35 protein-coding genes and 6 pseudogenes are annotated in these 40414 nt (G+C 42.6%); 19 read left to right on the plus strand and 22 right to left on the minus strand.

Annotated features, from left to right (window positions below; translation table 11 throughout):
* Positions 1-344, plus strand: a 344-nt coding sequence (locus tag V7K49_RS27470) for a HEAT repeat domain-containing protein (protein WP_335208457.1), incomplete at its 5' end; no start/stop codon positions are given.
* 307 nt (positions 345-651) lie between these two features.
* On the opposite strand, the pseudogene V7K49_RS27475 reads toward V7K49_RS27470, so the two are convergent.
* From V7K49_RS27475 to V7K49_RS27500, 6 genes and pseudogenes are all read right to left on the minus strand, one after another.
* Positions 652-963 (minus strand): annotated as a pseudogene (locus V7K49_RS27475) (serine/threonine protein kinase); the annotation flags it as partial.
* 54 nt (positions 964-1017) lie between these two features.
* Entirely contained in the window at positions 1018-1170 is a 153-nt protein-coding gene (locus V7K49_RS27480; RefSeq protein WP_335208459.1) for a hypothetical protein, read from the minus strand.
* Positions 1171-1394: 224 nt separating this feature from the next.
* A complete protein-coding gene (gene glgB / locus V7K49_RS27485; RefSeq protein WP_335208460.1) occupies positions 1395-3686 on the minus strand; it encodes a 1,4-alpha-glucan branching enzyme in 2292 nt (763 codons plus the stop codon).
* 188 nt (positions 3687-3874) lie between these two features.
* Entirely contained in the window at positions 3875-4126 is a 252-nt protein-coding gene (locus V7K49_RS27490) for a hypothetical protein (protein ID WP_335208461.1), read from the minus strand.
* A gap of 54 nt (positions 4127-4180) precedes the next feature.
* Entirely contained in the window at positions 4181-4513 is a 333-nt protein-coding gene (locus V7K49_RS27495; RefSeq protein ID WP_334867797.1) for a hypothetical protein, read from the minus strand.
* Positions 4514-5277: 764 nt separating this feature from the next.
* Positions 5278-5529 carry a hypothetical protein gene (locus tag V7K49_RS27500; RefSeq protein WP_335208463.1) on the minus strand — a complete coding sequence of 84 codons (252 nt, stop codon included), beginning with the start codon at positions 5527-5529 and terminating at the stop codon, positions 5278-5280.
* 495 nt (positions 5530-6024) lie between these two features.
* On the opposite strand from V7K49_RS27500, the gene V7K49_RS27505 reads away from it, so the two are divergent.
* The 4 genes from V7K49_RS27505 to V7K49_RS27520 all read left to right on the plus strand — a co-directional run bounded on the left by V7K49_RS27505 (position 6025) and on the right by V7K49_RS27520 (position 11358).
* Positions 6025-6723 (plus strand): hypothetical protein, encoded by a 699-nt coding sequence (locus V7K49_RS27505; RefSeq protein WP_334867801.1) that lies wholly within the window; start codon positions 6025-6027, stop codon positions 6721-6723.
* Between the two features lie 174 nt (positions 6724-6897).
* The gene (locus V7K49_RS27510; RefSeq protein ID WP_335208464.1) at positions 6898-8736 is read left to right on the plus strand and encodes a peptidoglycan D,D-transpeptidase FtsI family protein; all 1839 of its coding nucleotides are present in this window, start codon (positions 6898-6900) and stop codon (positions 8734-8736) included.
* Positions 8737-9334: 598 nt separating this feature from the next.
* Complete coding sequence (locus tag V7K49_RS27515) at positions 9335-10441, plus strand: iron-containing redox enzyme family protein (RefSeq protein ID WP_335208490.1); 1107 nt, start codon at positions 9335-9337, stop codon at positions 10439-10441.
* A 221-nt stretch (positions 10442-10662) separates the two neighbouring features.
* Entirely contained in the window at positions 10663-11358 is a 696-nt protein-coding gene (locus tag V7K49_RS27520) for an SAM-dependent methyltransferase (protein WP_335208466.1), read from the plus strand.
* Positions 11359-11685: 327 nt separating this feature from the next.
* On the opposite strand, the gene V7K49_RS27525 is transcribed toward V7K49_RS27520, so the two are convergent.
* Entirely contained in the window at positions 11686-12753 is a 1068-nt protein-coding gene (locus tag V7K49_RS27525; RefSeq protein ID WP_335208467.1) for a glycerophosphodiester phosphodiesterase, read from the minus strand.
* A 59-nt stretch (positions 12754-12812) separates the two neighbouring features.
* Here V7K49_RS27525 and V7K49_RS27530 point away from each other — a divergent pair, with 59 nt between their 5' ends.
* From V7K49_RS27530 to V7K49_RS27545, 4 genes are all read left to right on the plus strand, one after another.
* Positions 12813-13877: a vWA domain-containing protein gene (locus V7K49_RS27530; RefSeq protein WP_334867811.1), complete on the plus strand. Its 1065-nt coding sequence runs from the start codon at positions 12813-12815 to the stop codon at positions 13875-13877.
* Between the two features lie 128 nt (positions 13878-14005).
* On the plus strand, positions 14006-16042 hold the full coding sequence (gene ligA, locus V7K49_RS27535) for an NAD-dependent DNA ligase LigA (RefSeq protein WP_335208468.1): 2037 nt from the start codon (positions 14006-14008) through the stop codon (positions 16040-16042).
* A gap of 469 nt (positions 16043-16511) precedes the next feature.
* Positions 16512-16742, plus strand: coding sequence for a DUF6737 family protein (locus V7K49_RS27540; protein ID WP_334867815.1), 231 nt, complete (start codon positions 16512-16514; stop codon positions 16740-16742).
* An 807-nt stretch (positions 16743-17549) separates the two neighbouring features.
* Entirely contained in the window at positions 17550-18671 is a 1122-nt protein-coding gene (locus V7K49_RS27545; protein WP_335208469.1) for a sensor domain-containing diguanylate cyclase, read from the plus strand.
* On the opposite strand, the gene V7K49_RS27550 is transcribed toward V7K49_RS27545, so the two are convergent.
* Both V7K49_RS27550 and V7K49_RS27555 read right to left on the minus strand, forming a co-directional pair.
* Positions 18638-18850 carry a hypothetical protein gene (locus V7K49_RS27550; RefSeq protein WP_335208470.1) on the minus strand — a complete coding sequence of 71 codons (213 nt, stop codon included), beginning with the start codon at positions 18848-18850 and terminating at the stop codon, positions 18638-18640. The two genes, V7K49_RS27545 and V7K49_RS27550, sit on opposite strands and share 34 nt — an antisense overlap.
* A 185-nt stretch (positions 18851-19035) precedes the next feature.
* Positions 19036-19626 carry a thioredoxin family protein gene (locus V7K49_RS27555; protein WP_334867821.1) on the minus strand — a complete coding sequence of 197 codons (591 nt, stop codon included), beginning with the start codon at positions 19624-19626 and terminating at the stop codon, positions 19036-19038.
* A gap of 161 nt (positions 19627-19787) precedes the next feature.
* Between V7K49_RS27555 and V7K49_RS27560 the strand changes: the two genes are divergently transcribed.
* Positions 19788-20315, plus strand: a complete 528-nt coding sequence (locus V7K49_RS27560) for a hypothetical protein (protein WP_335208471.1) — start codon at positions 19788-19790, stop codon at positions 20313-20315.
* Between the two features lie 23 nt (positions 20316-20338).
* Here the strand turns inward: V7K49_RS27560 and V7K49_RS27565 are convergent, their stop codons facing one another.
* Positions 20339-20833 carry a hypothetical protein gene (locus V7K49_RS27565; protein WP_335208472.1) on the minus strand — a complete coding sequence of 165 codons (495 nt, stop codon included), beginning with the start codon at positions 20831-20833 and terminating at the stop codon, positions 20339-20341.
* 94 nt (positions 20834-20927) lie between these two features.
* Positions 20928-21533 (minus strand): DedA family protein, encoded by a 606-nt coding sequence (locus tag V7K49_RS27570; RefSeq protein ID WP_334867827.1) that lies wholly within the window; start codon positions 21531-21533, stop codon positions 20928-20930.
* Between the two features lie 149 nt (positions 21534-21682).
* Between V7K49_RS27570 and V7K49_RS27575 the strand changes: the two genes are divergently transcribed.
* The 3 genes from V7K49_RS27575 to V7K49_RS27585 all read left to right on the plus strand — a co-directional run bounded on the left by V7K49_RS27575 (position 21683) and on the right by V7K49_RS27585 (position 24591).
* A complete protein-coding gene (locus tag V7K49_RS27575) occupies positions 21683-22465 on the plus strand; it encodes an ABC transporter permease (protein WP_335208474.1) in 783 nt (260 codons plus the stop codon).
* A 63-nt stretch (positions 22466-22528) separates the two neighbouring features.
* Positions 22529-23842, plus strand: coding sequence for a cytochrome P450 (locus V7K49_RS27580; RefSeq protein ID WP_335208476.1), 1314 nt, complete (start codon positions 22529-22531; stop codon positions 23840-23842).
* Positions 23843-23850: 8 nt separating this feature from the next.
* A complete protein-coding gene (locus V7K49_RS27585) occupies positions 23851-24591 on the plus strand; it encodes a hypothetical protein (protein WP_335208478.1) in 741 nt (246 codons plus the stop codon).
* Here the strand turns inward: V7K49_RS27585 and urtE are convergent.
* The 8 genes and pseudogenes from urtE to V7K49_RS27625 form a co-directional block, all read right to left on the minus strand.
* Positions 24554-25252 (minus strand): urea ABC transporter ATP-binding subunit UrtE, encoded by a 699-nt coding sequence (urtE, locus tag V7K49_RS27590; RefSeq protein ID WP_335208480.1) that lies wholly within the window; start codon positions 25250-25252, stop codon positions 24554-24556. The genes V7K49_RS27585 and urtE overlap by 38 nt on opposite strands.
* Positions 25253-25276: 24 nt before the next feature.
* Complete coding sequence (locus V7K49_RS27595; protein ID WP_335208481.1) at positions 25277-25846, minus strand: carbohydrate binding domain-containing protein; 570 nt, start codon at positions 25844-25846, stop codon at positions 25277-25279.
* A gap of 247 nt (positions 25847-26093) precedes the next feature.
* Positions 26094-26842: pseudogene (gene urtD / locus V7K49_RS27600) on the minus strand (urea ABC transporter ATP-binding protein UrtD).
* Positions 26826-27935, minus strand: a pseudogene (gene urtC, locus V7K49_RS27605) (urea ABC transporter permease subunit UrtC); the annotation flags it as partial. The pseudogenes urtD and urtC, both read right to left, overlap by 17 nt.
* A gap of 31 nt (positions 27936-27966) precedes the next feature.
* On the minus strand, positions 27967-29127 hold the full coding sequence (locus tag V7K49_RS27610; protein ID WP_335208482.1) for an ABC transporter permease subunit: 1161 nt from the start codon (positions 29125-29127) through the stop codon (positions 27967-27969).
* Between the two features lie 167 nt (positions 29128-29294).
* Positions 29295-30611 (minus strand): annotated as a pseudogene (gene urtA, locus V7K49_RS27615) (urea ABC transporter substrate-binding protein).
* A 282-nt stretch (positions 30612-30893) separates the two neighbouring features.
* Entirely contained in the window at positions 30894-32039 is a 1146-nt protein-coding gene (locus V7K49_RS27620; RefSeq protein ID WP_335208484.1) for an NAD(P)/FAD-dependent oxidoreductase, read from the minus strand.
* Entirely contained in the window at positions 32040-32924 is an 885-nt protein-coding gene (locus V7K49_RS27625) for an isopenicillin N synthase family dioxygenase (protein ID WP_335208486.1), read from the minus strand.
* 70 nt (positions 32925-32994) lie between these two features.
* Between V7K49_RS27625 and V7K49_RS27630 the strand changes: the two genes are divergently transcribed.
* Both V7K49_RS27630 and V7K49_RS27635 read left to right on the plus strand, forming a co-directional pair.
* The gene (locus tag V7K49_RS27630) at positions 32995-33579 is read left to right on the plus strand and encodes an Npun_F5749 family FMN-dependent PPOX-type flavoprotein (protein ID WP_334867849.1); all 585 of its coding nucleotides are present in this window, start codon (positions 32995-32997) and stop codon (positions 33577-33579) included.
* 26 nt (positions 33580-33605) lie between these two features.
* A pseudogene (locus V7K49_RS27635) lies at positions 33606-33783 on the plus strand (IS4 family transposase); the annotation flags it as partial.
* Positions 33784-33845: 62 nt separating this feature from the next.
* Here V7K49_RS27635 and cysE read toward each other — a convergent pair.
* The 3 genes from cysE to V7K49_RS27650 all read right to left on the minus strand — a co-directional run bounded on the left by cysE (position 33846) and on the right by V7K49_RS27650 (position 37192).
* Positions 33846-34610 (minus strand): serine O-acetyltransferase, encoded by a 765-nt coding sequence (cysE, locus tag V7K49_RS27640; protein WP_334867851.1) that lies wholly within the window; start codon positions 34608-34610, stop codon positions 33846-33848.
* Positions 34611-34821: 211 nt separating this feature from the next.
* Entirely contained in the window at positions 34822-35313 is a 492-nt protein-coding gene (locus V7K49_RS27645) for a hypothetical protein (RefSeq protein WP_334867853.1), read from the minus strand.
* A gap of 217 nt (positions 35314-35530) precedes the next feature.
* On the minus strand, positions 35531-37192 hold the full coding sequence (locus V7K49_RS27650) for a DUF3352 domain-containing protein (protein ID WP_335208488.1): 1662 nt from the start codon (positions 37190-37192) through the stop codon (positions 35531-35533).
* 157 nt (positions 37193-37349) lie between these two features.
* On the opposite strand from V7K49_RS27650, the gene V7K49_RS27655 reads away from it, so the two are divergent.
* The 4 genes and pseudogenes from V7K49_RS27655 to V7K49_RS27670 all read left to right on the plus strand — a co-directional run.
* Positions 37350-37682 carry a rhodanese-like domain-containing protein gene (locus tag V7K49_RS27655; RefSeq protein ID WP_273768970.1) on the plus strand — a complete coding sequence of 111 codons (333 nt, stop codon included), beginning with the start codon at positions 37350-37352 and terminating at the stop codon, positions 37680-37682.
* Between the two features lie 436 nt (positions 37683-38118).
* The gene (gene hrcA / locus V7K49_RS27660; protein WP_334867858.1) at positions 38119-39228 is read left to right on the plus strand and encodes a heat-inducible transcriptional repressor HrcA; all 1110 of its coding nucleotides are present in this window, start codon (positions 38119-38121) and stop codon (positions 39226-39228) included.
* Positions 39229-39341: 113 nt separating this feature from the next.
* Positions 39342-40013: a DUF2834 domain-containing protein gene (locus V7K49_RS27665; RefSeq protein WP_335208489.1), complete on the plus strand. Its 672-nt coding sequence runs from the start codon at positions 39342-39344 to the stop codon at positions 40011-40013.
* A gap of 222 nt (positions 40014-40235) precedes the next feature.
* Positions 40236-40414: pseudogene (locus tag V7K49_RS27670) on the plus strand (photosystem II q(b) protein); the annotation flags it as partial.

Genomic DNA, 40414 nt, shown 5'->3' on the forward strand with positions numbered 1-40414 from the left:
TTCTCAAAGACCGCGCCACTGCTGATAATTCTGGGAATGTGCGAGGTGCAGCCATCGAAGCATTAGCCAGCAATTTCCAAGAAGACCCGGACACCCGCTCGTTTCTCAAAGACCGCGCCACTGCTGATAATCAATCGGATGTGCGATATGCAGCCATCGAAGCATTAGCCAGCAATTTCCAAGAAGACCCGGACACCCGCTCGATTCTCAAAGACCGCGCCACTGCTGATAATCAATCGGATGTGCGATATGCAGCCATCGAAGCATTAGCCAGCAATTTCCAAGAAGACCCGGACGACTCCAGGCTTAAAAACTGTAGCAGAACTGTTGAGCGATCGCTTTAAGGCTATTAGTAAAGGCAGAGCTGCAAAAACTTCCGGCTTTTGATAAATTAATACTCGTGAATGAGTCTTTTAGCTGCGTTCATCCACCTTTGATACTCGTGAACGAGTCTTTTAGCTGCGTTCATCCACCTTTGATACTCATTAACGAGTCTTTTAGCTGCGTTCATCCACCTTTGATACTCATTAACGAGTCTTTTAACTCCGTTCATCCACCTTTGATACTCGTGAATGAGTCTTTGAGCTAGATTCATCCACCTTTGATACTCGCGTTACCCTTCCCCAACCCTCCTCTTGACAAGTCGAATTACGCAAACAGCGTCGGAATTTGGGGATGTTCTCCTAACTGTTGCAGTCGCCTTGCTTCTTGCTGAAATAATTCTGTCGCCTTATGGAGTGCGCCAGTTCCCTGTACCTGCGGTGCAAATTGTTTGATGACGCATATTTCATTGAACTTTTCAACGTCTTCAGCCAAATAAGTTTTACCAAATCCCCCGCTACCCAATACTTGGATAGGGCGATAGTGTCGCAATATTATCAGGGGAATTCCACAGTTGGCGCAAAACTTTGTCTCTTCAGAACAGGGGGGATTGTGGCAAGAGGAGTTGAGGCAACATATCATACAGAGTGCATCTATCTACAGATGGATTCATTATTACCTAGCAAACAGCTACTGTCAGCTTTCAGTAGTGCGGTTCTGGTGAGTACTAGGTATAATTCCATTGGTAAATGTAGAGCGATCGCTAGTTGAGAAATAGAGACTGCGCGATCGACTATCGTACTTTGATTCAGTAATAGACTCGCGGGGTAGGGGCACAGCAATGCTCATTGGTGTCAACTTAAGCTACAACCCCTTTAAAACCTCGTTTTCAACCTCTGGCTAGAAATGTTCTTTCATTGCGGCTCTGCCGCTAGTCTTGAGGCGGAGCCTCCCATTATGCATTCCCAGTCGGAGACTGGGAACGAGACAACCCACGGAGGTGGGTAAAGCCTTGTGTAGTTGCGGTTTCTAACTGCCCTTTTAACTGGGTGGGCGATGCCCACCCCAAATTGTTATCCAATTACCTCAGCAGTCTTCTTCTTATCCAACTTGAGAATCAACACTCCCAAAGGTGGCAAACACAAATCTAGCGAATAGGGACGACTGTGCAAAGACCAATTATCCGTCCACTTACCACCTAAGTTGCCCATATTGCTGCCGCCATACTGACGTGCATCACTATTGAACAACTCGGTATAAAATCCCTTTTGCGGTACACCGATGCGGTAATGAGAATGGGGTTGCGGTGTAAAATTGCAAACCACGATCGCAAAATCATCAGAATCCTTGTCACGACGCATGAAGGAAACTACACTATGGCGATTATCACTACAGTCAATCCACTCAAACCCCGGTTCAGCAAAATCCTGCGTGTACAAAACTGGTTCAGAACGGTAGAGATGGTTCAATTCCTGGAAAAACGTTTTTAACTGTTGGTGGGCTTCATCCTCCAATAAATACCATTGCAAATCTGTCCAATCATTCCACTCACTCCACTGCCCAAACTCCATGCTCATAAACATGGTTTTCTTGCCTGGGTGAGCAAACATATAGCTAAATAAACAACGCACATTTGCTAACTTCTGCCATGTATCCCCCGGCATTTTACCGATAATATTGCTCTTACCATGCACTACTTCATCGTGAGACAGGGCCAGCATGAAGTTCTCGGTGTGGTTGTACCACATACTAAAGGTGATATTGTTTTGGTGAAACTGACGGAACCAAGGGTCCATGCTGAAGTAATCCAGCATATCGTGCATCCAGCCCATATCCCACTTCAAGTTAAAGCCGAGTCCGCCTGTGTAGGTGGGCCAAGATACCATTGGCCAGGAAGTCGATTCTTCAGCAATTGAGAGAGCACCAGGGAAATAGCTAAAGATCATGTGATTTACCTGACGCAGAAAATCTGCTGCTTCTAGGTTTTCTCTGCCGCCATACTGGTTAGGCAGCCATTCTCCTGGTTCGCGGCAATAGTCGTTATAGAGCATCGAGGCCACAGCATCGACACGAACCCCGTCAATGTGGTACTTGTCAAACCAGAAGAGAGCATTTGCTGCTAGGAAATTACAAACTTCATGGCGACCGTAATTGAACACCAAAGTACCCCATCCTTTATGTTCGCCTTTGCGGGGGTCAGCGTGTTCGTATAGGTGGCTACCATCAAAGAAAGCTAAACCATGTCCATCTTTGGGGAAGTGACCAGGAACCCAATCTACAATTACCCCCATATCATTTTCATGACATTTGTCAATAAAATACATGAAATCTTCGGGGCTGCCAAAACGGGAGGTGGGGGCATAGTACCCAGTTACTTGATAACCCCAAGAACCATCAAAGGGATGCTCCGCAATGGGTAGCAATTCTATATGGGTGTATCCCAAGTCTTTGGCATAGGGAATGAGTTTTTCTGCCAGTTCCCGGTAGGTAAGGAAGCGTGCGCCCGGCTTCAGTCCAGAAACGACAACTACAGGTTCGGTTTCACCATTTGGCAGTTTAGCAGGTTCGGCACTCGAAGCGTGTAACCAAGAGCCTAAATGCACTTCGTAGACTGAAATTGGCTGGGTAAGGGGGTCAGTACGACGCCGTTTTACCATCCAGTCTTCGTCATTCCAACTATAAGCATTTAAATCAGTGACAATGGATGCAGTTTTCGGGCGGAGTTCCTGTCGGAAACCGTAGGGATCGGATTTTTCGTAAATGTGCCCTTCAAAATTTTTGATTTCATATTTGTAATGCTCTCCCACACCGATTTCAGGAATAAACAATTCCCAAATTCCCGTGGGGCCTTTACGCATCTGATTTTTGCGCCCATCCCAGAGGTTGAAATCTCCCAGCAATGAAACATTACGGGCATTGGGTGCCCAAACAGCAAAATAAACGCCCTTAACGCCGCCTATTTCCGTGGGGTGCGCTCCCAGTTTCTCGTAAATCCGGTGATGGTTGCCTTCACTAAATAAATGCAAGTCAAAGTCTGTCAAGTTGGGAGAACGGAAAGCATAAGGGTCATAGGTGACACGCTCATTTTCCCCTTCTTTAATGCGTAACTGGTAGTTTGCCAGTTCTGGAGTGTCAATCGTGCATTCAAAAAAATGGGGATGATGCACTGTTTGCATTGGGTATTCCTTCCGTTGTTCCGGAAGAACAACCCATGCTGCACTTGCATTTGGTAGGTAGGCCCGCACAGCCCAGACAGTTTTGCCATCTTGTTCTATGGGATGAGAACCTAGTATTTCAAAGGGATCGTTATGCTGATTCCAAACGATACGGTTAACCTGTTCAGAGGCGATCGTGGTCATGGACATGAGGCTACCTAAATGAAATAACGTGATAGACTAAATCTACTTTTTTAACATCTATATATATATTTATATATTCTTTACATTTATTTGCAATTTTGTCGCCACCGTTATCGTACCTCAGAATGAGTCATCAATCTTTTTAGGGTATGGGGCATGGGGCACTTGTACTGAGCTTGTCCTGAGCGTAGTCGTTAGCGCAGCCTCTCCAAGAGTTGGGCGGCTTGCCTTGAGCGACTTGTGCCGATTTTAGCCTGAGCATCTCGGCTTGCTTCTCTTCGAGAGGCTGCGCCAACGGCTGCGCTCAGTACAAGTCCGCTCGATGGAGCCGGCGTCGTTGGCGTTCGCGGAGCGTGTCGCAGACAAGCCTCTCCAAGAGTTGGGCGAAGCCAAGGTAAGCCGAAAGGATCCGTTGGCGCAGCCTCTCCAAGAGTTGTATTGGGCATTGGCCAAACAGGGCATGGGGGAAAGCTCTTGACTTTTGACCCTTGAGTAATTTATCAAAAATTTAAAAATGGGAAAAACTGCAATAATGTTTTACGTAGGCGAAGCAAGAAAATCTGTTCCCGAATTTTGGGGTCTAGTTTTGGTGGCGGGGCTTCTTGCAGCTGCGCTTGCAATTGGACGTATTCGGCAGCTGTTAGGAATTTCCCATCAATAGGCGATCGCGCTTCTATAATAATCTTTGTCCGTAATATTTCTTCTGGTGTATCCTCTGGTGGCGGTAATGCTATTACCGCTGATCCCCAATGGCTACTTAATCCAACCAACATTGCACTAATTACAATTACACTTAGTAATTTTATCGCCTTTCTGGTTTTAACTCTCCCCATCTCCTAGACTGCGTTCACAACGCAGGATGAAAATCTGTTTAGCCAATGCCTAAAGTTACAAATTTTTACAATAAAAATCTGGCAATATCAAGTGACATCACCAGGTCTCTCCTGATACGGAATAGACTACAGTGAATGCTCTTGAGCAATTGCCAGCGATTGCAATGAATTGTTTTGTCCTCTCAAAACTCAGGATTCTAAGCCATTCCAAACACCAAATGAGGCAAGTACCTTGCCCACAAGATCGCTTAGATTTACAGAACTCAACTTCCTTGGACTCGGAACAAGGTTCGGTCAGACGAGAATTTTAGACGGACACTTGGTTGAGGAGGTAACCTCATCAACAGTATCCTTTACTGGCTGCCCTACTTAGCTGAATATTTGGGCAAACTCTAGGCTCTGATACACCAATAGAAAACATCCAGGTTTTTACGTGAACCTAATTAATTCAAGCTATGTGGTGACAAGCGTTATTACTAAGCTGTTTTGGGCATGATTTAAACTAGACAGGACTTACGCAAAAATTGCTAAAAAGCTTAATTTATTGGACCGCCTTCTCTACGAGATGCTAGGGGAACGTGTAGCCTCTCCAAGAGTTGACGCCTTCGCGGAGCGTCTCGTAGAGAAGAGCGCCTTGTCTACGAAAGGCTTGTCTGCGACACGCTCCGCGAACGTCAACGCGGAGCGTCTCGTTGGCACAGCCTCTCCAAAAGTTGAGAAGAATTCGTAGAGTGTGCGTAAGTCCGACTAAAGCTTAGGGTGCCTTATTTAGGACTAGCAGTGGGTTTAGCACTGGGAGTAGCTCCAGGAGCTACTCCAGGAGTAGCTCCTGGAGTAGCTCCTGGAGTAGTTAGGGGAGTAACGCTAGGGCTAGACCCAGCAGCAGGTGCATCAGTTGGTTCACCTGTAGCGGCTGGAGTAGTAGTAGTACCAGCACCATCACCACCGCCTTCACAGGCTCCGAGAATTGTCGCCAGACTTAACATTACTGCCAAACCAAAGATTTTTGTTTTCATAACTCCTCTTTCACCAATTGTGGCTAGAACAATTTTTCACCTGTTGAATACGATACCGTATTTATTGCTTTTTTTTAAATGCTGTGAGATTACGTACTTAAAAAACAATCTTTTGGGGTATTTTTTTCAGATTAGGTATCATACAGCCATCTGATTAGTTTCTTTTAACTCAGGAGCAAAACGGAAATTCCCAAATTTTCTAGCAAACCGAGCTAACATAGCAAAAAATTTTATTTTTTTTCACGGAGTATTGCATTTTGCTGCCCTGCGTTGCCATACTTTAGGTGCGATATTTAAAGGGCAAGCTGTCCAGTTGCTAATCGCTGATTGCAAACATTGCAATATCTAGAGGATGCAAACATTGGTACAGCTACCTATCAGAACAGTTAAAAGGGTGTAGTGTGTTATGTGTGCTTGTTGCACAGAAGGCGATTTTAACCTCAGCAAAAACAGACAATCAATCTAAAGTACAATATTTCCCATCTAAAAAAATTTATGGTAGTTGCTCGTAAATCTGCTGTTTCTACAAGAGGTACTTGGTTCCGGCGAGATTCTATCCTTTCTTTAGGGAGGCGACGTTCTTTGCGTCTGGAGTCAGCAGCACGGAGCGCTTCTACACCCGCTGCCCAAACTGCACCAGTCTTTTCTCAAAGACAACAGCGTTCCTCGAAAAGTTTTGCGGTTTCTCCCACAAATGAGGCAGTTTTGCCCAAATCGGTGAAAGAGTTGGGTAAACAACAACTGCCAAATCTCAATCAGCAGTCGAGTGCGAACCAGAAGACTCCGAGGGTAGGTTTTCTTCGCCTTCCCATAATGCCTAATTCTGGAGCGGCACCGTTATGGTTGCTGCGCTTGTACACCTTTGATCGTTATTCGTCAGCTTTGGCGTTGTTGTTAGTAGCATCGACACTTGCTGTTTATGGCTGGACGGTATATTCTCAAGAGCTTTGGAGTCAGTCATATCGCAGACTGCAAAACCTCCAACGTCATGAGCGGCTGCTAACGACTACTAACGCGACGCTGACAAATAAAATGGCTGATGAAGCAGAACAACCAGCAGCCGGACTGGTATCGCCGACTCCTCAAGGGATGATTTTCTTGCCTCCAGCATCTCATAGTCCGAAGCCAGCATCGTCTAACACAACGCCAAATTCTGAAACACAACAGCAAACACTCTCGCCACTGGGGTATTAAGGTTAGGAGTCATTCAATTTTAGATTTTAGATTTTAGATTTTAAATTTTTCTTTCAATCCAAAAATTCAAAATCTAAAATTGCCACTTTTAGGAGTCAAAGCTCAAAGTTGAGAGTAACTAACTTTGACCCTTGACTCTTGATTCCGAAAAGCAATTTGCTACTGAGTAGGGCAATGCAAAAATCACCAAGCAAAATAAAATTCAGAAAGTTTCGGAATCTAGCATTCACAAGGCGACAGAAGGGTTCTAAACGAGGATTGTTGGGGACACTTGCCTCTAATATCCAAGACCAAACATCCAATACGAAGTCTCGACTGTTTATAGTCTGGGGCGCATTAATGGCAGCAGGGTTGGGGTTGGGTGTCAACTTGTATAACCTGCAAATTGTTCGAGGACCAAAGTTAACAGAACAGGCGCGAAACCAGCAAATGGTGAATTTGCGACCTTTTATGCCCCGTCGCCCGGTAGTCGATCGCAATAGTAATTTGTTGGCGATTGACCGTCCTGTATATACTTTATACGCTCATCCCAAGCTGTTTGATAAATCTAATGAAGAGATGGCAGAGCGACTTGCCCCAATATTGGCAAAGGATACTGCTGAATTAGTGAAAACTTTTCAAAGCAAAAGAAGCGGAATTATACTTGCTCCAGACTTACCGGAAGAAATGATCGATCGCGTCATCTCTTTGCGCTTAAATGGCTTGGAGTGGATTCAAAAATACTCCCGATATTACCCGCCAGATGATTTGGTTGCTGATGTAGTGGGCTATGTGAATCTTGACCGTCGTGGTCAAGCAGGTGTGGAATACTCTCAAGAGAAGTTGCTAGAACGTCCTGTGCAAACGGTGCGGCTCAGTCGGTCGGGTAATGGGGACTTGATGCCGGATCATGCGCCCGAAGGTTTTCTACATTTTGATGATTTGCAACTGCAACTCACTATCGATAGCCGTTTACAACGAATTGCTCGCGTTGCGCTCAAACAACAGATGGAGAAGTTTAACGCCAAACGGGGAGCGGTAATTGTGATGGATGCGTTGGATGGTTCCTTACTGGCCCTGGTTTCTCAGCCTAACTATAACCCTAATGAATACTCTAAAGCTAATATCTCCCTATTTAAAAACTGGACGGTGGCGGATCTTTATGAACCGGGATCGACTTTCAAGCCTTTGAATGTGGCGATCGCTCTGGAAAATGGTGTCATCAAACCAGATGATATGTTTAATGACTCCGGTTCGATTCGAGTCGCTAATTACACCATCAAAAATGCGATGAGTAATGCTAATGGGCGAATCAGCATCGCTCAGATTTTGCAATATTCCAGCAACATTGGCATGGTGCAAATTATCCAACGCTTAAAGCCTTCAATCTACTACAACTGGCTAGAACGCTTGGGACTAGGACAAAAAGTTGATACAGATTTACCTTTTGAAGTTGGCGGTCGGCTCAAAAGTCAAGAAGAATTTATCGCTTCGCCAATTGAGGCAGCTACTACTTCCTTTGGACAAGGCTTTTCCATGACACCGTTACAGCTAGTGCAAATGCACGGTGCTTTAGCCAATGGCGGTAAATTGGTCACACCCCATGTAGTTCGGGGGCTGATTGATAGCAAAGGGCAGATGCATGATTCACCCCCTCGCACCATCCCCCGCCAAATTTTCTCAGCTGCAACAACCCAAAAGGTTGTGCAAATGATGGAAACTGTTGTTACTGACGGCAGTGGGAAAGCGGCACAAATTCCGGGATATCGGATTGCTGGTAAAACTGGTACAGCCCAAAAAGCTAGTCCTAATGGCGGCTACATCAAGGGTGCTAGAATGACCAGCTTCGTGGCTATTTTGCCAGTGGAATCTCCTCGCTATGTAGTGTTTGCAGTGGTGGATGAGCCAAAAGGAGAAAGTGCCTATGGTTCTACTGTCGCCGCCCCAATTGTGAAGTCGGTGATCGAAGCGCTGATTCCTCTTGAAGAGATTCCGCCAAGTAAGCAGATTGAGCAACAGACGAAAGCGCCGTAAATAGGGGGGAGTGGGGGCAGAGGAGCAGAGGAGTGGAGTTCAAAGACTCGTCGGCGAGTATCAAAGACTCATTCACGGAGTTCAAAGACTCGTCGGCGAGTATCAAAGACTTATTAACGGAGTTCAAAGACTCGTCGGCGAGTATCAAAGACTCATTCACGGAGTTCAAAGACTCATCGGCGAGTATTAAAGACTCATTAACGGAGTTCAAAGACTCGTCGGCGAGTATTAAAGACTCATTAACGGAGTTCAAAGACTCGTCGGCGAGTATCAAAGACTTATTAACGGAGTTCAAAGACTCGTCGGCGAGTATTAAAGACTTATTAACGGAGTTCAAAGACTCGTCAGCGAGTATTAAAGACTTCATTCCCCATGCCCAATGCCCAATACAACTCTTGGAGAGGCTGCGCCAACGGCTTCTCTACGAGACGCTCTTGCGTTCGCTCAGTACAAGTGCCCGATGCCCAATGCCCTGTATTCTTCTAAACTTAATCTTTCTTTATAACCAGGGAAAGAGGTACAGAAAGCTACTTATGTGAAAACCTAAGTGTTAGAGGTGAAATTAATTTCTCACTTTTACAAAGCTACCGAAGATTCCATGCAAAGCAATTTAGTTATATTTCCTAACGCTGGGGCTGCAAAAAATAGCACGCAAACAGAAGAAAGGACAATTACCAAGTACCAACGTGCTGAGGAGCAATTTATAGAACTGCTAGCAATGGAGGATTTGGACAATCAACTGGATCTAAAACCTGCAAGAGCCAGTGAGTTTGAACAGATGCTCTCTATAGCAATTCACGCCGCCTATAAAAACGATCGCTCTGATGAACAGGCTCACCGTTTTGTTCAGCGGATACTTTATCGAATTAATCGGCTAAAACTGTTTTGGTACGACGATTTGCGGCACTATACCAATGAGCGATCGCTTTACTTGTACTCATGTCGTGACCAAATTGAAGCTGCTTGGCAAAAGTGGGAACTTGCACAAATCGATGTGGCTGCACTGCAACAATTGGATGTAAAACAAGCTTTAATTGAGCGTGCATCTGCCGATTTAGACCCGCCTTTGTCACAGAGTAGTCGCTACATCCGTGAGGAAATGACACAAGTTGGCTATTGTCACTTGCTAGCGATCGGCTCCTTTGATGGCTTGGTTGAAGGTAGTCGTCTTTGCTACGTATTGGGTGGTGCTGCTAATGAAATGCAATGTACGCTGGTGCGAGTCCTGCTAGAAGAATACGGCAATGGTCGTTTATCTCGCAAGCACTCGACATTTTTTGCTCAAATGCTGGCTGAGTTTGGGATGAATACGGAACCAGAAGGATATTTCGATTTAGTACCTTGGGAAGTCTTAGCTTGCGCTAATCATAGCTTTCTAACCACTGATCGCAAACGCTATTTCCTCCGTTATAACGGTGGGTTGACTTATTTTGAGGTAGCTGGGCCTGCGGCTTACAGAAACTATCTGGCGGCGGCGCAACGACTGGGACTCTCAGAGGCGGCGATGGGTTATTGGGAACTGCACATCAAAGAAGATGAACGCCACGGCCGTTGGATGTTGGATGATGTGGCTTTGCCTTTGGCAGAACGATATCCCAATGATGCATGGGAATTAGTGCTTGGGTATGACCAGGAGAAACTAATGGGCGATCGCGCCGCTGCTGCTGTTGTGCGATCAATCCGCGAAGCAGAACAAGCCGCCTGACTCATGTAAGCAATCTAAAAAATTAGGAATTAAAAATGGCAGATTCTTTCTGGCATTGCTAATTTCACATTTCTAAATCATTCTATTGCAAATCCACCTACAACCCAATTTCTTTAGTGAGACTTCTTTCCTAAAGGAACGGTTATTTGTTGCCTTGAATTTAAGGTAGTAAATAACCTTCTATCACATTGATTATACCTTACACATTGAATTGCAGTCAAATGAAAGATATCTTTTTTTGTCCTGAAGAATCTAATTTCTACTCCAACTGCTTAGAAAGCTTTGTGATCAGAAATTGTAAAAATTCCGAATCTATTGTGGAGTTTGGTTCAGGAGATGGTAGTCCTGTAATTAATTCCTTATTAAGAAACAAGTTTAATGGTCTAATTCAGGGATTTGAATTAAATACTTCTGCATGGAAAGTCGCCAATTCAACCATCGATGAATATAATCTCACTAATAAATACATAATCCATAATTCATCTTTGTTTAATTCTTCTAAACCTGATGCAGAGTATCTTGTAGCAAATCCACCATATCTCCCCGCACCAGATAATGATATTTATATGCCACTCTTATTTGGGGGCGTAGATGGAGCCACAGTTACCAATGAGCTTTTGTCGTTAGGTTATGAAAATGTGTTGGTTTTAATATCTAGCTTTTCTAATCCCATAAGTACGTTGAACCTAGCGAAAGAAAATGGATATTGTGTTCAAAAGTTCATGGTATTACCTTTGCAATTTGGCTACTATAGCTCTGATCCTAAGGTAAAGAAACATATAGAAGAACTCCGAGAAAATAAAATGGCCTTTTATTCTGGCGATTATTATTTTTTAGCTGGCGTTTTATTTAACAAATGCCAGGAGTCTGTAGTAGATTTATCTAATCAATTAGCTCAGGTGATGACTAGTTTGTGAAAATAAAAAGATTCAGATTCCCCACTTCTTTAAGAAGTGGGGAATCTTTTGGTTATGTTGCATCAACTTCATACAACGCCCGTTTAGAGGATGTTTGAAAAGTCGTAAAGTATTACTAAAAACCCCACTTCCATTCCTCTTCCCGTTGGCGTCAGCCTGCCGTTAGGCAAGCGGAGAAAGGCTTTGAAACCCCCATTCACTCATAAGAAATGGGGGCTAGGGGGGTTAGGTTTCCGAGCTTTTAATGTTAATACAATACTTTTCAAACATCCTCTTAGTTATCGTTTGAATGTATGCAGTCTTTGCATTAGTGGATGTTTCAGGTTTTCAGGGCGTAAGTCCTAAAATTTTAAACCGAAGCTTTTCGTTCACAGCAAAAGCCGTATCTGGGTAGTCGCTAAATACGCCATCAACACCTAAGCTAAAAAATAGTTCATATTCCCCTTGGGGATTTCCTTGAAAGTCCAGCGGTAAAAAGCAGTGTTCATTGCGGAAAGTCCAGACATGAACCAGCAAACCAGCCGCATGAGCATCTGTGACTAAAGATGTGGGCGATGTCTGGCGACAAGCCGCTCCGCGTCTACGCAATTTACCACTACTATCTCTAGGAACCAGCAAATTTTTATGAATACCAACCGCCTGTGCATATTTAGCAATCTCCCTTAAACCTGATGCAGTTGCTAAATCTGCATAGGTACGCTCATTACCACTAACTACAAAATCATTCGGTTTACCACTGTTATTAAGCAATTGCACTAAAGGTAAATCAGTCTTTGTGGATAAATCTTGTAAATTACTCACTTCAAAAGACTGAATAAAAACAGGTGCATTAGCTCCCTGATAACCGTTGGCTGTCAAAGTTGCAAGTAGGGGTGTTTCTAGGGCTAACCCAATAGATTTAAAGTAAGTTGGGTATTTAGTTTCTGGGTAAATGCCGATCGCCCGATTAATTTCGGCACTTTTACTTTTGGCTAAATCGATGATTTCTTGCAGCGTGGGAATTTCTAAGAGTCCATCATAGGCGGTATTTTGCGATGCCTGCGGCGGGCTACGCCTACGCAGTTGAGGAATTCGCTCTTTGGCTCGTAGTGTTTTCAGTTCTGCCAGGATAAAATCTTCAGTAAACCAGCCAGTTTTTGATTCGCCATCAATTATTTTAGTGGTTTGACGATGAGCAAATTCTGCATGGCTAGCAACGTCGGTGGTTTCAGAAATCTCATTTTCGTGACGAGCAATTAAAACACCGTCTTTAGTGGAAACTAAATCAGGTTCAATATAATCAGCCCCAAGTGCGATTGCTAATTCATAAGCAGCCAAAGTATGTTCTGGACGATAGCCGCTAGCGCCTCGGTGAGCAATGATAATTGGCGGTTTACCTGTAAAATTTTTAACCATGATTGCGTGCCATTTGTAATTTTGTAAGTTAAAAATTAAATATTAATTTAGGTGAGCAGATGACTAGTAATAATATTGAGATTGTTTTCAGTTTTGATACAACTGGGAGTATGTATCCTTGTCTTACTCAGGTACGGCGAAAAATCAAAAATACCGTTACCAGACTGATAGACGAAATTCCCTTGATTCGGATTGGGATTATTGCTCATGGTGACTACTGCGATGAAGGCTCAACTTATGTCACCAAAACATTTAATATATCCGGTGATGTTGATGCTATCTGTGATTTTGTGCAAAATGTCGCACCTACTGGCGGTGGAGATGCACCAGAATGTTACGAGTTGGTATTACATGAATCCCAATCTTTATCTTGGTCAAAATCAGCAACAAAATCACTGGTTTTGATTGGCGATGATATTCCCCATCCTCCAGCACACAATCCTAAAAAACTGAATTGGCGCAAAGAGTTAGATAAATTAGCCGAGGCAGAAATTACAGTTTACGGTGTTCAAGCGCTCAATCGCCCTCATGCTACTCCTTTTTATCAAGAACTTGCAGAAAAGTCTGGCGGTTTTCATATCAACTTAGACCAGTTTTCATATATTAGTGACTTGTTTTTAGCAGTTTGCTACCAACAATCTTCTAATGAACAGCTACAAGCTTATGAACAAGAAGTAATTGACCAAGGACGCATGAGCCGGGGGTTAAATAAAATATTTAACACCATGATGAACCGGGAAGCAACATCCTATTACGAATCCGCTGATTTACGGGCAGTTACTCCCGGGCGTTTCCAGATTTTAGAGGTTGAACAAGATATTTCAATTAAAGCGTTTGTATTGGAAAATGGTTTGAGTTTTAAAGTTGGGAGGGGTTTCTACGAATTCACAAAAACAGAAACTATCCAGGCTCAAAAAGAAATTATCTTAATGGATCGGGGAACGGGTGATTTATTTGAAGGAGGTGCGGCACGAGAAATGTTAGGTCTACCGATGGATGCAACGATTAGGATTAAACCGAGTAACCTAGAAAAGTATGTTGTGTTTGTCCAAAGTACCTCTGCTAATCGTAAACTGATTGGCAAAACTCGATTTTTATATGAAGTCGAAGACTGGGATCGCTAAGTCCCAACGACTACAAGTCGTGGCTACCCAAACAAAGCTCCGAAGTTCTGATTGGAGGAAGCCTCCGCTCAGACTTCTCTCTGCTTATGCAGGCTATTCTATTCGCTAGGTATTGTGTAATAAGTCTAATGACCCAGATTAAGCCGGAAGTAAAGCGTACAGAAGAATTGCGCCAGTTATTGCAACAAGCCAGCTATGCTTATTACGTTTTAGATGCTCCAATTATGGAGGATGCAGTCTATGACCAGCTATATCGAGAATTGCAACAACTGGAAATTCAGTATCCAGAATTGACGGCACCCGATAGTCCGACTCAGCGCGTAGGTGAGCTTAGGCATACGCAGTTTACCTCGGTGCGGCATAATATCCCTCTGTACAGTTTGGAGAATGCATTCAATATTGATGAGTTGCAAGCTTGGGATCAGCGGTGGCGGCGACAAGTATCTAAAATAGACTCAGTGGAATATGTCACTGAACTTAAAATTGATGGTTCTGCTTTGGCTCTTACCTACCAGAATGGCATTCTAGTTAGGGGTGCAACTAGAGGTGATGGGGTGACGGGTGAAGATATCACCCAAAATGTGCGGACAATTCGCTCAATTCCCTTGCGTTTGAATTTTGAAGGGTTAGAAATTCTGGAAAAGGTGGAAGTGCGAGGCGAGGCGTTTTTGCCGTTGGAAGTATTTAAACAAATTAACTCGCAAAGGCAAAAAGCAGGTGAGCAATTATTTGCCAATCCCCGTAATGCCGCAGCTGGTACACTCAGGCAATTAGACTCCCGCATTGTCGCTAAACGGCGGTTAGATTTCTTTGGCTACACCTTGCACATTCCTGGTAGAGATGACACCAGTATTGCCAATACCCAATGGGAAGCATTGGAGTTATTGGAAAAGATGGGTTTTCGAGTCAACCCCAACCACAAACTGTGTGCCTCGATCGCAGAAGTGGCAAAATATTATGAATACTGGGATACAGAACGGCTGAATTTACCCTACATGACTGATGGGGTAGTAGTGAAGCTGAATTCTTTTAAACTTCAAGAACAGCTAGGGTTTACGCAGAAATTCCCTCGCTGGGCGATCGCTTTGAAGTACCCAGCCGAAGAAGCACCCACCCGTGTGGAAAATATTGCTGTGAATGTGGGACGAACGGGAGCGTTAACCCCATTAGCCGAGATGCGCCCCGTGCAACTGGCGGGAACAACAGTTTCCCGCGCGACTTTACATAATAGCGATCGCATTGCTCAATTAGATATCCGCATTGGCGATACTGTCATTGTCCGCAAAGCTGGGGAAATCATCCCAGAAGTGGTAAGGGTAATCAAAGAACTCCGCCCTGCTGACACCCAACCCTTTATTATGCCCACTGATTGCCCAGTCTGCGGTCAACCAGTGGTGCGAGAATCAGGTGAGGCGGTAACTCGGTGCGTCAATGCTTCCTGTGCTGCGATTCTCAAAGGTTCCATTGAACATTGGGTAAGTCGTGATGCCTTGGATATTAAAGGCTTGGGCGAAAAGTTGGTATATCAACTCGTTGATAAAGTTTTGGTGCATTCCGTCGCCGATTTATATGAGTTGACAGCAGAGAAATTATCTGCATTGGAAAGGATGGGGCAAAAGTCAGCAGAAAAGTTGGTAGATGCGATCGCTCAATCAAAAAACCAACCTTGGTCAAGGGTATTGTATGGTTTAGGCATTCGTCACGTTGGCAGTGTAAATGCCCAATTGTTGACTCAGAAATATTTCACTGTAGACCAGTTAGCGACAGCAAAGCAATCAGATATTGAAGGAATTTACGGTATCGGTGCTGAAATTGCCCAATCTGTATACCAGTGGTTTCGGATTGACGCCAACCAAAGTTTGATAGAACGTTTGCAAGCAGAAGGATTGCAATTAACTGCCACAGAGTCAACAAAAACAGTTGGTGATGGTAATCAAAAGTTTGCAGGCAAAACTTTTGTAATTACGGGTACATTACCAACCTTAAAGCGAGATGATGCGAAGGCTTTGATTCAAAAAGCTGGGGGAAAAGTGACTGATTCAGTAAGTAAAAAAACCGATTATTTGGTGGTAGGAGAAGATGCAGGTTCTAAATTAGAAAAAGCGCTATCTTTGGGAATTACGCAGTTAAGTGAGACGCAGTTGTTGGAGATAGTTGAAGATTGATGTATATCTGGCAAACCCGTCACGCTCAGATCACAATACGCTTGGGTTAAGGACAGGATTTACACCTCTCCCCCAACCCTTGTAGCGTTAGCTGACAATTCAGGTCATGTGGAAAAGCCCACGAAAAACCTAACCCCCTAACCCCCTTCCCGTGTCGGGAAGGGGGAAAATTCAAAGTCTCTGACGCCACATGCTTCTCCCAAGGGGAGACGCTGCGCGAACAAGTCGGCAGAGCGCAAGGGCGCAGTGGCTCCTCCTTTTAGGAGAGAGAAATAGAAGTGAGGTTTTCCAGATACCGTGAAAAGTCAGGTAGCGTTAGGGGGTAAGATTCAAAGCCTCTCTCCTAAAAGGAGTTAGGTCAAAGTGTATTGAATACAAACGAGAAGCGCTATAGTAATACCATTGAATTTATCTGCATTTCTCCTAAAAATTGTTAAAGGAAAATTTGGAGTTTTATTAAATAAAACCAATGTCTGAACAAAAGCCCGTAAGTCCCTGGAATTACAAACCTTGGTGGTGTCAACCCTGGTCTATAGTTCTCACAGGTGTAACACTGATTAGTGGTAGCTGGTTACTATTTAAAACTATCTGGCTAACAGTTCTCGTCTCTATTCCTGTAGTGACATGGATGGGATTTTTTGTATTGTTTTGGCCACAACTAATGATTCGCAGTGGTGTTTTGGAGTCGTATAAAGACTAATTCGAGCTTGATGTGTTAGTGGAAATTGCTCCAGGGAGAGAAAATTATTTCACCGTTCTGGTTGGTTGTCTATTTCTTGATGTCTCTTGAGTGCGAATTTTAGATAAAAGATTTTAGATAAAAGATTTTTCGGTTCATGCCCCGCTCCGGACAACTCTTGGAGACGCTAACGCGAACGTCCCGCAACGCTTTCGTGGGCGGAACAAATCCAAAATTCTCAATCTAAAATTCGGCTTGCCCCATACCCTTGTGGTCGGGGTCAATCCAAAATCCAAAATCCAAAATCCAAAATCCAAAATTGATTGACTCGCTGCTTCCGTACTCCTACGGAGAACCAAGCTCGGCGCAGCCTTTGCTAGAGAACAGACCATAAGGATAAGTACTGAGGGTTGGAAGCCGTCCCTCGATACTTTTATGCATATTATCAAAATTAGTAGTATAAAAAACATCAAATATTGACGAAGAACTCTCACACCTTAATAAGTTTTGATAATTTTTAACCTACCTTGATAATTTTCAACCTAGCTTTGGGTACAAGACCTTGTAAGCATCTGCATACTCAGGGAATTTGCACAGTTAAAGTTAGGTGACATGAACAACAGAGCAAACTAAAGGCATGAAGAGGATTATGTAACAATACTTTTCGGGTTTTGGGGAAAAGGTGAATGGAATTGCGGTTTGAACTCACCTTTCCCCCTTGCCCTTTAACATGCATCTACTCCAAAAGGGAGATTATTAGGCTGAACCGAAAATCAGATCATACAATGTTTCAGTATATTCAACTAAATATTGATTTTTGTTGCACATATGTTTAAATTACGCAGCCTTCATACTGGACAGGTAACCCTACAGTTGTTGCAAAATTTCCACCGTACCAGACTTTCCTGGTTAAGGCTCAGACACTCATCTGTGAAAACCCAAGCTGTTCCTTTAACTGAAAATAAAGCAGAAAGGCTCAAAGCTTTGACGGATTACAATATTCTGGATACCTTACCCGAACAAGTATTTGATGACCTAACTGCTCTTGCTGCCAACATTTGTAAGACGCCAATTGCTTTAATTAACTTAGTTAATGCCGATCGCCAATGGTTTAAATCTCATGCTGGACTAAAAGCTAGAAAAACACCCAGAGACTGGGTTTTTTGCTCCCATGCCATTCTTCAACTAGAGGATATATTAGTGGTTCCCAACACCATCAAGGACGATCGCTTTGCTAACAATCCCCTAGTCAAAGGTAATTCCAGAATTCGTTTTTATGCTGGCGTTCCACTAGTTACGCCCAATGGTTTTCCCGTCGGAACGTTGTGTGTGATTGATACCGTTCCTCGTGTACTAAGTTACCAACAGTTGGATGCACTCCGCTGCCTAACTCGGCAGGCGATCGCTCAGATGGAACTCATTCAGGAAGTTCACAACCGCAAACAAGCAGAGATGAAAGTAAAGCAGTTATCGCTGACCGATGAACTAACAGGTTTACATAATCGACGTGGCTTCTTCCTGCTGGCTGAACAACAGTTAAAAATTGCTCACCGCATGAAAGTTTTTTGCTGGGTTATCTTCATTGATTTAGATGGGCTAAAACAGATTAACGACACTCTTGGTCACGACATGGGAGATGCCTTGATTGTTGATGCTGCTCAATTACTCAAACAAAGTTTTCGGAGTTCGGATATTGTTGCCCGCTTGGGTGGAGATGAGTTCATTGTTTTCATTTCCAGCTACTTTAAGGACGCTGATAGCATCCAAGCGCGTCTGCAAGCAAATATCGCCAACTTTAATCAACAGCAAAACCGTAGCTATCAAATTTCGATAAGTATGGGCATAGAGCGTTACTCACCAGAAACCAATATGTCGCTAGAACAACTAATTGCCAGGTCTGACGAACTAATGTACGCTCAGAAGTGTCTCAAGCGGCAATCTATTCTGTAAAGGTGAATCAATTTTGGCTTTTGGATAATAGAATAAGGTTTACCTACCCCAGCACGGGCTGCGATCGCTTCAATACTGATACATTCCCAACTTCCGCTACACAAATCCCAAGTTGCTTTCAAGATGGCTTGATGCGATCGCATACTTGGTGGCGGGACAAGCGAGCTTTTGACAGACATTACAGCTATTTTCAGGTAAATAGACCACGCGGTAGGGGCGCAAGGCCTTGCGCCCCTACGACAGATGTGGTTCAAATACTTGAATTCTGCTGTAAAAGTGAAGTTTTGGGGCGATCGCATTAAGGAAGTCTGCCTGCTTTGGATTTCCTTTTTATCGCCCAAACTTCAAGATCCTGTTGTTTTTGCTAATTTACCACCTGACTGCCATGACTGCGGGGATCATCTTGACTAGCCGCTGGTGCTACTGGGGCTGAAAATTTAGAAACTTTCCCGCTAGCTTCAGCATAGGGGAGAGACGAACCAGTAACCAAAGCTTCTAAGTTGCTAGCCATAATCGTCCGAGGTTGATCACCGATCGCTTGGGCTATGGTTTCCCCTTGCTGACTCAAAAATACAAAATGGGGAATCCCATCCACCCGATATTTCAACATCTCTGGTAGCCACTTCGTATTATCCACATTCAGCATGACAAAATTCATCTTGTCAGCATACTCTGTTTCTAGTTGAGCGATATCTGGTGCCATTTTTTGACAGACAGTACACCAATCTGCATAAAACTCTACTAAAGATGGTTTGCCGTTACTGATTGCTACTTCTAGCGGTGTGGACGAATCGCTTAACTTGGCAAGGGAAACCGAGGTTGTTTCAGTTCGCAATCCTAAGATCAGGGCAACGCCTAGAGCGATCGCTACCATTACAATCAAGAAGTTTCTCAAACGCTTCCCGAATGTGGATTCAGATTTATCGGGGGAATTAACAGATGAATCAGTACTCATAACAAAATTATAAAAACTTATTAAGCAATTTCTTCTTCAGTCTATCTGACTCCAAGCGCTCTTTAATACGTAATTTGATCCTCAAAATGGGTATTACAAATAAGTACTTTAGATGATATAGGTTTTAAAAGATGATTTTAAGCTTCTGAAATAACAGTGCTGTGTGTGCCGTATTTTTATTAGTCAGCGTTAGCAGCTTTCACAAGTCAGCCATAGCGACTATAAACAACCAGTCCCAACTAATAGCACAGCAGAGTAAAATCCAGCCACACCCAGTTTTTAAATCTATTCTGCCCAAATTAAAGCAAAAGACTCAAATTAAGATTTTATTGCCGAAGTTTATTCCTGAGTCAGATGGGGAAAATCCAATTTACGCAATTATAGAAGCTGCTACACAAAAGAAGTACGATATTTTACTCGGTTTCAGTCCCGACTGTAACGGTGGAACTGCTTGTCGTTTGGGTGTCCTTTCCGCTGAAGCTGTAACCAGCAAAACACCGCGCCTGACTGGTAAACCTGTATCCTTAGCTAAGGGTATTACTGGCTATTTTGTGGATTTTACTTGTGGTGCTAATTGTTCAGATGCTACCTTGACTTGGAGACAACAAGGTGCACAATATATTGTTGGGTTGAAAGCAGGCGAACGCACTTTTTTGGTAAAAATGGCTAATTCTGCGATTAATCCCTAGCTAACGTCAGAGTTTGATTTTACTTAAGAGCGAAACAGCCGTGGTGATTGAGACAGATTTATAGCGTAGCTAACAATCCACAGCACCAATTCAAAAACCAATAAATATCGTACCCACAGCAACTCGCTTTTAGAACCTAAAAGTGTCAAACCCTCATACAACTGCCAGAAGCGGTAAGGCAGGTATATATAAGGAACCATCACCCACACTACATTTTGCAACTGCCTGAGCGTTACTATCTCAGAGATGATTTGCAACCCTAACATGATAAAATACCAACCAAGCACAGTTAAGACAGTGCGTTCACCCCACAATAGCATGGCGACTAATGGCAGCAATACTCCAAGCAGTTGCACTGATAGGAACCAAACCTTATTCCAACTGGGAAGTGGTAGAGGTATGGTAAAGGGCTTTGTGTCTTTCCACCCCCAGCTCACAACCACAATAAAAAGTGTGGCAATTAGAAAAAAGACGAGATTTTCTAGGAATAGGTAGAGGTTGATGTTTAAGGAAGTCATGAGGTATTATCAAGCTCTGATGTCTATTACTTCAGTAAATCAATATACTTAGTCTCTACAATAAAACATCTATTAAGAAGCTACGAAAAACATTTCAACTTTTGTTTGCTCTATTTTCTTGTATTACATGAATAATCGATGGCACTAAAGAAATAACTATAATTAATCCAATAATCGGTAACAAATACTTATCTACCTGTTCAGGTGGCAGAGATTTCCCTAAGAAAAACCCTAACATGGTAATGCCGAATGTCCAAAGAAAGCCACCGACTAAGTTGTAAGACATAAATGTGCGATAATGCATCGCACCAATCCCAGCCACAATTGGCGCGAAAGTCCGTACAATGGGTAAAAAACGTGCTAAAACAACCGTTTTTTTACCGTGCTGTTCATAAAAGTTTTGGGTTTTAACAAGATGTTTTTTATGAAACAACCATGAATCTTCCTTTGAAAATAGTCTTCTGCCAAATTTATGCCCAGTAAAATAGCCAACATTGTCACCTAAGACTGCACAAATAAAAGCACCAAAAATCAGAACCCAAATGTTCAGTAAATTCTGAGATGCGACAAATCCAGCAGTGAACAATAAACTATCTCCAGGCAGAAAAAAACCAATTAACAAGCCAGATTCAGCAAAGACAATTGCCCATACCCCAAAGTAGCCAATTGATTTAACCAGGTGTGGTAAATCCAGATGCATAGAATTTCTTACCTTTCAACAATAGATCCACCACATCTTAACGTTTAGCAATTTTCCTGAATAAAAAGTAATATTAAATTTACGTAAAGTTATTGTGTAATCTTGGGAAATGTAATTACAGATAGCATATTTTATGTTATGGGTGCAAAATGCAAAGATATTTGAAAGTATTAAGACTATTTTGGAGTGCTGCGATCGCAGCCGAGTTAGAGTATCGGATTAACTTTTTCATAGCCACCCTCAGCAGCTTGGGAAATCTTGCAGGTAGCCTCTTTGGACTATTCTTGTTTTACCGCACTGGCTACACTTTTAGTGGCTGGTCATGGGAAGCAGCTTTAGTAGTTCTCGGAATTTTTACCTTACTACAAGGATTTTCTGCTACTTTTCTGGCGTCGAACTTGAATCGCATTGTCCACCATGTCCAAGAAGGTACTTTGGACTTTATATTATTAAAACCTATCCGCAGTCAGTTTTGGCTTTCCACCCATACCCTTTCACCTTGGGGACTGCCGGATCTAGTTTTTGGTAGTATTATTATTGGCTACGCAGGTAAACGTCTCGGTGTAGGGATAGGCAACTATCTACTTGGTGTGCTGCCGTTATTGTTCAGCTTGGTGATTCTGTACAGCCTGTGGTTTCTGCTAGGAGCGACGAGTATCTGGTTCGTCAAAATATACAACGTTACCGAAGTGTTGAGTGGTTTGTTGGAAGCTGGACGATATCCCATCGCCGCATATCCCACTGCTTACCGCTTTTTCTTCACCTTTGTGATGCCAGTAGCTTTTTTAACTACTGTACCAGCCCAAGCGCTGTTGGGTCGGAGTGAAATTAGTTGGTTGATAGGTGCGGCAATATTAGCAGTAGCATTGTTTTTGGTTTCCACTTGGTTTTGGCGGTTTGCGTTGCGGTTTTATACTAGTGCTTCGAGTTAGAGAGAGAAGCAAAGACAAGGCAGCGCCTTGCCCAGAGTTGTTGGAGCAACATAAAGTTAACATATGAAAAGTAATCAAATTCCTCCTGGAAGCTTTGGTATACCTATATTAGGTGAAACACTCTCCTTTATTTTCGACCGCGATTTTGCTAAAAAGCGCTATCGCCAGTATGGGACCATCTTCAAAACTCATCTTTTTGGCAGACCAACTGTGGTTATGGCAGGGCCGGAGGCACTAGAGTTCGTTTTGTCAAGCCAAATGGAAAATTTTTCTTGGCGCGAGGGATGGCCTGATAATTTCAAGACATTACTGGGTGAATCACTTTTTCTGCAAGATGGAGAGGAACACCGCAGAAACCGCCGCTTGATGATGCCGGCGTTGCATGGCCCAGCATTAGCGAATTATGTCTCCACAATGGAAGATATCACACGCGGCTATCTCCAAAAGTGGGAGAAAAAACAGGAGTTTACTTGGTTGCAAGAATTTAAACAACTGACGTTTGATATTGCCAGTCAATTACTGCTGGGTACGCGTCCTGGCCCCGAATGTGTGCGCTTTAGCCAGTTGTTTGCAGTCATGACAAATGGACTGTTTGCGATTAATCCGTTGCCCTTACCATTTACGACATTTGGTAAAGCCATAGCAGCTCGTAATCAGATTTTAGAGCATCTAACTCAAGTCGTTAGAGAACGTCAGCAAAATCCAACTAAAGATGCTCTGAGTTTATTAGTGCAAGCCCAAGATGAAGAAGGTAACCGGATGAGTGAAAAAGAACTCATCGCCCAGGCATTACTGTTACTCTTTGCTGGACACGAAACAACTACTTCGATGCTGACTTGGTTGTGTGTAGAGTTAGCCCGTCATCCAGAAGTACTCGAAAAAGCCAGAGAAGAACAATTGCAACTTGCAAGTAAAGGTGATTTAGATTTAGAACAATTGGGTAAAATGCCCTATTTAGAGCAGGTTTTATGGGAAGTAGAAAGATTACATCAACCTGTCGCAAGCGGGTTTCGTGGCGTGATTAAAGACTTTGAGTTTAAAGGTTATCACGTTCCTGCTGGTTGGCAATTACTTTATTCAATTGTAATAACTCATAGCCTAAAGGAAATCTACCTTGAACCAGAGCGTTTTGATCCAGATCGTTTCAGTCCCCAGCGCCAAGAACACAAAAAGTATCCTTTTAGTTTAGTTGGTTTCGGTGGTGGGCCACGCATCTGTATTGGTATAGCCTTTGCCAAAATGGAAATGAAGATTGTTGCTGCTCATCTTCTACGTAGTTATCATTGGGAGATATTACCCAATCAAAGTTTAGAAACAGTTAGGGTTCCCACTAATCGCCCTAAAGATGGGTTGCGGGTTAGATTTCAACCTCGGTGAAATGTTTTATGGCATCTCAAATAGACATACATTTGCCTAATGGAGTTTTACAAGGCTTACAAAATGTAAGAGATTTTGTAGATGAAAATGTTAACTCTCTAAATAACTCAGCACAACAAGTTGGGGAGTCTTTGAAGGCAACAGCCACTACAACAACTGATAGAGCAATTGATACAGTTACGACAAGCTTAGAACAAAGTTGGCAAACTGCTGATAAATTTAAGAGTACAACATCGGGAGCAGTTAAAGATGCGATCGCATCTTCTGCAAGTGATTGGCTGACACAACACCCGATATTTTTTAGGTTAGTTCAAATACTAGGTTGGGCGACTAATCACCCAATTATTAGTATAGTGATTTTGCTGTTTGCACTTGCTCTACTTTGGAGCATCATCAAAGCAATTGTCCGCTTGATCGAAACAGCTAGTTGGTCAATACTCCAAGTACCGATAAAATTAATTCAGGCTTTTATTAAAGTTAGCTTTTTATCCTTAATTAAAGTTGGCAGTTTTGGTGTTCAACGAATCACAGCTCCTAAAACAACTGATAATCTGCCAGCTTTGCCACCGGAAAGTTTTCAACCATATAAACAACAGCGATTAGCAGAAATTTCTAGTCGCTTAGAAACAATTCAAAAGGAACAAAATGAGCTTTTACAAGAAGCAGCAGATTTGATTGCTTCTGAGACAATTGATATAGAAATATCAGAAATTAAACCGCTAAAAAGCGTTGAATCACATCTTGGCTGAGTTCGGCTGTAGAACCGGAGGCGACAATGCCACCTTTTTGCATAGCATAATAGTAATCCGCCTGACGGACAAAGTGCAAATGTTGCTCTACTAATAAAACTGAAATGCCTGTAGTTTCGACGATGCGGCGGACTGCGGCTTCAATTTCCAGGATGATGGAGGGTTGAATACCTTCCGTGGGTTCATCTAAGACGAGTAATTGAGGTTCCCCCATTAAAGCACGGGCGATCGCTAATTGTTGCTGCTGTCCTCCACTCAAATCACCACCCATCCGCGAAAGCATCGTTTTTAATACCGGGAATAAGCTAAAAACTTCTTCTGGAATTTCTGCTTTTTTTACTGGTTTGCGTCTCGCTTCTAACCCCAGCAGCAAATTTTCTTTAACTGTCAAACGGGGGATAATTTCTCGTCCTTGGGGGACATAACCAATTCCCAACTTTGCCCTTTGGTCGGGAGATTTGGAGTTGATTAATTCTCCAGCTAAGTTAATTGTACCGCTGCGGGGTTTGAGTAAACCCATAATTGTTTTGAGTAGGGTAGTTTTTCCCACACCATTGCGTCCAATCAGGCAGATCATTTGCCCAGATGGTACGCTCAAATCTACATTGCGGAGAATATGGCTTTCGCCATAGTAAACGTCAAGGTTAGAGATTTTTAGCATAGTAAAAGTGACTGCAAATGAATTTTACTTACGCTTCATCCATAACCCGATAACACCAGCAACTACTATCCCACCAAGTGAAAGGGGTTCAGGAACAGAAATGGCAATAACATTAACATCGTCTAAAAATAAATGTGCAGGGTCGTTTTGAACACCAAATTTCAATTCTGTAGATGCTGCTGTTGCTATAAAGTTAAACGAGTATTTGGTGTAATCTGGGGGGTCAATATTAACTTGATTGAAGATATTATCGCCATTAATAAATATCTGAAACTGATTGGGGAACGCACCCTGACTCTGATTCTTTAAAAACAAACTGAGTTCGTAAGTCTGACCAACTGTTGTAAGGATATTCTGCGACACAAACCCGATACTACCAATAGTACCTAAATAAGCAAAGTAATTACCACTATGTGGAAAAATACCAGTACTATTATTTGCCACTCCACTGTAAGTCAAATTAGAAGTAGTCCATCCTGTAAAGTCTCCCGTTTCAAATCCCCCATTCTGGATGATGGCTGCTTGTGCAACGGAAGTAGACGCACCAATAACTGTAATTGCAGCAGTAAGAAAAAATGACGAAACTATATTCATCGGATTTATTCCTGTTTCTGTAAGTATGGAGTTAAATTTGAACACGCAACATTAGTTGGCTTTGATTTTTATAATATTAACTTCTTGTTTTTTTTTTGATAAAAAAAATTATACTTTATAAAATATTCATGATTTATATTCTATGTAAAGATTTAATAAATTATTCTTTGGCTATAAAAAAATATTATTTCAATTTAGTGATTCATTTTTAATGATGATTATCCATTTGAAAATCATTGTAATCTTATTAGTCTTTCTGTTTTCCCAAATATACTTCAATAACGCGAGAGTCATTTTGGATTTCCTCAAAATTACCTTCGCACAGCACCGAACCTTCATGTAGCACTGTCACCTTTTGGGCAATTTGACGCACAAATTCCATATCATGTTCAATGACTAAAATTGAATGACTTTGCGCTAGTGCTAAAAGTAGTTCGCCAATATTGTAGGTTTCTTCATCTGTTAAACCTGCAACTGGTTCATCAACGAGTAATAAGTCAGGTGATTGTGCTACTAACATGCCAATTTCTAAACGTTGCTTTTCTCCGTGGGAAAGTAAACCTGCTCTGATGTCTGCTTTAGGAGTTAAACCAATAGTTTCTAATAATCCTTTAATATTATTCTTCTCAATAGCATTAGAACGCCCAAACAAAGTAGAAAAAACATTTTTATTGGGATTGCTAGTAATTTCTAGATTTTCACGAGGCGTTAAATTTAAGTAAATTCGGGGTGTTTGAAACTTGCGCCCAATTCCCAATCGCGCAATTTTATGTTCAGGTAAAGAACGGAGATTTTTACCTTTGAATAAAACTCGCCCAACTGTTGGTTGCACTTTCCCAGTAATCACATCAAGAAACGTTGTCTTTCCCGCACCGTTTGGGCCAATTACTACTCGTAATTCACCCACATCCATACTAAAGTTTAGCTGGTTTAGCGCCTTAAAACCGTCAAAACTAACAGTTACGTTTTCAGTTTCCACAATATTTTCGCGTTCATGTTGCACTTGTGCGTCTTCTTCCAAGGTGGGATATGTAGCAATTTGTTGACGACGGTTGAAAAGAGAAATATTCTGACTACGCAACCATCCCACTATGCCGTCAGGTAGCACCGTAACGACTATCAAAAATAGTGCGCCTTGGAAAAATAGCCAGATTTCTGCAAATTGTTCACTTAAAAAAGTGCGGGCATAATTGACTAACAAAGTTCCAACAATCGCCCCAATTAAAGTACCGCGTCCCCCTACAGCCACCCAAATCACCATTTAAATCGAAAAGGCAATATCCATTGCTCTGGGTGATACAGAACCACTCTGAAGGGTGTAAAATGCTCCTGCTATACCTGCGATCGCACCTGAAACTGTAAACACCAACACCTTATAATCTGTAGGGTTGTAGCCAGAAAATCGTACCCGACTTTCATCATCACGAATCGCTATCAACAATCTGCCAAAGCGTCCACTTGTCAACCAGCGACAAATCCCGTAGGTAATTGCGAGAACCACTACCGTTAGCGTGTAGAAAATAAACTGCGTTTTTGCATTGCTGACCGTTGCCCCAAACAAAGTTGTAAAATCTATCAGTCCGTTCGTACCGTTGAAAAGTTGTTGTTGACTGTTAAAGAAGTTGAAAAATACAATAGTTCCGGCTTGAGTCAAGATCGAAAAATAAACTCCCTTGAGGCGATTACGAAATACTAAATATCCCAACAATCCTGCTAATAACCCTGGAATTAGTACCACAGAAGCTATTGTCAAAGGAAAAGAATAAAAAGGTTTCCAAAACCCTGGAAGTTCCGTAACTCCATAAAGGCCCATGAAATCAGGTAACTCACCAGCGGGAACTTGCAGTTTCAGGTACATTGCGATCGCATATCCACCCAAACCGAAGAAAATACCATGTCCCAAACTTAGTAAACCAGTATAACCCCAAATCAAATCAATACCCAAAGCCACAATCGCCAGCGACAAAAATCGCCCCAACAAATTTAGCCGAAACTCCGAAAGTACCACTGGCATAATAATTATAAGCAAGAGTGCGATCGCAACCACCACCCCCACCTCAATTAATAATCCCCCTCCCTTCCTTTTCATTCTCTGCGTCCTTGGCGTCTTGGCGGTTCGTTTAAACATCAACAGTACGTCCCTTCTGCGGAAAAATCCCCCCAGGCTTCCACTGTAAAAACACAATAATCAGCGCAAATACCATCACCTTAGCCATACTCGTCGTCGCAAAAAAAGTAAACAAATCAGCCAAAGGCTTCACAGGAGTCAACAACACAGCTAGAGTCCCAGAACCAATTAAAAAATTAGCCGTACCAATAGCCAAAGCTGCCACAATAGTACCTGCTAAATTGCCCACACCCCCAACGACAACAACCATAAAAGTATCAATAATATAGTTTTGTCCCGTATTTGGCCCTACAGAACCGAGCAAACTAATCGCACATCCAGCCACACCAGCTAAACCAGAACCCAGTGCAAAAGTAATCGCATCGACCTTTTGAGTTGGGATACCCAAACAAGCACTCATACTCCGGTTTTGTTTCACAGCCCGAATCCTTAAACCCCAAATAGAACGTTGTAAAAATAAATAAATTCCCGCCACACAGATTATTGTTAAAGCAATAATAAATAACCTAGCAAAGGGCAATTGCACACCAGCCAAAGATATCCCCGCTTGTAACCAAGTAGGCGCAGTTACATCCACATTTTGAGCGCCAAACCAAGGTTGAGTCACTCCTAGCTGATAAGTTTGACTTAATAAATTGCCCGTTGTGATTGTCACCCCCAGCGATAGTAAAAATATCACGACTACAATCCAGTTACGAACTCTTCCCAAATTCGTGCGAGAATTTAAAATCCATAAACCTCCAAAAAAAAATAGAGAAAATATAGCTATGCCAATTATCAATACCCAATTTACGCTGCGGACAAACTGCTGAAAAATTAAACTTACTCCCCAAGTTGCTAATAAAGTTTCAAGAGGGCGTCCATAGAGATAACGAATCACGCTTTTTTCTAAGATTAATCCCACAGCAGCCGTGAACATAAAAGCAATAATCAAAGCCAAAAATATATAAATTTCAAACCACATTCCGCCCAATTGTTTACAGCCATTTTGGACAACAAATGTTGTATAAGCACCAAACATCATCAATTCACCATGCGCCATATTGATGACGCCCATCAATCCAAATATAATCGCCAGTCCCAACGCAGCAATTAATAATACCGCGCCAATACTAATACCATTAAATACAGCTTCTAAAAAACCTGTTAACACTTTTTTGCCCTACATATCAGCTTCTAGCTAGCTATTATTAGCCTCTTTAGCCTCGTTCCCAGTCTCAGACTGGGAATGCCTATTGAGAGGGCTGCCGCCTCCTGTAGAAGCGGCACCGCAATGAGGTACATTTCCTTCTTAGACCTAGAAACGAGAATTTCACAAATTTAGACTTTCTTGTATTTACCACCCTTAGCAGGGTCAGTCCAATCACAAGCAAATCCCTTAGTTTCTTTGACAAATTGATTCCAAGGAACTGGCTCAACTGCTGTCGGAGTAGCATAGACAATATCAAACAAACCATCTAGCCTTACTTGACCAATTCGCACAATTTTGGATATGTGATGATTAGCATCCATTGTCACTTTACCTTCAGGTGCATCTAGAGTTTGACCATACGCCGCAGCACTCACTTTAGCTATGTCTGTAGTACCAGCTTTTTCTACTGCTTGCTTCCACAAATAAACGGCAATATATGCTGCTTCCATTGGATCATTTGTTACCCGATTTTCACCGTACTCTTTCTTAAAAGCTGCGACAAACTTCTTATTAGCAGGCGTGTCTACTGTTTGGAAGTAATTCCAAGCAGCGTAGTGACCTTTGAGATACTCTACACCAATTGCTTTCACTTCTTCTTCGGCAATACTGACAGACATGGAAGGATATCTATCTGGTGTCAATCCAGCCCCTTTCAATTGTTTGAAGAAAGCAACGTTACTATCACCATTCAGAGTATTGTAAATTACACCTCCATTAGGCAAAGCTTGCTTAATTTTAGTGATAATCGGTGTAACTTCTGCGTTACCTAGCGGTAACTAATCTTCGCCAACTGTTTTACCACCTAAAGCTTCGAGTTGAGCTTTAATAATTGTGTTAGCTGTCCGGGGAAAAACGTAGTCTGAGCCAACTAAGAAAAATTCTTTGCCTTTATTTTTCAACAGCCAATTAACAGAGGGTTCGATTTGTTGATTTGGCGCAGCGCCAGTGTAAAAAATATTTTTAGAACACTCTTGACCTTCGTACTGCACAGGATACCAGAGCATGTGATTTTTGCTCTCAAATACTGGCTTCACATTCTTACGGCTAGCAGAAGTCCAACAACCAAAAACTACAGCGACTTTATCTTGATCTATTAGCTTGGTTGCCTTTTCTCTAAAAGTATCCCAGTTAGAAGCACCATCTTCAGTAATTGCTTCAATTTGTTTACCTAAGATACCACCGCCAGCGTTGATTTCTTTGATTGCTAATTTTTCAGCATCGACAACGCTTTTTTCACTAATAGCCATCGTACCACTCAGAGAGTGCAAAATACCTACTTTGATGGTGTCATTACCATTAGCAGCAGATGGGGAAGCAGTAGGAGGTGCGACTGGACTCTCTGTAGCAGTTGGTGAATTATTCGCGCAAGCTTTTAAAAAAAAGCTGCTTCCGAAAGTTAAAGAGCCATAGATTAAAAACTTGCGTCGGTTAAATTGTCTTCTCATATCTTTATGAATTTTCCTTTTGATGAATCAACTAACTCAGGACTTACGCACAGGTAACGGAAAATCGAACCGCAGAGGACACGGAGAAATAAGAGTCTCAGAGAGTTCTTGTGTAAGTCCTATAACTTAATAGAAAGCTGACAGTATCAAACTTTAAAGTGTGATAATAGTGCGATAGTTTACTATTAAAAAGTTACTGATTATACAAAATATTTGTTTTTTGTAATAAAAACATACTTTTTAATATTAATCTTTGTTAAGCTTAATATTGTGAAATTATTGTCAGCGGTGAAGAGATAGCTCGGTAATAATTTCATCTTCCTTGCCAGCAGCAAAGTTAGCAAAGCGCTTCGCTAAGGGTGGTATAATCACCAAAGGATTGCTAAACCCAGAAAATAGATGAACGCTCTCAAATCCTGGAATAGCACCAATTAAGGCAAGTCTGTCGCTACTAAATGCCACCAAGCAATGATGCCAAGTTCCTGGTAAATTCTCCAAAACTGGCAAAACTTCACCCACACTTTTTCGCAGCCACTTTTCACTCGCCTCTGAGTCTACCTTGCCATGAGGATCTGTGAGAACGCGGCTAATTTGACCGATGCGGAAGCTACCATCTTGCATCTGAATCACACTTGCATCTAAAATTGGCGGTACTGGCTCATTACCGGGTTGATTCCACAATTCATCAACTTGAGTAGATTCAGCTTCTAGTTGAAACCGTTGCAGATTAGCTGGCATAACTAAGGTGCGTAACTGCACATCAACGGGTGAGGTTTCAATTATTTCTGCGTGGGTAAAATACAACTTGATGGGAATACCAGCAGATTTTAGCAGCTGGCGGCTGAGTCCACCGGCACAAATGACAACCTTAGTACTGTGGAAAGTTGCAGTAGTTGTTTTTACACCATCTGGCAGTACTTGTAATACTTGCGTAATCTGCATTTCACCCCCAGCCCGCAGAAAGGCTTGGATGTAAGCTTGTGCTGTTTTTTCTGGGTGAATATGACCGTGTTTGACAGTTAAAGCACCAGATATCGCCTCTCGATTTAGCAGTGGTTCCAACTCACAAGCTTCTTGGACACTTAGTAAACGGGGTGGAATGGCAAAGTGATCATATGATGCAGCAGTTGCTTCTGGGTCACTGGCGGCTGAAATAGTTAGTAATAAATCTAATTCCCGAAATTGGATATCAGCGTCTAACTCTTGAGATAGGATATGGTAACGTGCGATCGCATCTTCGCACAATTGCCGAGTTAATGTTGTAGTACCCGACCAATAAGCAAGCCCACCATAACTATAGCGAGTTGCATTCTGTGGTGTTTCGTATTGCTCCAACAAAAGTACAGAAAAGCCAGTTTTAGCCAGTTCGTAGGCGAGTGCGGCACCCGCAATTCCACCACCAACCACAATCCAATCGTAGGTTTTCATCTAATATGTTGCTTGTAAACGACTTAAAAGATATTCTCCCGCAAGGATAGGGGGATAAGTAGGCGATTGTTCTTTTTGGCAACTTTCCAAACAAGCAATTTCTATATCATCATTAGGATGACAGAAAAAAGCAATAGAATACCGGGACTGGTTCACCCTGTTATCACTGGGAATCATCACCCGATGCTTGGTTGAGCAAAACACATGATTTGTCCACCGTTGGATTAAATCGCCAGTATTGACTATTACAGTATCAGGAATTGTCGGTGCGGCAATCCACTCTCCAGATGCTGTCTGTACTTCCAACCCCCCAACGTCATCTTGGAAAAGTAAGGTAATACTGCCATAATCGGAATGTTCACCAGCACGCACTTGTCCGGGTTTGGGTGGTGTTTGCAATGGGGGATAGTGCAGCGAGCGCAAGGTATGATTTTGTTGATTGTGTCTTATGATCAAAAAATCTTCTGGCAATTCCAACGCCAAAGCAAATGCTTGCAGTACCGTGTTAGCAAGTTCTGTGCAACTATCATAAAAGGCGACAATAGAAGCATCTATGTCTACAGCCGCTTGTTTATTTACATTAAACGCCTCTTTCAAGTCGCCTGGTTTGTTCGGGTCAAGACGTTCTCTTTCAAGACCAACATAACCCGTGTTAATAAATTCATCACTCCAAGCTTGCTTTTGCTTAACTTCTAAGGGTAAATTGAAGAAAGATTTGCTGTGGTTGAATACTTGCCTGATTAGGTCTTTTGATATTCCTGAATTCTGTAAGTAGATGAAGCCAATTTCATGGCCTGCTTGATAGATTTGTTTGATAACAGTTTGCCGAGTTATTGTGTCGCCATTGGTAAAGGCAGTTAAATCTATTACTGGAATTGTAACCATTTATATATAATTAGAGATTTTGTGTTTTGTTAACAGTATTATACTCAATACTTAGGTACGGAATTTGACAATGACTCTTGCTCCTTGGCGAAGCGCGATCGCTCATGCACTCGATCGCAACCGCAGCCTTGTTTATGCCCGTTACCTGCAACTAGCAACGGTGCAGCCGAACGGTCGCCCCGCTAATCGTACCCTAGTCTTTCGCAACTTTCTAGAAGATACAAACCAGCTAAAATTTATCATCGATAGCCGTAGCGCTAAAGCCGACCAGATACAGCAACAACCTTGGGCAGAAGTTTGTTGGTACTTCCCCAATACACGAGAACAATTCCGTATTACTGGCTGTTTAACTCTGGTAGGAAATGATGATTCTCACCAGAATTTACAACCAGCCCGTATTTCCATTTGGCAAGAACTGAGTGATGCTGCACGTTTACAGTTTGCTTGGCCCCATCCTGGTAAACCCAGAGTTGAAACCCCAGAAGCTTTTGCTCCACCAGCACCCGACCCCGTGCAACCATTGCCTAATTTTTGCCTACTGCTACTCGACGCAGTGCAGGTAGACCACTTAGAATTGCAGGGCGAACCACAAAATAGAAAGTTTTATCACTGCGATGAAAATCAAGAATGGTTTTGTGAAGAAATTAATCCTTAATTTTTTGAAAGGGGAATGGGGAATGGGGAAAATACAGTTCGGTTTTCTTTCACAACATCATCCCTTGGGCAACCTTATTCTGGCTATTTTTCCGCAAGCATTTGTTTCATAAGAACGAGGTATATTTGCTACCGGGTGATGAAGTTGTAATCACCAAAGTGGGTAAACATTCCTGTGCAGCTGGATAGGTTCTTTTCAAGTCTATTTGGAATCTGCAAAGTTAGCATTTATAATTTTTATTCCTCACTCTTAACTCCTAACTTTCTTTAAATACCCGCACCATCTAGAAACTGCTGTATTGCCTTATCTCTAAGGTTACACACAGGAGCATCTTGTGAAAAATCAGCTTGGTTAGAAGCTACACAACCTGTCAAGACAAGAGTTTTTCCAGAAGAGTTGGTACGCTGAAGAGTTTGTATTTGTTCTTCTAACGCCTCAATCCGGTCTACTAAAGCACGAATTACTTCAGCTTCCGAATCTGGTAAGTTACTGTGTTCAAGAGGTGCAACCCGGACTCCAGAACGATATATAATCCGTCCAGGCACGCCCACAACAGTACAGTCAGAAGGGACATCCCTGAGAACAACAGACCCAGCGCCAATACGGACATTGTTGCCAATTTGGATATTGCCCAGTACCTTCGCTCCAGCTCCTACTACGACATTTTCACCCACAGTGGGATGGCGCTTGCCACATTCTTTACCAGTACCTCCAAGGGTGACACCTTGATAAATTAGCGTATAGTCTCCCACGATCGCAGTTTCACCAATTACTACACCCATCCCGTGATCAATAAATACACTTTGCCCAATTGCTGCACCAGGGTGGATTTCAATTCCAGTCAAAAACCGAGCCAAGTGAGAAATCAGGCGAGGAATAAAGGGAAGACCAACAGTATAAAGCCAGTGAGCCAGCCTATGGAATAGCAAGGCTTGCAAACCAGGGTAACAAAATAAAACTTCCAACCAGTTACGGGCGGCTGGGTCACGTTCAAAGATGATACGAAAGTCAGCACGTAGTATAGATAGCACGAGATAGCACCCTCGGAAAGCACAACAAGCGACTCTCCCATATTATCCTCTCAGATGTTACACCTAAAAATTGGGAATGGGGCATTGGGAATCGGGGATTGGGCATGGAGCATTAATCACTTGACTCCTAACTCCTGTATAGACGCGATTAATCGCATCTCTACTCCAAACTCCTGTACAGACGCGATTAATCGCGTCTGTACACTCCCCATCACTGCTGCTCCACCGTCAGAGTATAATCACGCTTGACCCCAGGATTAAATGTACCTACCCAAATCCGATATTTACCACTTTTCCAGTTGCGATCGCTAACGTTAGCATCTTTACTTTTGCCAGTGTCATCACCGCAACGAATTGTCGTTTGATCTGGACCTTGGATCAGTAAAGTGGTGTCGTTGTTGTTGCTATCGACTTGTATTGTCAGCTGGGAAAAGTCCTTTTCCAAAACCATAATGTGATCTGGAGTGGGATCAGCAAAGCCAATACAGGCTTTTTGATCGCGATCGCGGTTACTTATGGCAGACAATGAGTAAGAACCACCTGTAAACCCCTGCACTCTTCCTTGTGCTGGATCAAAGTTTGTTGATAAATTGAAAGTACCAAAATTTGCTGTCTCTGCTATTACAGGGGTAGCTGTGATGGCGGTAAGTATAGCCAACAGCCAGCCGCCGTGAAACTGAAGTCGGGGGCGACAGTATTTCATAGTAGCCCTCCAACAGGCTTTTAAATTAGTAGTGATATATACATATTCTACTGAAAAAAATCTAGTGAAATTTCAGTTGCTTGTGCCACATTAAAATGTGCCACAATAGAGGGTTGTGAAAGCAGATTCGCCAAATCTACGTAAATATAATAAAACAAGAAAGTGCAGAAGGTTAAAAAATTTTTAACCTTCTGCATTTTAAACTTCTATGAAAATCTCACGAATTATGGAGTTTGAAGAAAACGCCACCTTTAAGCGCTCGCGTGTCAGTGCCATAACTACTGACTGTGAGCGATCGCAAATTGTTAAAAAATGGTTTACCTAAGACTTCCACTAACTTGAGAATAGGTACTTGACGCTCTAACAAATTCTGGCTCTTTGTCCAGTCAAGATAAATATAGCCTTGGTTTGGTAAGGGAATTGCAGCGATACTATCTTTAAAATTGGGATTGTCAATTAAGGAATTATCCTTGGTTGTGAGAATTTCATCCATCGTCTCTAAGTCAGAGGTGAAAATTTCATAATTTCCTAAAGTTGTATGCAATCCCTGCACTTTTGTTTCAATGCTGAAGGATGTTCCCTCTTTAACATCACTTTTTTTTGTAGCCGTAGTTAACTCTGTCCAAGCAGAGATTTTTTGCTTGTCTATAGTCAGGGGATTAATGCTGAGTCCATTTGATGAGGCGATCGCATCTAATCGAGCAACACCTTGTTCTACACTCTCGGATTTTTCCACCACAAAAATCCAATGAGGGGTTGTTTGCTCTTTGTCTGGTAACAATGCTATGGCATATTCTCCCTGTACCCAACTGAAAATATCCTCTGGGAAGTTTATGCCCCAGCGTTTTTGAACATCCGCCAAAGGTTTTGCTAACCGAGAAACCACATCTTCCTTAGAACCATATATAGTTGCTGTTGCTTGTCTCCAAAGTTTGGCTACATCACTATCACCCAAATTACTTAAATTTGAGCCAGAAATTGCCAAACCTGCGGACGCTGGAATATATTGCAATGCTCCCACAGGTTTAGATAGGGGTGGGGATGGAGGGACAATTTCCGATGAAGTCAGAAAGCTAGTTTCTGCTAGCAATCCTTTGGGGTTCAACACCAGGGAAATAATTTGGCTGTTATAAAGTTGTTCTGGCAGTTCTAACCCTTGCCATTTTGCCACAATGGGAAGATTCAAGAAAGCTACAGCTAAACCCCCTTTGGGAAGTTGTTTTGTAGCTTTTTGGTATTCGGGGGAGCTAGTCAAATTCAGATCGGGCGCTTGGACGTTATTAATGGCGTCTCGCAACACTTTCGGATCGTTGGCAAACAACACAAAGCTTTCACCAACAACAGCACCTGCAAGGAAGTCCCGCTCTGGTTGAGAATTGTCAGAAATCAGCTTTACGCCTTTGTATTGTTCAACAGCTAAGTTTGCTCCAGCTAACGCCCGTTTGGAAAACAATAACTCGACAAACTCGCGGCTTTTGTCCGGTTGCTGGGTTGAGAGTGCCAACAGATACCCTGGTTGCTGTCCGTTTTCTAGATCGCGATCAATATCTAAGGTGGTGATAGCTAATGTAATTTCGTTCCCTAACCAGGGTTGAATGTCTTGTTTGTAATCTATGCCACTCTTGGCGAATAAACTGGTTTTGAGTTTAGATAGTTCCTCTTCCCGCTCCAGCGCCTGCAAACGGTCAGGATTCGCCAGGAATGAAACCATTACAGGAGAAAGTTTTGACACGAATATGGCTGCACCAGACTGGGAGGTAGAAGCAATCAGGTTAGCTGGACTTTTGGCGAAAAACCAGTAAAAGCCAGCGATCGCAATCACTAGCAGTGCGATCGCACCTGCGACGATAAAACCAATAAATGAACGTTGCCTATTCACATTAAACCTTTAATAAAGACGGTTTACAGCCATTTAAGCAGAAAGCTTACCAGGATATATCAGCCTTCTTGAGAATGGATACTCATGCAAAGGCAGAGATTTTCTGTAACTATAAATAGTATTAGGACTCTTTATAGGGAATTCTTTTAGTCAACCCATGAACCAGATTAGTGTAGAAGAACTGGCACAACGTCTTTCTTCTGGTGATGCAAATATTCAGCTAGTAGATGTGCGTGAACCACAAGAATTGGCGATCGCTAGCATTGAGGGCTTTGTCAACCTACCCCTGAGTCAATTTGCCGAATGGGGAGATCAAGTCCCAAACCTCTTCAATCCCCAAGCTGAAACCCTTGTGTTATGCCATCACGGCATCCGCTCTGCCCAGATGTGCCAGTGGTTGATTGCTCAAGGTTTTACAAATGTGCAAAATATTTCGGGTGGTATTGATGCTTACTCCCTCTTAGTAGACCATTCAATTCCCCAGTATTAGCTTGTGTTTAGGTGCATTACTCAGATGGAACTTACTCTTCCATCTGGCTTTTGCTATTGTGAAAACAGCAGTAGATAAGTTTAGGGGCTTGCCACTTTCGGGAATTTGTACATATTTACGGAATTTTTCGACCCCAATCTTAGCGGCGATCGCCGCAAAAATACGTATCTAATAATACTTTTATCCCTGTATAATTATGCAAATATAAGTCGAGAAAGGATGTTCTAAATTCAGACTTTCAGCTTTTGCTACAAAAGCCTAAATTCTGTTTCGAGCGCACTTTTAAAGAGTGCTGTATGTAAACCTTAAAATTAATTATCACAAGATAATTGTATAATTTATGATCTTAATTAATTATTAATATTCTTTGTTTTCGATCAAGTCAACGAATTTTTCCAGAGTTTGATTAAAATTTGCCTCTAGCAAAACATACCCTATGGAAGTCCAGTTAACAAATCGACAACAGCATATACTTTGGGCAACGGTACGTCACTACATTGCTACAGCAGAGCCTGTTGGTTCAAAGGCTTTGGTCGAAGAGTACGACCTGGGTGTAAGTTCAGCCACAATTCGCAATGTGATGGGCGTTTTAGAAAAGTCTGGATTACTCTACCAACCACACGCCTCTGCCGGACGAATACCTTCAGATTCAGGCTATCGCATTTATGTTGACCAGCTAATTACACCTTCGCTGCGAGACGTTACGCGAACGGAAACTTTAGGACGAGAAGTAGAGGTGGCACTACAAAAGCGCCTCCAGTGGGAAGATTGGAGTTTAGAAACCCTACTGCAAGGAGCCGCACAAATTTTAGCAACCTTGAGTGGTTGCATTAGCTTGATTACGATGCCGCAAACAACTACAGCGCTATTGCGACATCTGCAATTAGTGCAAATTGAAGCAGGACGGATCATGTTAATTGTAGTGACCGATGGTTATGAGACACATTCCAAGTTGATGGATTTGTCGCCAATACCAGAGGAAACAGAACGGGATTCAGAGGTAATTGATCGCGAGTTGCAGATTGTTTCTAACTTTTTGAATAGCCACTTGCGGGGGCGAAGTCTGTTGGAATTAGCCAACCTCAACTGGAGCGAACTAGATCAGGAGTTCCAACGCTACGGGGAATTCTTGAAAAATTCAGTTGCAGAATTGACTCGTCGCACTCTTGCGCCAACTGCAACACAAATTATGGTTCGGGGTGTGTCAGAAGTTTTGCGCCAGCCGGAATTTTCCCAGTTACAGCAGGTACAAACGATTATCCACCTGCTGGAAGAAGAACAAGACCAACTATGGCGATTAATATTTGAGGAACCAGAGCCTGAGGATGTGGGTAAGTCAAGGGTAACGGTTCGCATTGGCGCAGAAAATCCACTAGAACCGATACGTACCTGTACCTTAATTTCTTCCACCTATCGCCGAGGTTCAATACCAGTAGGAAGTGTGGGAGTTTTGGGACCAACGCGTCTAGATTATGAAAGTGCGATCGCAGTCGTGGCATCTGCTGCTGATTACCTCTCAGAAGCTTTCAGTTATTTCAATCCTTAAGGTGATGTTTAGTGAGAAGCCGCTACGGCTATAGGCAAGTGAAAAATACCATTGCAGGCAGATAGCCCAATTTGTAGTGGCACAATCAATAATTAATACTACTTAAATCTTTCATGGTTAGAAAAATTTCCTTTGGCGTGCTGTGGCTGGGATTCATTGTCTATGCTTTTTTCCTCGCTCCTCCTGAACAACCCGGTACATTCGAGTTAATTAAAAACCTTTCTAGTGGTCAGTGGCAAGGCGTTAACCCGTTAGTCATAGCACTATTCAACCTCATGGGTATCTGGCCTCTCATCTACAGTGCAGTAGTGTTTATTGACGGTAGAGGGCAAAAAATACCTGCTTGGCTATTTGCGATCGCCTCTTTCGCAGTCGGGATATTTGCCTTGTTACCCTACTTAACCCTTAGGGAACCAAATAACAAGTTTGTCGGTAAAAAGAATGCCTTGCTCAAGCTGCTAGATTCTCGTGTGACTGGGGTTGTTTTGACAGTAGCCACGGTTATTCTAATTGCCTATGGTTTAACAGGAGGAGATTGGGGTAATTTTGTGCAACAGTGGCAAACAAATCGCTTCATCAATGTGATGAGTTTAGATTTCTGCCTACTTTGCCTATTATTTCCCGCATTACTAGGGGATGATATGGCGCGTCGCAGTTGGAATCCGCAGTTTTTCTGGTTAATAACGTTGATACCGCTATTCGGCCCATTGATTTATTTATCTGTACGTCCACCTTTACAAGAAGTGGGAGTAGAGTCAATATCCAGGCAGCCAGCAGCGAATTGAAGAATAAAGTGCGTTTTTAGCAATCCAAAATCTAAAATCCAAAATGGTATCACCCAAAATCCCCTTTTTCAGTAGATCGGGGATTTTATGTTGCGGGTGCGTAAATCCTAAGAGAAAATTTTTTTCTGAAAGTACTTTACAAAACGCAATAAATCCTTTAAGATGTGTAACAGGTAGTCAAACTTACCTAATTCATTCGCAAATAATCGCATTTATAAAACAATGACAACAACCATTCAACGTCGCGAAAGCGCCAACGTATGGGATCGATTCTGTGAGTGGATCACCAGCACCAACAACCGGATCTACATCGGTTGGTTCGGCGTTGTCATGATCCCCACCCTGCTAGCCGCCACCGCTTGCTTCGTAATCGCCTTCATCGCCGCACCTCCAGTAGACAT

The sequence above is a fragment of the Nostoc sp. genome, assembly GCF_036919675.1.
In the GTDB taxonomy this organism is placed as follows: Bacteria; Cyanobacteriota; Cyanobacteriia; order Cyanobacteriales; family Nostocaceae; genus Nostoc.

What these genes read in the sequence shown, in the direction of transcription:
- V7K49_RS27480 (WP_335208459.1), bottom strand. Translation starts at nt 1,170, where the DNA reads ATGAGCATTGCTGTGCCCCTACCCCGCGAGTCTATTACTGAATCAAAG.
- glgB (WP_335208460.1), bottom strand. Translation starts at nt 3,686, where the DNA reads ATGTCCATGACCACGATCGCCTCTGAACAGGTTAACCGTATCGTTTGG.
- V7K49_RS27490 (WP_335208461.1), bottom strand. Translation starts at nt 4,126, where the DNA reads ATGCCCAATACAACTCTTGGAGAGGCTGCGCCAACGGATCCTTTCGGC.
- V7K49_RS27495 (WP_334867797.1), bottom strand. Translation starts at nt 4,513, where the DNA reads ATGGGGAGAGTTAAAACCAGAAAGGCGATAAAATTACTAAGTGTAATT.
- V7K49_RS27500 (WP_335208463.1), bottom strand. Translation starts at nt 5,529, where the DNA reads ATGAAAACAAAAATCTTTGGTTTGGCAGTAATGTTAAGTCTGGCGACA.
- V7K49_RS27505 (WP_334867801.1), top strand. Translation starts at nt 6,025, where the DNA reads ATGGTAGTTGCTCGTAAATCTGCTGTTTCTACAAGAGGTACTTGGTTC.
- V7K49_RS27510 (WP_335208464.1), top strand. Translation starts at nt 6,898, where the DNA reads ATGCAAAAATCACCAAGCAAAATAAAATTCAGAAAGTTTCGGAATCTA.
- V7K49_RS27515 (WP_335208490.1), top strand. Translation starts at nt 9,335, where the DNA reads ATGCAAAGCAATTTAGTTATATTTCCTAACGCTGGGGCTGCAAAAAAT.
- V7K49_RS27520 (WP_335208466.1), top strand. Translation starts at nt 10,663, where the DNA reads ATGAAAGATATCTTTTTTTGTCCTGAAGAATCTAATTTCTACTCCAAC.
- V7K49_RS27525 (WP_335208467.1), bottom strand. Translation starts at nt 12,753, where the DNA reads ATGGTTAAAAATTTTACAGGTAAACCGCCAATTATCATTGCTCACCGA.
- V7K49_RS27530 (WP_334867811.1), top strand. Translation starts at nt 12,813, where the DNA reads ATGACTAGTAATAATATTGAGATTGTTTTCAGTTTTGATACAACTGGG.
- ligA (WP_335208468.1), top strand. Translation starts at nt 14,006, where the DNA reads ATGACCCAGATTAAGCCGGAAGTAAAGCGTACAGAAGAATTGCGCCAG.
- V7K49_RS27540 (WP_334867815.1), top strand. Translation starts at nt 16,512, where the DNA reads ATGTCTGAACAAAAGCCCGTAAGTCCCTGGAATTACAAACCTTGGTGG.
- V7K49_RS27545 (WP_335208469.1), top strand. Translation starts at nt 17,550, where the DNA reads ATGTTTAAATTACGCAGCCTTCATACTGGACAGGTAACCCTACAGTTG.
- V7K49_RS27550 (WP_335208470.1), bottom strand. Translation starts at nt 18,850, where the DNA reads ATGTCTGTCAAAAGCTCGCTTGTCCCGCCACCAAGTATGCGATCGCAT.
- V7K49_RS27555 (WP_334867821.1), bottom strand. Translation starts at nt 19,626, where the DNA reads ATGAGTACTGATTCATCTGTTAATTCCCCCGATAAATCTGAATCCACA.
- V7K49_RS27565 (WP_335208472.1), bottom strand. Translation starts at nt 20,833, where the DNA reads ATGACTTCCTTAAACATCAACCTCTACCTATTCCTAGAAAATCTCGTC.
- V7K49_RS27570 (WP_334867827.1), bottom strand. Translation starts at nt 21,533, where the DNA reads ATGCATCTGGATTTACCACACCTGGTTAAATCAATTGGCTACTTTGGG.
- V7K49_RS27575 (WP_335208474.1), top strand. Translation starts at nt 21,683, where the DNA reads ATGCAAAGATATTTGAAAGTATTAAGACTATTTTGGAGTGCTGCGATC.
- V7K49_RS27580 (WP_335208476.1), top strand. Translation starts at nt 22,529, where the DNA reads ATGAAAAGTAATCAAATTCCTCCTGGAAGCTTTGGTATACCTATATTA.
- V7K49_RS27585 (WP_335208478.1), top strand. Translation starts at nt 23,851, where the DNA reads ATGGCATCTCAAATAGACATACATTTGCCTAATGGAGTTTTACAAGGC.
- urtE (WP_335208480.1), bottom strand. Translation starts at nt 25,252, where the DNA reads ATGCTAAAAATCTCTAACCTTGACGTTTACTATGGCGAAAGCCATATT.
- V7K49_RS27595 (WP_335208481.1), bottom strand. Translation starts at nt 25,846, where the DNA reads ATGAATATAGTTTCGTCATTTTTTCTTACTGCTGCAATTACAGTTATT.
- V7K49_RS27620 (WP_335208484.1), bottom strand. Translation starts at nt 32,039, where the DNA reads ATGAAAACCTACGATTGGATTGTGGTTGGTGGTGGAATTGCGGGTGCC.
- V7K49_RS27625 (WP_335208486.1), bottom strand. Translation starts at nt 32,924, where the DNA reads ATGGTTACAATTCCAGTAATAGATTTAACTGCCTTTACCAATGGCGAC.
- V7K49_RS27630 (WP_334867849.1), top strand. Translation starts at nt 32,995, where the DNA reads ATGACTCTTGCTCCTTGGCGAAGCGCGATCGCTCATGCACTCGATCGC.
- V7K49_RS27645 (WP_334867853.1), bottom strand. Translation starts at nt 35,313, where the DNA reads ATGAAATACTGTCGCCCCCGACTTCAGTTTCACGGCGGCTGGCTGTTG.
- V7K49_RS27655 (WP_273768970.1), top strand. Translation starts at nt 37,350, where the DNA reads ATGAACCAGATTAGTGTAGAAGAACTGGCACAACGTCTTTCTTCTGGT.
- hrcA (WP_334867858.1), top strand. Translation starts at nt 38,119, where the DNA reads ATGGAAGTCCAGTTAACAAATCGACAACAGCATATACTTTGGGCAACG.
- V7K49_RS27665 (WP_335208489.1), top strand. Translation starts at nt 39,342, where the DNA reads ATGGTTAGAAAAATTTCCTTTGGCGTGCTGTGGCTGGGATTCATTGTC.